The sequence below is a fragment of the Kutzneria chonburiensis genome, assembly GCF_028622115.1.
In the GTDB taxonomy this organism is placed as follows: domain Bacteria; phylum Actinomycetota; class Actinomycetes; order Mycobacteriales; family Pseudonocardiaceae; genus Kutzneria; species Kutzneria chonburiensis.
On the sequence record NZ_CP097263.1, the window covers coordinates 7,065,208 to 7,122,436 of the forward strand.

At 70.0% G+C, this 57,229-nt stretch carries 52 protein-coding genes and 2 pseudogenes (2 of these 54 running past the window's edge); 23 read left to right on the forward strand and 31 right to left on the reverse strand.

The window, feature by feature from the left end:
• Positions 1-2,534, forward strand: the 3' portion of a protein-coding gene (locus M3Q35_RS32405; RefSeq protein WP_273936336.1) for a glycosyl hydrolase family 18 protein. Its footprint begins 28 nt before the window's first position; the window shows 2,534 of its 2,562 coding nt (coding positions 29-2,562); its start codon lies beyond the left edge, outside the window; its stop codon occupies positions 2,532-2,534.
• A gap of 37 nt (positions 2,535-2,571) precedes the next feature.
• On the opposite strand, the gene M3Q35_RS32410 is transcribed toward M3Q35_RS32405, so the two are convergent.
• Positions 2,572-3,414 carry an aminodeoxychorismate lyase gene (locus M3Q35_RS32410; protein ID WP_273936337.1) on the reverse strand — a complete coding sequence of 281 codons (843 nt, stop codon included), beginning with the start codon at positions 3,412-3,414 and terminating at the stop codon, positions 2,572-2,574.
• Positions 3,415-3,455: 41 nt separating this feature from the next.
• Here M3Q35_RS32410 and M3Q35_RS32415 point away from each other — a divergent pair, with 41 nt between their 5' ends.
• The 4 genes from M3Q35_RS32415 (at position 3,456) to M3Q35_RS32430 (ending at position 6,720) form a co-directional block, all read left to right on the forward strand.
• A complete protein-coding gene (locus tag M3Q35_RS32415; RefSeq protein WP_273936338.1) occupies positions 3,456-3,902 on the forward strand; it encodes a Fur family transcriptional regulator in 447 nt (148 codons plus the stop codon).
• Positions 3,899-4,906 carry a CAF17-like 4Fe-4S cluster assembly/insertion protein YgfZ gene (gene ygfZ / locus M3Q35_RS32420; protein WP_273936339.1) on the forward strand — a complete coding sequence of 336 codons (1,008 nt, stop codon included), beginning with the start codon at positions 3,899-3,901 and terminating at the stop codon, positions 4,904-4,906. Before M3Q35_RS32415 ends, ygfZ begins: the two co-directional genes overlap by 4 nt.
• 289 nt (positions 4,907-5,195) lie before the next feature.
• Entirely contained in the window at positions 5,196-6,038 is an 843-nt protein-coding gene (locus M3Q35_RS32425) for a beta-keto acid cleavage family enzyme (RefSeq protein WP_273936340.1), read from the forward strand.
• A 52-nt stretch (positions 6,039-6,090) separates the two neighbouring features.
• A complete protein-coding gene (locus M3Q35_RS32430) occupies positions 6,091-6,720 on the forward strand; it encodes an RsiG family protein (RefSeq protein WP_273936341.1) in 630 nt (209 codons plus the stop codon).
• A 7-nt stretch (positions 6,721-6,727) separates the two neighbouring features.
• Here M3Q35_RS32430 and M3Q35_RS32435 read toward each other — a convergent pair whose 3' ends face one another.
• Complete coding sequence (locus M3Q35_RS32435; RefSeq protein ID WP_273936342.1) at positions 6,728-7,621, reverse strand: DUF8083 family protein; 894 nt, start codon at positions 7,619-7,621, stop codon at positions 6,728-6,730.
• A gap of 185 nt (positions 7,622-7,806) precedes the next feature.
• Between M3Q35_RS32435 and M3Q35_RS32440 the strand changes: the two genes are divergently transcribed.
• Entirely contained in the window at positions 7,807-7,995 is a 189-nt protein-coding gene (locus tag M3Q35_RS32440) for a DUF3073 domain-containing protein (protein ID WP_273936343.1), read from the forward strand.
• A gap of 180 nt (positions 7,996-8,175) precedes the next feature.
• Here the strand turns inward: M3Q35_RS32440 and iolD are convergent, their stop codons facing one another.
• From iolD to M3Q35_RS32485, 9 genes are all read right to left on the reverse strand, one after another.
• Positions 8,176-10,026 (reverse strand): 3D-(3,5/4)-trihydroxycyclohexane-1,2-dione acylhydrolase (decyclizing), encoded by a 1,851-nt coding sequence (iolD, locus tag M3Q35_RS32445; protein ID WP_273936344.1) that lies wholly within the window; start codon positions 10,024-10,026, stop codon positions 8,176-8,178.
• Positions 10,023-10,910 (reverse strand): 5-deoxy-glucuronate isomerase, encoded by an 888-nt coding sequence (iolB, locus tag M3Q35_RS32450; RefSeq protein WP_273936345.1) that lies wholly within the window; start codon positions 10,908-10,910, stop codon positions 10,023-10,025. The genes iolD and iolB overlap by 4 nt, the downstream gene beginning before the upstream one ends.
• Positions 10,907-11,797, reverse strand: a complete 891-nt coding sequence (locus M3Q35_RS32455; RefSeq protein ID WP_273936346.1) for a Cgl0159 family (beta/alpha)8-fold protein — start codon at positions 11,795-11,797, stop codon at positions 10,907-10,909. The genes iolB and M3Q35_RS32455 overlap by 4 nt, the downstream gene beginning before the upstream one ends.
• On the reverse strand, positions 11,787-12,734 hold the full coding sequence (iolC, locus tag M3Q35_RS32460) for a 5-dehydro-2-deoxygluconokinase (protein WP_273936347.1): 948 nt from the start codon (positions 12,732-12,734) through the stop codon (positions 11,787-11,789). Before iolC ends, M3Q35_RS32455 begins: the two co-directional genes overlap by 11 nt.
• Positions 12,731-13,510 (reverse strand): ATP-binding cassette domain-containing protein, encoded by a 780-nt coding sequence (locus M3Q35_RS32465; protein ID WP_273936348.1) that lies wholly within the window; start codon positions 13,508-13,510, stop codon positions 12,731-12,733. Before M3Q35_RS32465 ends, iolC begins: the two co-directional genes overlap by 4 nt.
• On the reverse strand, positions 13,507-14,553 hold the full coding sequence (locus M3Q35_RS32470; protein ID WP_273936349.1) for an ABC transporter permease: 1,047 nt from the start codon (positions 14,551-14,553) through the stop codon (positions 13,507-13,509). The genes M3Q35_RS32465 and M3Q35_RS32470 overlap by 4 nt, the downstream gene beginning before the upstream one ends.
• Complete coding sequence (locus M3Q35_RS32475) at positions 14,550-15,545, reverse strand: sugar ABC transporter substrate-binding protein (RefSeq protein ID WP_273936350.1); 996 nt, start codon at positions 15,543-15,545, stop codon at positions 14,550-14,552. Before M3Q35_RS32475 ends, M3Q35_RS32470 begins: the two co-directional genes overlap by 4 nt.
• Before the next feature lie 30 nt (positions 15,546-15,575).
• Positions 15,576-16,394: a TIM barrel protein gene (locus M3Q35_RS32480; protein ID WP_379794265.1), complete on the reverse strand. Its 819-nt coding sequence runs from the start codon at positions 16,392-16,394 to the stop codon at positions 15,576-15,578.
• Between the two features lie 65 nt (positions 16,395-16,459).
• Positions 16,460-17,464, reverse strand: coding sequence for a Gfo/Idh/MocA family protein (locus tag M3Q35_RS32485; protein WP_273936352.1), 1,005 nt, complete (start codon positions 17,462-17,464; stop codon positions 16,460-16,462).
• A 148-nt stretch (positions 17,465-17,612) separates the two neighbouring features.
• On the opposite strand from M3Q35_RS32485, the gene M3Q35_RS32490 reads away from it, so the two are divergent.
• From M3Q35_RS32490 to M3Q35_RS32505, 4 genes are read left to right on the forward strand one after another with little or no spacing between them, the layout of a single operon-like run.
• Positions 17,613-18,596: a LacI family DNA-binding transcriptional regulator gene (locus M3Q35_RS32490; RefSeq protein ID WP_379794264.1), complete on the forward strand. Its 984-nt coding sequence runs from the start codon at positions 17,613-17,615 to the stop codon at positions 18,594-18,596.
• A gap of 2 nt (positions 18,597-18,598) precedes the next feature.
• Entirely contained in the window at positions 18,599-20,086 is a 1,488-nt protein-coding gene (locus tag M3Q35_RS32495) for a CoA-acylating methylmalonate-semialdehyde dehydrogenase (protein ID WP_379794250.1), read from the forward strand.
• A gap of 45 nt (positions 20,087-20,131) precedes the next feature.
• Positions 20,132-21,196: a hypothetical protein gene (locus M3Q35_RS32500; protein ID WP_273936354.1), complete on the forward strand. Its 1,065-nt coding sequence runs from the start codon at positions 20,132-20,134 to the stop codon at positions 21,194-21,196.
• Between the two features lie 23 nt (positions 21,197-21,219).
• On the forward strand, positions 21,220-22,740 hold the full coding sequence (locus tag M3Q35_RS32505) for a hypothetical protein (protein ID WP_273936355.1): 1,521 nt from the start codon (positions 21,220-21,222) through the stop codon (positions 22,738-22,740).
• A gap of 54 nt (positions 22,741-22,794) precedes the next feature.
• Here the strand turns inward: M3Q35_RS32505 and arfB are convergent.
• The 5 genes and pseudogenes from arfB to M3Q35_RS32530 form a co-directional block, all read right to left on the reverse strand.
• Positions 22,795-23,222, reverse strand: a pseudogene (gene arfB, locus M3Q35_RS32510) (alternative ribosome rescue aminoacyl-tRNA hydrolase ArfB).
• Between the two features lie 42 nt (positions 23,223-23,264).
• Positions 23,265-24,332, reverse strand: a pseudogene (purM, locus tag M3Q35_RS32515) (phosphoribosylformylglycinamidine cyclo-ligase); the annotation flags it as partial.
• 28 nt (positions 24,333-24,360) lie between these two features.
• Complete coding sequence (gene purF, locus M3Q35_RS32520) at positions 24,361-25,887, reverse strand: amidophosphoribosyltransferase (protein WP_273936356.1); 1,527 nt, start codon at positions 25,885-25,887, stop codon at positions 24,361-24,363.
• Between the two features lie 125 nt (positions 25,888-26,012).
• Positions 26,013-26,366, reverse strand: coding sequence for a hypothetical protein (locus tag M3Q35_RS32525; protein ID WP_273936357.1), 354 nt, complete (start codon positions 26,364-26,366; stop codon positions 26,013-26,015).
• A 107-nt stretch (positions 26,367-26,473) separates the two neighbouring features.
• Positions 26,474-26,854: a sterol carrier family protein gene (locus M3Q35_RS32530; RefSeq protein WP_273936358.1), complete on the reverse strand. Its 381-nt coding sequence runs from the start codon at positions 26,852-26,854 to the stop codon at positions 26,474-26,476.
• Positions 26,855-26,963: 109 nt separating this feature from the next.
• On the opposite strand from M3Q35_RS32530, the gene M3Q35_RS32535 reads away from it, so the two are divergent.
• The 5 genes from M3Q35_RS32535 to M3Q35_RS32555 all read left to right on the forward strand — a co-directional run bounded on the left by M3Q35_RS32535 (position 26,964) and on the right by M3Q35_RS32555 (position 34,152).
• Positions 26,964-29,600 carry a glycoside hydrolase family 2 protein gene (locus tag M3Q35_RS32535; RefSeq protein ID WP_273936359.1) on the forward strand — a complete coding sequence of 879 codons (2,637 nt, stop codon included), beginning with the start codon at positions 26,964-26,966 and terminating at the stop codon, positions 29,598-29,600.
• Positions 29,601-29,735: 135 nt separating this feature from the next.
• The gene (locus M3Q35_RS32540) at positions 29,736-30,317 is read left to right on the forward strand and encodes a type VII secretion system-associated protein (protein ID WP_273936360.1); all 582 of its coding nucleotides are present in this window, start codon (positions 29,736-29,738) and stop codon (positions 30,315-30,317) included.
• Positions 30,318-30,327: 10 nt separating this feature from the next.
• Complete coding sequence (locus tag M3Q35_RS32545; protein WP_273936361.1) at positions 30,328-32,166, forward strand: glycoside hydrolase family 15 protein; 1,839 nt, start codon at positions 30,328-30,330, stop codon at positions 32,164-32,166.
• On the forward strand, positions 32,163-33,200 hold the full coding sequence (locus tag M3Q35_RS32550) for a glucose 1-dehydrogenase (RefSeq protein ID WP_273936362.1): 1,038 nt from the start codon (positions 32,163-32,165) through the stop codon (positions 33,198-33,200). The genes M3Q35_RS32545 and M3Q35_RS32550 overlap by 4 nt, the downstream gene beginning before the upstream one ends.
• Positions 33,201-33,255: 55 nt before the next feature.
• Positions 33,256-34,152 (forward strand): acyl-CoA thioester hydrolase/BAAT C-terminal domain-containing protein, encoded by an 897-nt coding sequence (locus tag M3Q35_RS32555; protein WP_273936363.1) that lies wholly within the window; start codon positions 33,256-33,258, stop codon positions 34,150-34,152.
• Here M3Q35_RS32555 and M3Q35_RS32560 read toward each other — a convergent pair.
• From M3Q35_RS32560 to M3Q35_RS32570, 3 genes are all read right to left on the reverse strand, one after another.
• Positions 34,149-36,296, reverse strand: a complete 2,148-nt coding sequence (locus M3Q35_RS32560; protein WP_273936364.1) for a putative bifunctional diguanylate cyclase/phosphodiesterase — start codon at positions 36,294-36,296, stop codon at positions 34,149-34,151. The two genes, M3Q35_RS32555 and M3Q35_RS32560, sit on opposite strands and share 4 nt — an antisense overlap.
• On the reverse strand, positions 36,293-37,081 hold the full coding sequence (locus M3Q35_RS32565) for an SAM-dependent methyltransferase (RefSeq protein WP_273936365.1): 789 nt from the start codon (positions 37,079-37,081) through the stop codon (positions 36,293-36,295). Before M3Q35_RS32565 ends, M3Q35_RS32560 begins: the two co-directional genes overlap by 4 nt.
• A gap of 240 nt (positions 37,082-37,321) precedes the next feature.
• Positions 37,322-38,206 (reverse strand): LysR family transcriptional regulator, encoded by an 885-nt coding sequence (locus tag M3Q35_RS32570; RefSeq protein ID WP_273936366.1) that lies wholly within the window; start codon positions 38,204-38,206, stop codon positions 37,322-37,324.
• Between the two features lie 107 nt (positions 38,207-38,313).
• On the opposite strand from M3Q35_RS32570, the gene M3Q35_RS32575 reads away from it, so the two are divergent.
• Positions 38,314-39,174: an aldo/keto reductase gene (locus M3Q35_RS32575; protein ID WP_273936367.1), complete on the forward strand. Its 861-nt coding sequence runs from the start codon at positions 38,314-38,316 to the stop codon at positions 39,172-39,174.
• A 28-nt stretch (positions 39,175-39,202) separates the two neighbouring features.
• On the opposite strand, the gene M3Q35_RS32580 is transcribed toward M3Q35_RS32575, so the two are convergent.
• Positions 39,203-41,338: a CapA family protein gene (locus tag M3Q35_RS32580; RefSeq protein WP_273936368.1), complete on the reverse strand. Its 2,136-nt coding sequence runs from the start codon at positions 41,336-41,338 to the stop codon at positions 39,203-39,205.
• Positions 41,339-41,557: 219 nt separating this feature from the next.
• On the reverse strand, positions 41,558-42,949 hold the full coding sequence (gad, locus tag M3Q35_RS32585; RefSeq protein WP_273936369.1) for a glutamate decarboxylase: 1,392 nt from the start codon (positions 42,947-42,949) through the stop codon (positions 41,558-41,560).
• 108 nt (positions 42,950-43,057) lie between these two features.
• On the opposite strand from gad, the gene M3Q35_RS32590 reads away from it, so the two are divergent.
• Positions 43,058-43,867: a lysozyme gene (locus M3Q35_RS32590; RefSeq protein WP_273936370.1), complete on the forward strand. Its 810-nt coding sequence runs from the start codon at positions 43,058-43,060 to the stop codon at positions 43,865-43,867.
• Positions 43,868-44,115: 248 nt separating this feature from the next.
• Positions 44,116-44,982 carry a lysozyme gene (locus M3Q35_RS32595; RefSeq protein WP_273936371.1) on the forward strand — a complete coding sequence of 289 codons (867 nt, stop codon included), beginning with the start codon at positions 44,116-44,118 and terminating at the stop codon, positions 44,980-44,982.
• Between the two features lie 58 nt (positions 44,983-45,040).
• Here the strand turns inward: M3Q35_RS32595 and speB are convergent, their stop codons facing one another.
• From speB to M3Q35_RS32620, 5 genes are all read right to left on the reverse strand, one after another.
• Positions 45,041-46,051 (reverse strand): agmatinase, encoded by a 1,011-nt coding sequence (gene speB, locus M3Q35_RS32600; RefSeq protein WP_273936372.1) that lies wholly within the window; start codon positions 46,049-46,051, stop codon positions 45,041-45,043.
• A 15-nt stretch (positions 46,052-46,066) separates the two neighbouring features.
• Positions 46,067-48,358 (reverse strand): phosphoribosylformylglycinamidine synthase subunit PurL, encoded by a 2,292-nt coding sequence (purL, locus tag M3Q35_RS32605; RefSeq protein WP_273936373.1) that lies wholly within the window; start codon positions 48,356-48,358, stop codon positions 46,067-46,069.
• Positions 48,355-49,032, reverse strand: a complete 678-nt coding sequence (gene purQ / locus M3Q35_RS32610; RefSeq protein ID WP_273936374.1) for a phosphoribosylformylglycinamidine synthase subunit PurQ — start codon at positions 49,030-49,032, stop codon at positions 48,355-48,357. Before purQ ends, purL begins: the two co-directional genes overlap by 4 nt.
• Positions 49,029-49,268 (reverse strand): phosphoribosylformylglycinamidine synthase subunit PurS, encoded by a 240-nt coding sequence (gene purS, locus M3Q35_RS32615; RefSeq protein ID WP_116172073.1) that lies wholly within the window; start codon positions 49,266-49,268, stop codon positions 49,029-49,031. The genes purQ and purS overlap by 4 nt, the downstream gene beginning before the upstream one ends.
• Before the next feature lie 171 nt (positions 49,269-49,439).
• Entirely contained in the window at positions 49,440-49,982 is a 543-nt protein-coding gene (locus tag M3Q35_RS32620) for a hypothetical protein (protein WP_273936375.1), read from the reverse strand.
• A gap of 116 nt (positions 49,983-50,098) precedes the next feature.
• On the opposite strand from M3Q35_RS32620, the gene M3Q35_RS32625 reads away from it, so the two are divergent.
• Both M3Q35_RS32625 and M3Q35_RS32630 read left to right on the forward strand, forming a co-directional pair.
• The gene (locus M3Q35_RS32625; RefSeq protein ID WP_273936376.1) at positions 50,099-51,076 is read left to right on the forward strand and encodes an NAD-dependent epimerase/dehydratase family protein; all 978 of its coding nucleotides are present in this window, start codon (positions 50,099-50,101) and stop codon (positions 51,074-51,076) included.
• Between the two features lie 33 nt (positions 51,077-51,109).
• Positions 51,110-51,751, forward strand: a complete 642-nt coding sequence (locus tag M3Q35_RS32630; protein WP_273936377.1) for an MBL fold metallo-hydrolase — start codon at positions 51,110-51,112, stop codon at positions 51,749-51,751.
• Here M3Q35_RS32630 and M3Q35_RS32635 read toward each other — a convergent pair.
• Both M3Q35_RS32635 and M3Q35_RS32640 read right to left on the reverse strand, forming a co-directional pair.
• Entirely contained in the window at positions 51,722-52,435 is a 714-nt protein-coding gene (locus M3Q35_RS32635; protein WP_273936378.1) for a DUF2334 domain-containing protein, read from the reverse strand. The two genes, M3Q35_RS32630 and M3Q35_RS32635, sit on opposite strands and share 30 nt — an antisense overlap.
• Positions 52,436-52,500: 65 nt before the next feature.
• Positions 52,501-53,367: a phosphoribosylaminoimidazolesuccinocarboxamide synthase gene (locus tag M3Q35_RS32640; protein WP_273936379.1), complete on the reverse strand. Its 867-nt coding sequence runs from the start codon at positions 53,365-53,367 to the stop codon at positions 52,501-52,503.
• A 95-nt stretch (positions 53,368-53,462) separates the two neighbouring features.
• On the opposite strand from M3Q35_RS32640, the gene M3Q35_RS32645 reads away from it, so the two are divergent.
• The 3 genes from M3Q35_RS32645 (at position 53,463) to M3Q35_RS32655 (ending at position 54,920) form a co-directional block, all read left to right on the forward strand.
• Complete coding sequence (locus M3Q35_RS32645; protein WP_273936380.1) at positions 53,463-53,969, forward strand: hypothetical protein; 507 nt, start codon at positions 53,463-53,465, stop codon at positions 53,967-53,969.
• Positions 53,966-54,403 (forward strand): hypothetical protein, encoded by a 438-nt coding sequence (locus M3Q35_RS32650; RefSeq protein ID WP_273936381.1) that lies wholly within the window; start codon positions 53,966-53,968, stop codon positions 54,401-54,403. Before M3Q35_RS32645 ends, M3Q35_RS32650 begins: the two co-directional genes overlap by 4 nt.
• Positions 54,404-54,482: 79 nt before the next feature.
• The gene (locus M3Q35_RS32655) at positions 54,483-54,920 is read left to right on the forward strand and encodes a Hint domain-containing protein (protein ID WP_273936382.1); all 438 of its coding nucleotides are present in this window, start codon (positions 54,483-54,485) and stop codon (positions 54,918-54,920) included.
• Here M3Q35_RS32655 and M3Q35_RS32660 read toward each other — a convergent pair.
• The 3 genes in view from M3Q35_RS32660 to M3Q35_RS32670 are tightly spaced (at most 11 nt apart) and all read right to left on the reverse strand, a layout consistent with a single transcriptional unit that may run on beyond the window.
• A complete protein-coding gene (locus tag M3Q35_RS32660; RefSeq protein ID WP_273944542.1) occupies positions 54,895-55,737 on the reverse strand; it encodes an MOSC domain-containing protein in 843 nt (280 codons plus the stop codon). The genes M3Q35_RS32655 and M3Q35_RS32660 overlap by 26 nt on opposite strands.
• An 8-nt stretch (positions 55,738-55,745) precedes the next feature.
• Positions 55,746-57,179: an adenylosuccinate lyase gene (gene purB / locus M3Q35_RS32665; protein WP_273936383.1), complete on the reverse strand. Its 1,434-nt coding sequence runs from the start codon at positions 57,177-57,179 to the stop codon at positions 55,746-55,748.
• 11 nt (positions 57,180-57,190) lie between these two features.
• On the reverse strand, positions 57,191-57,229 hold the 3' end of the coding sequence (locus M3Q35_RS32670; RefSeq protein ID WP_420704781.1) for a TetR/AcrR family transcriptional regulator. 567 nt of this gene lie beyond the right edge of the window; only the last 39 of its 606 coding nucleotides appear in the window; the start codon falls outside the window, past its right edge; the stop codon is at positions 57,191-57,193.

Sequence of the window (57,229 nt, forward strand, 5' to 3'; positions counted from 1 at the left end):
CCCTGCTGACGTTAGGCGCCGCCGTCGCACTGGCCCCTCAGGCCGCCGCGACGACCGGCCTCACCGCCACCTTCACGGCCTCGGCCGGCGGCGGCAAGTACGTCGTGGCCAACTCGACGGCCGCGGCGATCACCGGCTGGTCGATCGCCTTCGACCTGCCGGCCGGCGTCACCGCGAGCAATCCGCAGAACGGGACCCTGACCCAGGCCGGCACGCATGTCACGGCCACTCCCGCGTACTACATCAACACCGTTGCCGCGCATGGCAACACCGAGCCGTACAGCCTGTCCTTCTCCCTCAGCTCGGCCGCCGCGCCGACCAACTGCCTGCTCAACGGCGTCAACTGCGATGGGTCCGGTGGAACGACCCCGCCGCCGTCGGCGTCCTTGACCGCGCAGTACTCGCAGTCCGGGTCCACCGGAAAGTACGTGGTGGCCAACAACTCCGACACCGACCTGAAGTCGTGGTCGCTGGCCTTCGACCTCCCGAGCGGGACAACGGTCAGCAATGGCCAGAACGGCACCGTGACCCAGACCGGCACCCATGTGGTGGCCAGTCCGGCCTACTACAACACGGTGGTGAAGGCCCACAGCAGCACCGAGCCCTACAGCCTGACGTTCACCGTCACCGGTTCGGGCAGCCCACAGAAATGCCGGGTCAACGACGTGAAGTGCGACGGATCCGCCGACGCGCCACCGGGTGCGCCGACCAACCTGCACGCCACGGCCAAGACCACCAAGACCGTGCTGCTGGCCTGGAATGCCGCCACCGCAGGGGATCTGCCCGTCGCCGGCTACGACGTGTTCAACGGTTCCGCGTTGGCCGCTTCGGTGACTGGCACGTCCACGGCGATCGCCGGCCTGACGCCGAAGACTGCGTACACCTTCACAGTCAAGGCCAAGGACACGCATGGCACGTCATCGGCGGCGAGCGCGCCAGTCACCGTGACGACCAACGACCCCTCGGCCGACACGCAACCTCCTTCCGCGCCAACGAATCTGGCCGTGACCGGCAAGGATTCGGTGTCCATCTCACTGAGTTGGTCGGCCTCCACCGACAACACCGGTGTGGTGTCGTACGACGTGTTCAACGGATCCGCTGTCGCCACCACCGTCACTGGCACCTCCGCGACGGTGACCGGTCTCAGTCCGTCCACTCAGTACACATTCAGCGTGAAGGCCCGTGACGGCTACGACAACGTGTCCGCGGCCAGCAATGCCGTCACCGCAAGCACAACCGACGTGATCGGCAGCGGTTACGCCAAGGTCGGCTACTTCGTGCAGTGGGGCATCTACGGCCGCCAGTACTTCGTCAAGAACCTGGTGACCACTGGCGCGGCAGCGAAGCTGACGCATCTGCTGTATGCCTTCGAGAACATCGACCCGGTCAATCTGACGTGTCTGAGTGGCGTCACTCGCGGCACCACAGCCGATCCCGAGGACCCCAGCCAGGGCGACGGGGCCGGCGACGCCGACGCCGACTACGGCCGGCCGTTCGCCGCGGCCCAGGCCGTGAACGGCGTTGCCGACGACGGTTTCGCGCCACTGCGTGGAAACCTCAACCAGCTCAAGGAACTCAAGGCGCTCTACCCCAACCTGAAGATCCTGGTTTCCATCGGCGGCTGGACGTACTCCAAGTACTTCTCCGACGTGGCCAAGACCGACGCGTCGCGCAAGAAGTTCGTGGCCTCGTGCCTGGACACGTGGATCAAGGGCAACCTGCCCGTCACCGAGGGGGCCGGCGGGGCCGGTGTCGCGGCCGGCATCTTCGACGGCGTCGACATCGACTGGGAATGGCCGGGCGACGCCAACGGTCATCCCGGCAACCACTACAACGCCGCGGACAAGGCCAATCTGACCGCACTGCTGGCCGAGTTCCGTACCGAGCTCGACGCTCTCGGCGCTGCCAACGGCAAGCGGTACCAGCTGTCCGCGTTCACTCCCGCCGACCCGACCAAGGTCAGCGAGGGCTGGGACCTGCCGCAGACCGCTCGATCCTTGGACATGTTCAACGTGCAGGGCTACGACTTCCACGGCTCCGGCAGCGACAACTCGTGGGAGCCCAACCAGACCGGCGACCAGGCCAACCTGTACCCGGCCAGCAACGACCCGTACTCGTTCCACTTCAGCGTGGACGGCGCCGTGCAGACCTATCTGGCGGCGGGGGTCAATCCCCGGAAGATGACCGTGGGCATCCCGTTCTACGGTCGAGGTTGGCAGGGCGTCACCGATGGCGGCGCCCATGGTGAATGGCAGGCCGCACATGGGGCCGCGCCAGGACAGTTCGCCGAGGAGGCCGGAACTCGGGGCTACAGCAACCTGATCGGCGCCGTGCCCATGACCGTCTACCACAACACCCAGGCCGTCGCGACGTACGGCTATGACGGCAACCAGTGGTGGTCGTTCGACGACACCTGGTCCATCGGACAGAAGATGGCCTACATCAAGAGCAAGGGCCTGCTCGGCGCGATGATCTGGGAGATGTCCGGCGACACCGGCACCCTGATGTCCGCAGTGGACGGTGGTCTGCACTGATGTGCTGAGGTGGGGCGGCTTTCGCCGCCCCACCTTGTCAGTACTCCGACTCGTAGAGCGCGGTCAGCTCACGCAGCAGGGCGCTGGAGTCCTTGAGCTGCTGGCCGTCCAGGGTGTGGATGCGGGTCACGCAGCGGACGCTGGACACCAGGAACAGGCCTTCGGCCTCGAGCAGGTCGGCGGCCGGGATCGGCTCCACCTTGATCGACCAGCCGGCCCGCTCGGCCGCGCGGAACAGCGCCGCCTGGGTGGTGCCGGGCAGGATGCCGATCGTCGACGGCGGCGTGACCAGCGTGCGGTCGCGGACCAGGACCAGCGTCGAGGTCGGGCCTTCCAGCACCGAACCGTCGGCCGCCGTGAAGATCACGTCGTCCGCGCCCTCACGGGCCGCGTAGCGCACCGCGGCCATGTTCACCGCGTAGGACAGCGACTTCGCCCCGAGCAGCAGCCACGGGGCGCGCTGGGCCAGGCCCGGCTCGAAGCCGCGCTCCAGCGTGACCACCGCGATGCCTTCGGCCCGCTGCTTGAGCACCTTGTCGGCGATCGGCAGGCCCATCGCGAACGCCGTCGGCGTGCCGTCGCCGTACTCGTTGCCGCGGGTCAGCACCAGCTTGAGCGCCATGTCCTTGCCGCCCGACCAGTTGTTGATCACCGCGTCGACCGCCCGCTCCCAGCCGGCCCGGTCCGGCTCGGGCAGTTCCAGCATGGCCGCCGAGCGGTCCAGCCGGTCCAGGTGCGGAGCCAGCTCCCTCGGCTTGCCGTCGACCACCAGGATCGTCTCGAACACACCGTCGCCGCGGAGCAGACCGAGGTCGTCCACCCGCAGCAGCGGGGCCTCGGGGTCCGCGGTCGTTCCGTCCAGGAAGGCCAGCACGCGCATGGGCCGAGCCTACTCAGGGCTTCGCGTCCTATTCTGGGGGTGTGGAGACCGTGAGCCCCGAGGAGGCCGCGCGGCTGCGCCGCACGCTGCACGAGCGCGGGCTGCGGATGACCCCTCAGCGACAGTTGGTGCTGGACGCCGTCCGTGAGCTCGAGCACGCCACGCCCGAGCAGATCTGCCAGCGGGTGCAGCGCGTGACGCCGACCGTGAACATCACCACCGTCTACCGGACCCTTGAGCTGTTGGAGAAGCTGCGCCTGGTCCGGCACACCCATCTCGGCCATGGCGCGCCGTCCTACTCCGTCGAGGAGCACGAGCACGTGCACCTCGTCTGCCACAACTGCGGGCAGGTCGACGAGGTGCCGTGCGACCTGCTGGACGACCTGGCCAGCCGGCTCAGCCGCGGCCGTGGCTTCCAGCTCGACGCCAGCCATCTCGCTTTGTCCGGCCTGTGCCGGCAGTGTTCTTCTTCTGAGGAGTCTGTGTGACCGCCGTTGACGCCCCCGCCGGTTCTGTCGATGCCGGTGTGCCGTGGCACTACGGCGACCCCTTCGCCGAGCAGCGGTTCGCCGCTCGTTCGGCGGTCGTCGTCGACCGCTCCAACCGTGAGGTCATCGCCGTGCCCGGCGAGGACCGGCTGACGTGGTTGCACAACCTGACCAGTCAGCACGTGCTCGACCTTCGTGACGGCGAGACCACCGAGCTGTTGGTGCTCGACGTTCAGGGCCGGGTCGAGCACCATGCCGTGCTCACCGACTTCGACGGCACCGCTTGGCTTGACGTCGAGCCCGGCACCGGCAAGGCGCTGCTGGCGTACCTGTCGTCGATGAAGTTCTGGTCGAAGGTCGAGCCCCGGGACGCCACCTCCGAGATCGCCGTGCTGTCCGTCGTCGGTCCCGCGACTCCGTCGTTGGTCACCTTCGGCGGCCTCGTCCGTCCCATGCCGTGGGGCGCCGACCTGCTCGTCCCCCGGGCGTCGAAGGACGCCGAGTTCACCCGATTGGTTGACGCCGGGGCCCGGCCCGCCGGCTCGTTGGCCTTCGAGGCCCTCCGCGTCGAGCTGCTCCGCCCCCGTCTGGGCGTCGACACCGACGACCGGACCATTCCGCACGAGGCCCGGTGGATCGGCACCGCCGTGCACCTCAACAAGGGCTGCTACCGAGGTCAGGAGACCGTCTCCAAGGTCGAGAACGTCGGCCGCCCGCCCCGTCGGCTCCTGCTCCTCCACCTCGACGGTTCTCTGGACGCCCTTCCCGAGACCGGCGACCCCGTCACCCTCGACGGCAAGGTCGTCGGCCGCATCGGCTCCGCCGTCCGCCACCACGAGCTCGGCCCCATCGCCTTGGCCTTGATCAAGCGCTCGGTTCCGTTGGACGCCGCCCTGCTCGCCGGCCCTGCCGAGGAACCGGTCGCCGCCTCCATCGACCCCGACTCCGTTCCCCCGGACAACGCCGCCCTCGGCCGCGAAGCCGTCCGCAACCTGGGGCGATAGGCCGGTAGGGGGTTGTGAGGTCGGGGTCGGGCGGGCCGTGACCGCCAGGCCGAGCACACGTCCGTCTATCCACAGCCCCCGACTTATCCACATCTCGATCTTCGCCACCCCTTCGCGCCCCTCACCCCCGATAGACTGGGCCTGGGGACGCCCCCCAGGGTTGGGCTGGGGGCTGTGGCTGGGCCGGAGGCTGTGATGCCGCCACGGTCCTCACTGTTGATTTTGCGTTAAAGTTGGGGTTCGGCGGGAAATCTTCCGTCGGTAGGGGCTCGCGTGCGAGGATCGGTGCATGTCAGCGCTGACTTCGCCCGGCACCCTGATCACCGTCGCCCCGACCGGGGCCGAGCATGCCAAGGCCGATGTGCCGAATCTGCCGGTGACCCTGGACGAGCTGGTGAGCACGGCCAAGGACTGCGAGCGGGTGGGCGCGTCGATGATCCACGTGCACATCCGGGGCACGGACACGAAGCCGACGCTGGACCTGGGGCTGCTCAAGGCGACGGTGTCGGCGCTGCGGGCGGAGACGGACCTGGTGGTGCAGCTGTCCACCGGGGGCGCGGTGACGGACCCGGAGGAGAACCGGCTGCGGGTGCTCGAAGCGGGCCCGGACTCGGCCTCCTGCACGATGGGCACCGTCAACTTCGGCGACGACGTGTTCATGAACCGCTGGGAGTTCATCGTCGAACTGCACAAGCGGATGCGGGACCGGGGCATCGTGCCGGAGTACGAGATCTTCGACCTCGGCCAGTTGACGAGTCTGAAAAGGCTGCTGGACCAGCATGGGCTGCCGGCCGGTGGGCACGTGCACGTGGACCTGGTGATGGGGGTTCCGGGAGGCATGCCGGGCGACACCGAGACGCTGGCGGCGGCGCTGCGGGCGATCCCGGACGGGGCGACGTTCTCGGCGACGGGGATCGGCCGCTCCTCCATACCGGTGATGTTCGCGGCGCTCTCGGCGGGCGGGCATCTGCGTGTGGGGATGGAGGACACGGTGTCCTACGCCCGGGGCGAACGGGTCCGCGACAACGCTCAGCTGGTGGCCAGGGCCAGTGGCCTCGCCCGGATAGCCCAGCGCCCGCCGATGGCCGCGGACGAGGTCCGCAAGCTGCTCGGAGTGCAACGGTCCGGTTGAAACCGACTCCTAGGTGTTGGCGGGTGACGCCCACGTGCTTCAGGATGGCGGTGTGATCGAGGTCCGTCCTGGCGGGCGGCGGCGCATCGACCGGGTGCTCGCGCCGGACTACACGGCCGGTGTCGAGCAGCGTCCGCTCGATGAGGTCCGCGCGCTGCGCGATGAGACGGCGCAGGAGGAGACCGACCTGTCCTACCTGCGTCGGCTGCTGCACGCCCGAATCGACATCGTGAAGGCGGAGCAGCAGCGCAGAGTCGAGGGCAGCGGCGCGTCCGTGGTGGACCGGCTGGTGTCGATCCTGTCCGAGAACGCGGTCGGCCCGGCCACGGGTCTCGGCCGCTACCAGACGATGGAGCCGTCTCGCGCCGAGGCGCACCGCCGGCACGTCGAGGCCCTGGTGTCGGACGTGGACCTGTCGGACGTGGCGTCCCTGTCGGACGAGAAGCTGGACCAGGCCCGCCAGGCCTTCGTGGCCGAGGAGGCCTCGGTGTCGGCCCGCCGCCGCGAGGTGCAGACGGTGATGGACCGGCTCAACGCCGAGATCGCCGGCCGCTACCAGCGCGGCAGCGCCTCGGTCGACGAGCTCCTGGCCAACGAGCGAACCCCCGCGACGCGGAGTAAACGCGGCATGAAAGCGCCGTTCCTAAACTCCGAGTTTCGGAACGGTCCGTTCCAAACTTGACTTGGGGTCAGCCGAGGCGTTCCTTGCCGGCTAGTTCGCCCCAGAAGTCGCGGAGCTGCTCGTAGCGGGAGGCGACCTCGTCGGAGTCGCCGGACTCCATGGCGTCGACGATGGCGTGCACGTCCTGAGCCGAGGTGTCCTCGAGCAGCGTCTCGTCGTCCAGCAGCTGCACCAGCCCGCCGTAGTCGAGCTCGACGGCGGAGTGCGGGTGGAAGTGCTCCAGCCACCGTCCGGTGTCCTTGAGCACCCGGGCCGGGCCGTTGTCGCCGAGCGACTCGCGGACCACGGAGTGCGCACGGGCCACCCGTCGACGGGCGTCGGCCATGGCGATCCGCCACGCGACCTGCCGTTCGCCGTCCTCGCGCGGGGCGAGGATGACGTGCCGGCTGTCCGGGTCGACGAGGGAGAACCACGGCAGCGGCACGGTCCACGTGGTGGAGACCACATGCACGGCCCCGCCGTGCAGCTCGGCCATGACCGCGCCGGCCCGGGTACGGGCGATGTCGGCCGGGATGGTCAGGGCAGCCGCCTTCAACACGCCCGAAGAGGTGCTCAGGAAGCCCACCAGGGCCGCGGCGGAGCGGGGGCGCAGGTCCAGCGGGCAGACCAGCGGTCCGGGGCCCACGGTGGCGCTGTCACTGGTCGGCACCTCGGCCGGGTCGAGCACCAGCACGTCGAGCGGGGCGTTGGGGGCCGGACGCCCGTCGGACAGCTCGCCCGGCAGCAGCCGCGGCGGCGTGGCCAGCTGTGATCGGAGCCACAGCTCACGCTCCCGGTCGCCGACCTCCGCCCTGCTCAGCGGCCCGTCGGCGACGGCCTGGCGCAACCGGTCGGCCAACTCAGCGTCGAAGGCCGACAACGGTTCGTACACTCGGAGGTAAGCGGAGAACGGGCGGGGCACACCGGAATCGTGCCACGATCGACGCCCCGACCGGGCGTCGGTGAGGTGTCGCGCGGTCCACAGGCAAGCCGCGTCGCATCGAACCCCATCGACACGGTACGGTAGTTACCAGGAACCAGTTGTCGTGACGAGTGGGGCCGCCGATTCCCCCGGCCGCCCCCGTCCCTGTGCGAGGGGGTCGAGCCATGGGGCGCGGCCGAGCGAAGGCCAAGCAAACGAAGGTGGCCCGAGAGCTCAAGTACAGCTCCCACAACACGGACTTCGACGCGCTGCAGCGTGAGCTGTCGGGCGGCGAGCAGTCCGCGGTGGGTCCGCCGGACGATGAGCAGACGGACGACCCGTACGACGACGATTACGACGACTACCGTCGTTGACGCGTCTGCGACATGGCGAGGGTTGGGCTGCCGGGTGACCGGCCGCCCAGCCCTCCGTTTTGCCTACCCCCAGACCCGCCGGTCCACCGCGACCCGGGTCCCCCGGGCATAGGCACCACCAGGTCGACATGTGAGAAGCCTCCCCGTGGCGTGCCACGGGGAGGCTTCTCGCTGTCGATCCTAGGGTTGGCGCAGGTAGCGGACCTGGTGGGACTTGGCCTCGTCGAGCTCGGCCCGGGCCGCCAGCACCTCGGGGCGGTGGGCCGCCTCGGGCACGCCGACCTCCCACCACGCGCCGGCCTCGGTCCAGGAGGAGGGATGGGTCCGCACGGTCACGACGGCGACCTTGCCCTGAGCGGCGGCCTCCCGCGCCGCGGCGTACCGGGCGGGGAAGGAGCCGGCGTCGGCGGGGAAGACGGCGCAGCCGAGGGCCTGGGCGTGGGCGGCGAAGTCGACGCGAGGGGGCTCGGCCAGTGAGGTCCGGCAGTCGGCGTACATGTTGTTGTAGCCGGCGGCCCCCTGGCCGGTCTGGAGCCGGTGGATGACGGCGTAGCCGTCGTTGTCGCAGACGACGGCGACGAAGCCGTGGCCGGCGAAGGCGGCGCTGAAGAGCTCGGAGTTGAGCATCAGGTAAGACCCATCACCGAGCAAGGTTGTTACAACGCCGGAAGGCCGGGCCATGGCCGCGCCCCACGCGCCGGCGATCTCGTAGCCCATGCACGAGAAGCCGTACTCGACGTCCATGGTGGCCGGCCCGGAAGCGCGCCAGCCGCCGATGAGCTCGCCGGGCAGGCCGCCGGAGGCGGTCATCACGTAGTCGGCAGGCCCGGACTGATCGTTGACCATGCCGACGACCTGGGCATACGTGAGCGTGTCCGAGGGGGCCCGCAGCTTGTCGATGTGGGCGTCCCACGAAGCCCGGGCGGTCTGGGCCCGCGCGGTCCACTCGGCCGGCGCCTGCCAGTCGTCGAGCCAGGTCTGGAACTCGACCAGCCCGGTGCGGGCGTCGGCGACGACGGCCTGGCCGCCGTGCTTGACGGCGTCGAAGCGGGCCGCGTTCACGCTGACGAGCCGGACGTCCGGGGAGAACACCGTCCACGACGCCGTGGTGAAGTCCTGCAGCCGGGTGCCGACGGCGATGACCAGGTCGGCTTCGGCGGCGAGCTCGTTGCCGGAGCTGGAGCCGGTGACGCCGAGCGGGCCGGCGTGCAGGGGGTGGTCGTGGGCGATCAGGGTGCGGCCGGCTGTGGTCTCGGTGACCGGGATCCCGTACTTCTCGGCGAAGCCGATAGCGTGGTCGACGGCCCCGGAGTAGCGGACGCCGCCACCGAGCACCAGCAGCGGACGGGATGACTCCTTGATCAACGTGGCGGCGTCCCGGGCCGCCCGGAGGTCGGGCCGCGGCCGCAGCACGCGATGCACGACCGGCTCGAACAGCGCCTCAGGGAAGTCGTAGACCTCGGCCTGCACGTCCTGCGGCAGCGCCAGCGTCACCGGACCGCAGTCAGCCGGGTCGGTAAGGACCCGCGCGACCTGCGGCAACGCCGCCAGCAGCTGCTCGGGACGGGTGATGCGATCGAAGTACCGGCTGACTGCCCGGAAGGCGTCGTTGACGCTGGCGGTGCCGTCATGGAAGGGCTCGATCTGCTGCAACACGGGGTCGGGCGCGCGGCTGGTGAAGGTGTCGCCGGGCAGCAGGAGCAGCGGCAGGCGGTTGGCGTGCGCGACACCGGCCGCGGTGACCAGGTTGAGCGCGCCGGGACCGATGGACGTGGTGGCCACGCCGACCTGGCGGCGGTCGGTGGCCTTGGCGTAGCCGACGGCGGCCAGGGCCATGCCCTGCTCGTTGTGCCCACGCCATACCGGCAGCTCGTCGCGGTGCTCCTCGAGCGCGGTGCCGAGGCCGAGCACGTTGCCGTGCCCGAAGATCGCGAACACGCCGGGGAACAGCGGGGCCTCGGTGAGGTCGTGCAGCTCGGTCCGCTGGGCGATCATCCAGCGGACCAGGGCCTGGGCGGTGGTCAGCCTCATCGGACACGTCCCTTCGCGGAGGTCACCGGGCAGCGGGGGTCCAGCGGCGTCGACGCCCAGGTGTCGCGGATCCAGCCGTGGGCGGGGTCGTCGCAGAAGGCCATGGACCGGTCATCCGCCGGGCCGGCCAGCACATTCAGGTAGTACATGGGATAGCCCGGGGCAGCCACGCACGGGCCGTGATAGCCGCGCGGGATCAGGAACACGTCGCCGTCGCGGATGGCGACGTCTTCGTCCACGGAGCCGTCGGCGGTGTAGGTGCGGTGCAAGCCGAAGCCCTCACGCGAGGTGTTGAACCCGTCCCGCCCGGCGATGCGGAAGTAGTAGATCTCCTCGTTGACGACCTCGCACTCGCTTGCCTCGTCGTGCTTGTGCGGCGGGTACGAGGACCAGTTGCCGTCGGGCGTGATGAGCTCGCACGCGTTGAGCTTGTCGGCGTGGTCCCACACGCCGGGCACGCCGAAGTTGGTGACCTGCCGGGTCGCGTTGCCGGCGCCGCGGGTCTCCACCGGCACGTCCTCGGCCGGCCCGTACCGGGGCTCAAGGCGTCGGGTGCAGCGGGCCATCGGCAGGGCCACCTCTACACCGTCCCGCGTGGACAGTGTGACGGTGGCATCCCTTGGCACGTAGGCGAAGTCGGTGACGCGGGTGAAGACGGAGTCCCGGCCTTCCAGCTCGAAGCGCCGGCCGTCGACCTCGACGACGCAGCCGCCGGACAGCGGCAGCACGAAGGCCTCGAACTCGCCGGTTTCGATGACACGGGAGGTGCCGGGGTGCAACAGCAGCACCCGCAGGCCGGTGTATGTCCAACCGGCGGCCTCGGGCGTCAGCCGAACCGGGTCCTCACCGTCGGAAAGTGTGCCGAGTGGACGGTGCAGACTCACGACAGCGCCTCCAAAACCTTCGCGGCGTTTTGCACGGCAGCGGCGACGTCGCCGTCGGGCGGGTACAGCAGCGCACGGCCGACCACGAGACCGCGAACCACGGGGTGCGCCAAGGCATTTCCCCAGGCGGCGAGGTCATCGGCCGGGTTGCCGGACGGCACTCCGCCGAGCACGACGACCGGCAACGTGGTGGTGTCCAACACCTTCAGGTCCGACGGGGCCGGCAGCTTCAGCCAGGTGTAGGCCGAGGTGACGCCCAACGCCGAGGCCACGGTGATGGCCCGGGCCAGCGACTGGGCATCCTTCTGCAGCACCAACTTGCCTGCGGAGTCACGGGTGTACGGCAGCGGCTCGACCATGGCCATCAGGCCCTGACCGGCCAGATCGGTCACGGCGTCGGCGCAGCCCTGCAAGGTGGGAATGGTGCCGGCATCGGAGTCCACGATACGCAGCAGCATCTTGCCGCCGTCCAGCCGACAGTCCGAAATGGACTGGCCGTCGTAGCCGGTGAACCGGTCCTCGATCTCCCAGTCGGCGCCGGCGAGGCCACCGCGGTTCATCGAGCCGATGACGATCTTGTCGTGCAGCGCGTCGAGCAGCAGCAGCTCCTCGACGATGTCCGGGGTGGCCAGCAGGCCGTCCACCGCCGGGTTGGCCAGCGCGGTGAGCAGCCGGTCAAGCAGCTCACGGCGGTCGGACATGGCCAGCGGATCGCCGCCGACACCCAACGCCCCCCGGGCTGGGTGATCGGCGGCGACCAGGAACAGCGTGCCCTTGCCGGACAGCAGTGACGGCCGGCGCCGCCGCGTGGCGTAGGCGATCGCCACCGCCTGCGGGTCGGTCGCCCTGGTGTGCAGCAGGCCGGCCCACTGCTGGTCAGTCAACAAGGGAAAGCAACTCCTCGATCTCGCCCGCGTCGGGCATGGCGTCGGCGCAGGCCAGTCGGGAGGCCACGATGGCGCCGGCGGCGTTGGCGTGCCGGGCGATCGTCACCGGGTCCCAGCCGGCCAGCAGGCCGTTGATCACCGAACCGCCGAACGCGTCGCCGGCCCCCAGCCCGCACACCACCTCGACCCGTTGCGGCGTCACGGTTTCCCGGTGCTCGGGGGTGGCGACGAGCACGCCGTCGGCCCCCTTCTTCACTAGGGCAAGGGAAATCCCCCTGGCCAGCAGCCGGTCGGCGGCCTCGTCCGGGTCGGACGTGCCCACCGCCACCTCGACCTCGGCCCGGTTGCCGACGGCCACCGTGACGTGATCGAGCATCCAGCCGATCTCGGCCCGCGCGGTGTCCACATCGGACCAGAACATCGGCCGGTAATCCAGGTCCAGCACCGTGTGTCCGCGACGGGCCCGCCGCTCCAGGATCTTGCGCTGGGTGGAGCGAGCCGGTTCGGTGCACACGCCGGTGCCGGTGACCCACAGCAGCGGCACGTCCTCGATGACGTCCCACGGCACGTCGGCCTCGGTCAGCGTGAGATCCGGCGCGATCGGCAGCCGGTAGAACAGCAGCGGCGGATCGGCCGGCGGGTTCAGTTCGCAGAACACCACCGGTGTCAACAGATCCGGCGCGGTGCCGACGAACTCCGGCGAGACACCGAAGCCCGTCAGCGCCTTGCGCACGTAGTCGCCGAAGCCGTCCGGACCGACCTTGGTCAGCACGGCCGTGCGCCGGCCGAGCCGGGCGGCGGCCACCGCGACATTGGTGGCCGTGCCGCCCAGGGACTTGGCGAAGGTGCTCACGTCGGCGAGCGGCACACCGCTCTGCTCCGGGTACAGGTCGACCCCGACCCGGCCGATCGTGAGCGCCTCCACGTTGCTGCTCACTGCGCCGCACCACGGAGTTCGTGCTGCAACGCCTCCAGTTCCGCGCCACCGGCCATCTGCCTGGTCAGTTCCTCCAGGCTGATGTCCTTCTTGTCGAAGGAACCGAGGCTGCGGCCCCGCTTCAACAACAGGAACCGGTTGCCCACCGGGTAGGCGTGGTGCGGGTTGTGCGTGATCAGCACGACGCCGAGGCCACGATCACGGGCCTGGGCAACGTACTTGAGCACCACACCGGCCTGCTTCACGCCCAGCGCCGCGGTCGGCTCGTCCAGGATGAGCACCTTGGCGCCGAAGTACACGGCCCGGGCGATGGCCACGCATTGCCTTTCACCGCCGGACAAAGTGCCCACCGGCTGCTCCGCGTCCCGCAGGTCGATGCCCATGTCGGCCAACGCCCAGCGGGTCTCGTCCTTGGCCTTCTTGCGGTCAAGCATCTTGAACGGACCGAACCCCTTCGTCGGCTCGGAGCCGAGGAAGAAGTTGCGCCACACCGACATCAGCGGCACGACAGCCAGATCCTGGTACACCGTCGCGATACCGCGGTCCAGTGCCTCGCGGGGCGAGGACAGCCGCACCGGCTGGCCGTCGACGAGCAGCTCGCCGGCGTCGTGCTGGTGCAGCCCGGCCAGGATCTTGATCAGCGTGGACTTGCCGGCGCCGTTGTCGCCCAGCACGCAGGTGACCTCGCCCGCGTTGACCACGGTGGACACGTCCCGCAGCGCGATCACGCTGCCGTACGTCTTGCCGACATCGCGGACCTCAAGCAGTGCGCTCATCGCCGCGCCCTTTCCGCCCTGGCCCGGAAGCCGTTGTTCACCAGCACCGCGGCCAGCAGCATGATGCCGAGGAACAGCTTGAACCAGTCGCTGTTCCAGTGCGCGTAGACGATGCCCTGGTTGGCCATGCCGAAGATCAGCGCGCCGATCGCGGCGCCGACCGCCGAGCCGAAGCCGCCGGTCAGCAGGCAGCCGCCGATGACCGCCGCGATGATGTACTGGAACTCCAGGCCGATGCCCTGGTTGGCCTGCACGGTGGTGAACCGCAGGATGTTGATCGTGCCGACCAGCCAGGCCGCGCCCGCGGTCGTCATGAACAGCACGATCTTGCTGCGGCCCACCGGCACGCCGACCGCGCGGGAGCTGGGCGCGGAGCCGCCGACGGCGAAGATCCAGTTGCCGAAGCGGGTCCTGGCCAGCACCCAGGCGGCGATCGCCGTCACCAGCACCCACCACACGATGGAGATGGGGAACGTGGTGGTGCCCAGGGAGAACGTCGACGCGAACAGGTAGCCGGCCGAGGCGTAGCCCGGCGCGGTGGCGATGCCCGACACCTGGACGGTGCCGGTCACCAACGTCGTCACGCCGAGGTTGAGGCCCTGCAAGGCGAAGAAGGAGCCCAGCGTCACGATGAAGCTGGGCAGCTTCGTCCGCATCACCAGCCAGCCGTTGAACGCGCCGACGGCCAGCGCGAACACCAGCGAGACGCCGATGGCCAGCCAGACGTTCACGCCCAGCTTGGTCGCCAGCATCGCGGTCACCAGCGAGGTCGACGCGGTCATCACGCCGGCCGACAGGTCGAACTCGCCGCCGATCATCAGCAGGGCGACGGCCACCGCCACGATCCCGAGCGTGGCCGAGGTGTCCAGCCACGTCGAGATCCCGGCCGGTGTCACGAACTGACTGGTGATCACCGTGAAGAAGACGAACACCACCAGCGCGCCGAGCAGCGCGCCGATCTCCGGCCGGATGGCCAGTCGGGTGAGCAGGCTGGGGCTGGCGATGCGCTCGTCAGCCGTCAGCGTGCCCGAGAAATCACTCATCGGGTTCCCCGTGCCGCATACTGCGCCACCTTGTCCACATTGGACTTGTCGACGAAGCCGGGGCCGGTGAGCACGGGCTGGCCGCCGCCGACGGTGTTCGCGTTGTCGTGGTACAGCTTGAGCATCACGATCGGCAGGTAGCCCTGCTCGTACTGCTGCTGGTCGACCGCGAAGGCGACCTGGCCGGCCTTGATCGCGCTGACCACGTCCGAGTTGAGGTCGAAGGTGGCCACGGTGGCCTTGGAGTTGGTCTCCTTGGCCGCGTTCACCGCGGACAGCGCGATCTGCGGGTTGAGCGTGAGCACCGCGTCGATCGACGGGTCGGTCTGCAGCGCGCCCTTGATCTTGGCTTCGACGTCGGTCGGGTTGTTGATGTCGACCTGGAGGTTGGTCGTCTTGCCGAAACCCTGCTTGGCGCCGTCGCAGCGCTGGGCAAGGCCGACGTTGCCGGCCTCGTGGATCACGCACAGCAGGTTGGTCTTGCCGGCCGTCTTGAGCTTGGCCCCGGCCTGCTGGCCGGCGATGGCCTCGTCCTGGCCGACGTGCGCGAGCGCGCCGAAGGCGGCGCTCTGCGACTGGCCGGAGTTGATGGTGATGACCGGGATGCCGGCCTTGACCGCGGCCTGGATGGACGTCTTGAGCGCGTCCGGGTTGGCCATGGACACGACCAGGCCGTCGACGTGCTGAGCGACCGCGTTGTCGATCAACTTCGACTGCGCCCCAGGATCGCCGTCGGAGTTGTAGGTGACGTTGACGCCCAGCTGCTTGCCGGCGTCGGTGGCGCCGTTCTTCACCACGTTCCAGAACGAGTCGCCGGCCGAGCCGTGGGTGACCACCGCGACGTTGATCGGACCGCCGCCGGTCGCCGTGCCGTTCGCCGGCGCCGACCCGCTGTTGGAGGAAGAGGCGGGTCCGCTGCACGCGGCCAGCGCGATCGCGCCGGCCGCCGCCGCCATGCCAAGCAGGATCCTCTTGGACTTCTTGGACAACATTGTCGCTCCTGGGGAAGTGCGGCCGCCGGTCTACAGGTCCCGGACGACCGTGTCGAGGTAAGCGATGCTCCGAGCGGTGTCACGCAGGGGCTTGGAATCCCCCTCGGTGCCATCCTCGGCCAGGGCGGTGTCCTGCTCGAGGACGTACCACCCCTCGTAACCCGCCTCGTGGAGCGAGCGCACGATCGCGCCCACCGCCACATCGCCGTCGCCCAGCGGCACGTACATGCCCTGCGCGACCGCGTCGGCGTAGCCGAGCCGACCCGACCGAACCTCGTCGGCGATCTCGGCCCGGACATCCTTGAGGTGCACGTGGCTGATCCTGGCGGCATGGCGCTTGGCCAGCTCGACCGGGTCGGTGCCACCGATCAGCAGGTGCCCGGTGTCCAGGCACAGCGGCAGATCCGAGTCGAGCAGGAAGCGCTCGACCTCGGGGCCGCGTTCGACGTGCGTGCCCACGTGCGGGTGCAACACCGTCGACAACCCGTGCCGCGCCGCGACTTCCCTGATCGCGGCACAGGTGGAGATGAGGGTGGTCCATTCGCCATCGGTCAACTGTGGACGCTCGTCGTAGCCGTCGAGACCCGTTGCCGCGGCGAGCACCAGGACCTCGGCGCCGCCGGCGGCGAGCACCTTCGCGGAGTGCTCGGCTTCCCTCAGAGTTTCCTCAGTACGGCCGGCGTCGTGCAGCACGACAGCCAGGAATCCGCCGACCAGAGTCAGTTCGTGTCCGCTGAGCGTCTCACGCAGAACGGCGGGGTCCTCGGGCAGATAGGCCGGCGGACCGAGCTCGGTCGCGGTCAGTCCCAGCTCGCTCATCTGCGACAACACCAGGTCGACGGGCAACATCCGGCCCCAGCCCGGCACCTCGCACACGCCCCACGAGATCGGGGCGCCGGCCACCTTGATCGCGGTCACGCGCCCACCTCCGAGAGCAGCCGGACCGGGTTGCCCGAGCGACGCGACTGCTCGCAGGCCTCGGCCAGACGCAGGCTGACCAGGCTGTCCCGAACCGGGGAGGGATTGTCGGCACGACCGGCCACCACGTCGACGAACACCGCCATCTCGTTGAGGTACGCGTTGCGGAATCGTTCCGGGAATCCGGGGTAGGCGTCAATGGACACCTTGGGCCCGTCCGACTCCAGCGAGGTCAGCGGCGTGCGAGGGTCTAGACCAACCGTGAGCGAGTCCTTGCTGCCCATGACCTCGATGCGGTGGTCGTAGCCGAGCGGGTCGTGCCGCCCGCCGGCGATCAGCGCGTGCGCGCCACCGGCGAACTTGAGGGTGATGACCGCGTTGTCCACGTCGTCGGCGTCGGCGAAGGCCTGGTCGACCAGGACCGAGCCGGAGGCGTAGACCTCGACCACCGGCTCGCCGACCAGCCACGGCACGGCGTCGAGATCGTGCACGAAAAGATCGCGGAAGATGCCCCCGGAGGCCGGCAGGTAGCCGAAGTCCGGCGGCTGGGCGTCGTTGCCCAGGGCCCGCACCAGGTACACCTTGCCCACCTCACCGGCCCGCAGCCGGCGGTGCAACTCGACGATGGCCGGGTCGAACCGGCGCTGGAAGCCGACCAGGACGTTGGCCCCGGCCTGCTCGACCTCGTCGACCAGGGCCTGCATGGTGGCCAGGTCGCCGGCGATCGGCTTCTCGCAGAGCACCGGGATACCGGCGCCGATGCTGCGGCGCAGCATCTCCGGATGGGTGTTGGTCGGGGTGGCCAGCAGGACGCCGTCCGCGGCCAGCAGCGCGTCGAGGTCGTCGACGTGGCTGGTGCCGTTGCCCAGTTCGGCGGCGGCGCTGGCGGCGCGGCCGGGCACCGGATCGAACAGCACGACCTCGTCCACCTGGTCAAGGGAGGCGAGGTTGGCGGCGTGCATGGCGCCGATTCGCCCGACGCCGGCAACTCCGATGCGCATGTGCGGGATCTCCATCCGGTCGTTAGAGCGCTCTATTGGTTGGAGCGCTCCAACCCTGTATGGTGCGTCACACGGATGTCAAGAGCCGGTTTCATGCTTGTGACCTTGAATCGGTCAAGCCTGGAGGTGCGGATTGGGCCGTCCGACCATGGAGGACGTGGCGGCGCGAGCCGGGGTGTCGCGCGCGCTGGTCTCGCTGGTCATGCGGGGCTCGCCCAAGGTCAGCGAGCAGCGGCGCAGTGCCGTGCTGGCCGCGGCCGAGGAGCTCGGCTACTCCCCGCACCTGATGGCCCGGTCGCTGGCCAGCGCCACCTCGACCGTGCTGGCCGCGATGGTGTCCGACCTGAACAACGCCTTCTTCGCCGAGGTGGTGGACGGTTTCGACGCCGCCGTCACCGAGCAGGGCTTCGACCTCATCATCAACACCGGCGGCCGCAGCCCGACCCGGGAGCGCCGCGCGGTCGACAACCTGCTGTCCTTCCGGCCGGCCGGCGTCGCGCTGCTCGGCCCGGTGGTGCCGGCGTCGACGATCGCCAAGGCGGCCGAGCAGTCCCCGCTGGTACTGGTCTCCCGCGCGTCGCGTTTGTCCACTGTGGACACCATCAACGACGACGGCGAGGTCGGCTCCGGGTTGGCCGTCGACCATCTGGTCGAGCTCGGCCACACCCACATCGCCCATCTTGACGGCGGCGGCGGATCGCAGGCATCGTTGCGGCGCAAGGGATACGTCGCCGCGATGCTGCGGCACGGGCTGGATCCCCTCGTGGTGTCCAGCGAGTACACCGACACCGCCGGCGCTCGGGCCGTACGCGGGCTGATCGAGGCCGGCGGCCCGCTGCCCACGGCGATCGTGGCGGCCAACGACTACAACGCCGTCGGCGCGATCTCCGCGTTGGAGGACGCCGGACTCCGTGTGCCGCAGGACATCTCGGTGATCGGCTACGACAACACGTCACTGGCCGCGCTGCGGCACATCTCACTGACCACCGTGGACCAGCCCCGCCACGAGATGGGCCGGCTGGCCGCACAGGCCCTGATCGACCGGGTGCGCGGGCGGACCGACGCCGTCCACCAGCTGCTGCACCCGTCCCTGGTGGTCCGCGCGACCACCGCGCACCGAGGAGGAATCTGACCGTGAACGTGACACCGCACTGGATCGACGGGGCCCGTACCACCGGCTCCTCGACCCGCACCGGTGACGTCTTCCGGCCGAGCACCGGCGAGGTGGCGCGGCAGGTCGCGCTGGCCGACCAGTCCGATGTGGACCTGGCCGTGGCCAGCGCGGCCAAGGCGGCCGAGTCGTGGTCGGACTCCTCGCTGTCCACCCGCAGCCGCATCCTGTTCGCCTTCCGGCAGCTGGTGCACGAGCACACCAACGAACTGGCCGAGATCATCAGCGCCGAGCACGGCAAGGTCGTCTCCGACGCCGCCGGCGAGGTGCAGCGCGGGCTCGAGGTCGTCGAATTCGCCTGCGGCATCCCGCATCTGCTCAAGGGCGAGCACTCCGAGCAGGTGTCCCGCGGTGTGGACGCGTACTCGGTGCGCGAGCCGCTGGGCGTGGTCGCCGGCATCACCCCGTTCAACTTTCCCGTGATGGTCCCGATGTGGATGTTCCCGGTGGCCATCGCCGCCGGAAACGCCTTCGTGCTCAAGCCGTCCGAACGCGACCCGTCGGCGTCGGTGCGGCTGGCCGAGCTGTTCCAGGAAGCCGGTCTGCCCGACGGCGTGCTGAACGTCGTGCAGGGTGACGCCACTGCCGTCAACGCACTGCTCGATCACCCTGATGTGGCCGGGGTTTCCTTCGTCGGCTCCACGCCGATCGCCAAGCATGTCTACGCCCGCGGCACCGCCAACGGCAAGCGGGTGCAGGCGTTGGGCGGGGCCAAGAACCACATGGTCGTGCTGCCCGACGCCGACATCGACGTCGCCGCCGACGCGGCCGTGTCCGCCGGTTACGGCAGCGCCGGCGAGCGCTGCATGGCCATCTCGGTGATCGTCGCCGTCGACGATGCGGCCGACCGCCTGGTCGAGGCCATCGCCGTGCGTACCCGGCAGCTGGTCACCGGCCCCGGCGACAACACCTCGTCACAGATGGGGCCGCTCGTCACGGGCGTGCACCGTGACAAGGTTTCGTCCTTTGTGGACGCCGGCGTGGCCGAAGGCGCAACCCTGGTCGTCGACGGCCGCGGCTACGCCCCCGCCGGCTTCGAGAACGGCTTCTGGGTCGCGCCAACGCTGTTCGACCACGTCACCCCGGAGATGTCGATCTACCGCGAGGAGATCTTCGGCCCGGTGCTGTCGGTCGTGCGGGTCGAGACCTTCGAGGACGCCGTGCGGCTGGTCAACGCCAACCCGTACGGCAACGGCACCGCCGTCTACACCGGCGACGGCCTGGCCGCCCGCGAGTACCAGCGGCGGGTGCACGTCGGCATGGTCGGCATCAACGTGCCCATCCCGGTGCCGATGGCCTACTACTCGTTCGGCGGCTGGAAGGACTCCCTGTTCGGCGACACCCACGTGCACGGGGCCGAGGGCGTCCGCTTCTACACCAGGGCCAAGGCCGTCACCGCCCGCTGGCCCCGCCAGTCCGGCATCGACCTCGGATTTCCCACTAACGGCTGACGCCGTCTTCGGTACGGCGGCCGGGCTTCGTGCCACGCTCGAGGTATGAGCCCGGCCAGCCGCAAACGCAAGCCCAGGAAGAACAGCACCGGCAAGGCGCGTCCGCCGCGGGTGTCGCCGCTGGCCGAGACGATCGAACAGGCGCTGGAGATCAAGAATCTGATGCAGGCCCGGACCTGGGCTTCCGATCTGATCGGCCACTACCGTGCCATCGCCTGGGACACCGGCACCGACCCGGACATCGGCATCGGCCGGCTGCGGTCCGAGATCGCCGACGTCGGCGGGGCAGCCGGGACATCGGCGGCGCTGGCCCTCAGCCTGGTCGGCCAACGCACGCCGCGGGCCGAATTCCTGGCGCTGGGCGAGGAACTCGCGTTGGCCACCGGATCGATGCCGGCCTGGTACGCCGGTGACCTGAAGCTGCGGCTGCGCGCCGCCCGCTCGATCACCGACACCAACCGCAACTACGAGGCGCTGCTGCTGTCCTACGACGACCACTCGCTGGGCGTGATCGTCGAGCACGTCGGCCTGCTGCGCCTGGTCAAGGTGGTCGTGCGCGGCCCGGACGCCGGCCTCGAGTTCCTCCGCGAGCTCGCGGAGACGTTCGCGCCCGGCGGGGAGCCCGTCGAACTCGACCCGGTCGAGGTGTCGTACCGCCTGTTCGGCCCGGTGACCATGTTCGTCGCAGAGGGGCCGGACCTCGACAGCGAGCGGAACCTGCCGGCCGAGCAGTTCCGGAGGCTGATGGGGCGCACGGCGCTGATGGAGGCGGTGCTGTCCGACCTGCCGCCGGCCCCGACCGACGAGGGCGTGATCGAGCGCTTCATGGCCGACTACGCCACCGATGAGAAGTGGTCGCGCTGGTGGGCGCGTTTCGTGGTGAACAGCGCCGAGGACACTGGCCGCGCCGCCACCGACTTCGGCGAGGAGTTCGCCCACGCGCAGATCTTCAAGCTGGCGCGGGAGGTGGCCATGCCGGCCGAGGCCGTGCCGGCGGTGACCGAGGCCATCCGCGCGTGGGCCCGCTTCACCGACGCCGACTGGACCGACGATCTGCCGGCGTTGCTGGCCGGGTACGCCGCACGCAACGCCCGTGAGAACGCATCCTGACGCAACGTGCGACGATTCGCCGTATGAGCCCGGTCAGCCGTAACCGCAAGCCCAAGCGCAAGGGCGGGCAGCGCCCGCGCCCGCAGTCTCCGGTGGACGCGGCGGTGGTCGCCGCCAACGATCTGCTGGGCATGAAGTCGCTGTACGAGGCGCAGCTGTGGGCGGCGGGGCTGATCGGCGGGTTCTGGCGGTCGGCCTGGCAGCGTGACGGCGACCCGGACGAGACCATGGACCGCTCGGTGGAGCAGCTGGTCGACGCGCTGGTGGAGAAGGCCACCCCGGCCACTCTGGCGGCACTGCTGGCCCTGGGCTCCGTCGGCTACGACGAGGAGCAGGGCTTCTTCCTGGACGCCGCGACCGAGCTGACCTCGGCCGGCGTGTCGGCGCCGGACTGGTACCGGCAGGAGCAGCCGGAGCTGGTCGACGCCTGGTCGGTGGCCGACCAGTTCGGCGACGTCGAGCTGATCACCCTCGGCTACTCCGACATCGTCCTTGGCGTGCTGGTCGACCACGCACAGGCGCTGCACATCGCGCAGATTGCCGTGGTCGAGCGGGCCGAGGCCGACGCCCAGTCGCTGGCCCGGGAACTGGGCGTGAACATCGACCCGACGCCCAAGCCGGTGCGCATCACCGCGGCCGAGGCGCTGGAGCGCATCGACGGGCCGCTCGGGCTGTTCCTGGTGGACGGCCCCGAGGCCCACGGCGAGCTGCTGGACCTGGCCGACGACACCAACCCGGCGATGGAGTTCGCGCTGCTCCAGGCCCGGGTCGCGACCTTGTCCGACGATCTGCCGGAGCTCGAGGAATTCGAGCCGGTGGTCGAGGAGTTCCTGGCCTCGCGCCCGTTCCCCGACCCCGAGCTGGCCCGGTCGTGGGCCGTGCTGGTGACGAGCTCCGCGTCGTCCAACGGCCGCCGGGTCCGCCAGATCGGGCCGGCTTCGCTGGACTACCTGCTCAGCGTGGGCGTGCCGGCCAACATCGAGATCTCCGACGAGGACCTGGCGCTGCTGCCCGAGGCCATCACCGCCTGGGTGCACTTCACCTGCACGCCCGAGCAGCTCGTGGTGTGGGAAGAGCGGCTGCCCGAGATCCTGGCCCGCTTCGCCGAGGCCTACCACGACCCCGAGCTGGTCGAGTTCCGTGCCGACAGCGACGAGCTGGTGGCGCTGCGGGACATCGAGGAAGCCCTGGAGGCCGACTTCGACGACCTGCTGCCCGTGCCCGAGGACGTCGAGCAGACCGCCCACGTGCTGAAGGTCGCCTTCCCGGGCGCGGAGCGGCAGATCGAGGTGGAGTCCACCACCTCGTTGGACGAGCTCAGCGTGATCATCCAGCGGGCCTTCGACCTTGAGCCCGACCCCGCCTGGGACTTCGTCACCGCCGCCGGCGGCCTGATCGGCCCGGAGTCGGACGTCATCGTGGCCGAGATCGGCATCGAGGGCCTGCACTTCGGCTACGTCGTCGGCACGCTGGACACCGCCGAGGCGCGGATCGAGGTGTTGGCCGTCGGTCAGCGGGCGGGCAAGTACCCGCGGGTCAGCTGATGTGCCGGAAACCGTAATTCTGTGTGTCTGAGAGCGTGACTCGCGGGGGTTGGACTAGTCGTCGGACTTGGTGCGGCGGTTGCGTTTGACCTCGCTGCGCTGGTGCTTGGCCTCCAGGCGCCGCTCCTTGGCCCCACGGGAGGGCTTGGTCGGGCGGCGCTTGGGGGCGGTGGGGCGGAGGCCGCACGTAGCACCGTGACCAGGCGTTCCCGGGCGGCGTTGCGGTTGGCCAGCTGCGAGCGGAACTCGCTGGCGGCGATGGTCAGCACGCCGTCGACCAGGCGGCTGGACAGCCGCGCCAGGATGCGCGGGCGCAGGTGATCGGGGATGGACGGGGACGCGGCCACGTCGAAGGACAGCTCAACGCGGCTGTCGGTCGTGTTCACGCCCTGTCCTCCCGGTCCGGAGGACCGGGAGAACCGTTCGCGCAGTTCCGTGCCGGCGATCACCAGCGACGGCGTCACCAGGAGTTCGTCGGCCATGGCCCCAAGATTACGGGGCCCGTCCACCGAAAAACCCGGGTCAGAAGCGGGGTGGTCGCCCCGCAGCACGACGCGCTCGTCACCGGCCGGGCCGATCTCGCCGAGCACCCACGCCGGCACATGACGGGCGGTGAGCACGGCCAGCGCGCGGTCGGCGTCCTCGGCCGAGACGACGGCGACCATGCCGACGCCCATGTTGAACGCCTTCTCCATCTCGTCCCGCTCGACCCGCCCACGCTGGGCGATGAGGGCGAACACGGGGGCGGGCGTCCAGGTGCCGCGGTCCAGGGTGGCGGTGAGGCCGTCCGGGATCACGCGAGCCAGGTTGGACACCAGACCGCCGCCGGTGATGTGCGCGAACGTGCGGGCGTCGGCCTCGGCGGCCAGCGCCAGGCAGTCCTTGGCGTAGATCTTGGTCGGCTCCAGCAGCTCCTCGCCGAGGGTCCGGCCGAACTCCTCGACGTGCCCCTCCAGCGGCATCCGGGCGATGTCCAGCAGCACGTGCCGGGCCAGCGAGTAGCCGTTGGAGTGCAGACCGGTGGAGCCCATGGCGATCACCACGTCGCCGTCCTGGACCTTCTCCGGCCCGAGGATCTTGTCCGCCTCGACCACGCCGATACCGGTGGCCGACACGTCGTACGCGCCGTCGGACATCAGCCCGGGGTGCTCGGCGGTCTCGCCGCCGAGCAGCGCGCAGCCGGCCTGCACGCAGCCCTCGGCGATGCCCTTGACGATGGCCGCGACCTTCTCCGGCACGACCTTGCCGATGGCGATGTAGTCCTGGAGCAGCACCGGCTCGGCGCCGCAGACGACCAGGTCGTCCACGACCATGGCGACCAGGTCGACGCCGATGGTGTCGTGCACGTCCATCGCCTGCGCCACCGCGATCTTGGTGCCGACGCCGTCGGTGGAAGCAGCCAGCACCGGCTCCTTCCACCGGTCCAGCCGCAGCTTGAACAGGCCGGCGAAGCCGCCGATGCCGCCGAGCACCTCGGGGCGGCTGGCCTTCTTGGCCCACGGCTTGAACTGCTCGACCGCCTCCTCGCCCGCGGCGATGCTGACGCCGGCCGCCGCGTAGGTGGCCTTCGGGCTGTTGGTTTCCGTGCTCACGGTCGAGAAGCTCCGTTGTCGTAGGGGATCAGGGGCGACGCAGGGCGTCTTCGGCACCGTACCCGTTGGCGAGCACCGGTGCGGCGGAGCCCGAGACAGCCTTCTCCTCGATGCCTTCCAGCAGATGCTTGCCGATCATCGCTTCTTCCGGCAGCGGGATCGGGTAGTCGCCGTCGAAGCAGGCGCAGCACAGCCGGGTCTTGGGCTGCTCGCTGGCGGCGACCAGGGCCTCCAGCGACACGTAGCCCAGCGAGTCGGCGCCGATGGACCGGCGGATGCCCTCGAAGTCGAGGCCGTTGGCCACCAGCTCGGCCCGCGAGGCGAAGTCGATGCCGTAGAAGCAGGGCCAGCGCACGGGCGGCGAGGCGATCCGGACGTGCACCTCGATCGCGCCGGCCTCGCGCAGCATGCGGACCAGCGCTCGCTGCGTGTTGCCGCGCACGATGGAGTCGTCCACGACGACAAGGCGCTTGCCGCGGATGACGTCGCGCAGCGGGTTCAGCTTGAGCCGGATGCCCAGCTGGCGGATGGTCTGCGAGGGCTGGATGAAGGTCCGGCCGACGTAGGCGTTCTTGACCAGGCCGGAGCCGTACGGGATGCCGGAGGCCTGGGCGTAGCCGATGGCCGCCGGCGTGCCGGACTCGGGCACCGGGATGACCAGGTCGGCCTCGACCGGGAACTCGGCGGCCAGCCTGCGGCCGATGTCGACCCGGGTGGCGTGCACCGACCGGCCGCTGATCGTGGTGTCCGGCCGGGCCAGGTAGACGTATTCGAAGATGCAGCCCTTGGGCTCCGGGGTGGCGAAGCGAGCCGACCTCAGGCCGTCGGCGTCGATGGCCAGCAGCTCGCCCGGCTCGACCTCACGCACGAAGGACGCGCCGACGATGTCCAGCGCCGCGGTCTCGCTGGCCACGACCCAGCCGCGCTCGAGGCGACCGAGCACCAGCGGCCGCACGCCCTGCGGGTCGCGGGCCGCGTACAGCGTGTCCTCGTCCGACCACACCAGACAGAAGGCGCCACGCAGCGTGGGCAGTAACTCCATGGCCGCCTGCTCAAGGCCCTTGTCGGCGGCGGTCGCCGCCAGCAGGCCGGACATCAGGTCGGAGTCGGTGGTGGCGCCGCCGCGCATGTCGACGCCGAGCTCGTTGGCCCGGACGAGAAGTTCGGCGGTGTTGACCAGGTTTCCGTTGTGGCCCAGCGCCATGCCGCTGCCGGTGGCGGTGGTGCGGAACACCGGCTGGGCGTTCTCCCACGTGGTGGAGCCGGTGGTGGAGTAGCGGCAGTGGCCGACGGCCAGGTAGCCGTGCAGCGAGGACAGCGTCTGCTCGTCGAAGACCTGGCTGACCAGGCCGAGATCCTTGAACACCACGATCTGCTTGCCGTCGGCGACCGAGATGCCGGCCGCCTCCTGCCCGCGGTGCTGGAGGGCGTAGAGCCCGTAGTAGGTGAGCTTGGCCACGTCTTCACCCGGGGCCCAGACCCCGAAGACGCCGCATTCCTCGCGCGGCTCGCGCTCGATTTCGTCGGACGATGAGTCGGAGACAGAGTCGGGCACAGACACAGACCGGTCGGTGGGCACCGAGAACTCCCTAGTGACGGCGTCGGACCGACTCCAGTGTAAGTGTCGAACAGGTCAACACAGGGTGTCCGTGACCCGCCTGTGTGCGGCAAAGCACACCCCTACGAGTGACAGCCGTCCACCTTGGTCACCGTGTCGGCGCTGTCGATCACGGCGTCCTGCTGGTGCACATGGCACAGCACAAGATCACCCACGTGGATGCCGGCCGGCAGGTTCCAGGCGTCGATACTGATCCTGTCGACGGTGGCCAGCGGCGCCTGCCCCGGGCCGGCGGGCTCCTGTTTGAGCATGGCGCAGGTCGGCTCGCCGTGATCGGACTGGCAGAACTGGGCCACGGTGAAGTCGAGATTGCCGTCCCACTCGCGCGGGGTGACGCCCCAGACGAAGGCGGTGGCGACGGCCACGAGTCCGAGGCACGCGAGAACGCCGGTGCCGATGAGCGCGAGCCTGCGCATCCCCGTCACCGGTCCTCGACCCGGACAATTCGTCCGAGATCGTTCGTACGTGCGAAAACGGACACGCGAGAATGTTACTTGGCCCCTAGCCGATGGTAAAGGGGCGGTCACGACATCGCACGTACCAGGGGAAGTTGGCCGGACAGGTCAGCGCGGCTCCCGGAAGCGCTGACCCGATCACCGGCGACGGCGTCGGCCCAGGTCAGACGGCCGGTGGCCAGCTCGAGCCAGGTGCGGGCGTCCATCTCGATCACGTTGGGCGGCGTGCCGCGGGTGTGACGAATGCCCGAGATGCACTGCACCGCAGCGAAAGGTGGTACCCGAACCTCGACGCTTCTGCCGGGTGCGTCCTGGGCCAGCGTGCGCAGGCTCAGCTTCACGGCGGCGGCCAGTTTCGGCCGCTCAGGGGCGTCGGCCGCGCCGTCCAGCCAGGGCAGCACCGCCTGCACGGCGGCCATCAGGTCACGCGGGTCCACGAGCGACGGCACACACCCACCGTAGCGTTACGACCGTTTGGAGCATTGCGAGTAAACGTTCCATAAGGAAACCTTCTTTACTATTCCGCCGCCGCCAGACACTCGTGTGAGGAGGCGGTCCATGCTCCGCAGGAGCCAGGTTCCCTGGCTGGTCACCGCGCTCGGCCTGGCCTTGGTCGTGCCGGCCGTCGGTGCCGACGCAAGCGTGCAGCCCAGAGTCGCCGCGCCGGCCGCGCCGGGACAGGTCGTCACGGTGCCCGGCTGGAAGCTCCAGACCAGCAAGACGGCGACCCAGACCGGTGCGACCCTGTCCTCGCCGACCTATGACGACAGCTCATGGACGTCGGTGCCGGCCCGCTCGACCGTCATGGGCGGCCTGATCTCCGCCGGCAAGTACGGCGACCTCAACTACTCGACGAACCTGAAGAACGTCAACAAGTCCGACTTCACGGTGCCGTGGTGGTACCGGGAGACGTTCAGCGCCAACCCGGCCGCCGGCGCGCACACGTTCCTGCGGCTGACCAACGGCATCATCGGCGGCTCGGAGATCTGGCTAAACGGCACCAAGATCGGCACCACCGACACCGGCTCGTACCCCTCCCACGAGTTCGACGTGACCGGCACGCTCAAGTCGGGCACCAACGCGCTGGCCATCAAGGCCTCGCCGGCCGACCCGAAGAAGCAGCTGTCGATCTCCTGGGTGGACTGGACGCAGCTGCCGCCGGACAACAACATGGGCATCTGGCGGGACGTGCAGCTGGCCGAGTCCGGCGCGGTGACCGTGCGCAACACCCGCGTCGTGACGTCGGTGGCCGGCGACCTCAAGAGCGCCGACCTGACGATCAAGGCCGAGGTCACCAACAACACCAACGCTTCCGTCACCACCGCGGTCGCCGGCACGGTCGACTCGACGCCGTTCAGCCAGAACGTGACGCTGAGCGCCAACCAGACCAAGACGGTCAGCATCGCCCAGCACCTGACCGATCCCCGGGTCTGGTGGCCGTACGAGATGGGCGACCAGCCGCTGTACCACTTGGCGCTCAACGCATCCGTTGACGGCAAGGTCTCCGACAGCGCGGCCACCGACTTCGGCGTGCGTGACGTGAAGTCGGCGCTGAAGGACGGCGCCATGTCGTTCACCGTCAACGGCAAGCCGTTCCTGGTGCGCGGCGGCGGCTGGTCGTCGGACCTGTTCCTGCGCTACGACCCGCGGAAGCTGGCCGACCAGCTGGACTACGTGAAGGACCTCGGGCTGAACACGATTCGCCTTGAGGGCAAGGAAGAGAACGACGAGATGTACGCGCTGGCCGACAAGCTGGGCATCATGATGATGCCGGGCTGGGAGTGCTGCTCGTACTGGCAGAGCTACGGCAGCTGGAAGGCGGCCGACCACACCGTGGCAGGAGCCTCGGCCGTCACCGAGGGCCTGCGGCTGCGCAACCACCCCAGCATCCTCGGCTTCTACATCGGCAGCGACACCGCGCCACCGGCCGCGGTGGAGAAGGACTACCTTGACGGGCTGAAGGTCTCCGACTGGCAGGCCCCGATCATCTCCTCGGCGGCCAAGGCCAGCAGCCCGGTGACCGGCGCGTCCGGCAACAAGATGGACGGCCCGTACTGGTGGATCCCGCCGAACTACTGGTACGGCGACAAGCTCGGCGGCGCGTTCGGCTTCGCCTCCGAGGTCGGCCCCGGCCCGGACATCCCCGACGCCGACGCGCTCAAGCAGTACCTGTCCCCGTCGGAGCTGTCCGACCTGTGGCAGAACGGTTCCAAGGCGCAGTACCACCTCTCGCCCAGCGGCGACTTCTCCAAGCTGGGGTCGTTCCTGACCGCGCTCGGCAAGCGCTACGGCACGCCGAAGAGCCTCGACGACTTCGTGTCCAAGGCCCAGCTGACCAACTACGAGGTCAACCGGGCCCAGTTCGAGTCGTTCGGGCGCAACCAGTCCAAGTCGAGCAAGCCGGCGACCGGCGTCATCTACTGGATGCTCAACAACCCGTGGCCGACGCTGTTCTGGCACCTGTACGACTACTCGATGCAGCCGGCGGGCTCGTACTTCGGGGCCAAGGCAGGTCTGCGGCCGCTGCACGTCCAGTACTCCTACGACGACCGCTCGGTGGCACTGGTCAACACCGGGCTGGCGGCGAAGTCGGGCCTTTCCGTGCAGACGACGATCTTCAACGCCGACGGCACGGTCAAGTCCGACACCACGCAGTCCAACGTGACGGCCAAGGCTGACGGGTCGACCACGCTGAACAAGGTCGCCACCCCGAGCGGCCTGTCGGCCACGTACTTCGTGCGGCTGCTGCTCAAGGACGGCAGCGGCAACGTGGTGGACCGCAACGTGTACTGGCTGTCCACCAAGGCCGACACGATGAACTACGACAACTCCACCTGGTTCGACACCCCGCAGACCGGCTACGCCGACCTGTCGGGCCTGCAGAACCTGGGTGCGGGCAAGGTCGACGTGAACGCGTCCACCACGACCAGCGGCGACCGTTCGACGACCTCGGTGAAGTTGACCAACAGCGGCAGCAAGGTGGCGTTCTTCCTGCGGGCCACCATCCGCAAGGGGGCGTCGGGCGGCGAGCTCGCACCGATCACCTGGAGTGACGACTATGTCACGATCTGGCCCGGCGAGTCGGTGACCCTCTCGGCCGACTACCGGACCGCCGATCTGGGCGGCGCGCAGCCCAACGTGCAGGTCGCGGGCGTGAACGTGGCCTCGAAGACGGTTTCGGCCAGCCCGCGGTAGTGCTAAGGGTGGCCTTTTCTCGGGTGAGTGACACGAGAAAAGGTCACCCATGTTGGTTACAAAGAGTGGTTCGTTGCCCCCTCGGTGTTATGAGAGGGTGAAGCCGCCCGCAGGACACTTTCGAGGGGCGAACCCATGGCTGCACCGAACACCCATCTGCTGACCATCACGCAGGACATGCGCGACAACGCGAAGGCCAACCCGAACACCTGGCTGCACATCCTGGATCCGGCGTTCCGCCCGGGCGACGACGTGCCGCCGTGGGGTGTCATCGGCTCGTTCCGGGTCGACGGGGACGGCCGGATCGACGAGCGCTTCGAGCCCAATCCGGACTGGCGGCCGTCGCCGGTCTCGGCCGGCATGCCGGCGCCCGAGACCCAGCTGGAGCGGGCCATGCAGCAGGCCCGTACCGGTTACCAGCCCGAGGAGACCGTGCTGGAGGGCGTGCTCAACGCGACCCTGCTGGTGTACGCACGGACCGCGGACGACCGCGAGCTGGCCGGCTTCCAGGACCAGAACAGCGGGCAGATCCTGGTCGCCGCCTGCACGTCGAGCCGGTTCGTGCCGGAGGCCTGGCCGCACGCGCGGGCCATCGCCGGCCGTGAGCTGGTGACCAAGCTGGCCGGCTGCCCGCTGCTGCTCAACCCGGGCAGCAAGCCCGGCGCGCTCATCCCGGCCGAGGCGTTGCTGGCGGCGGCGGGCGTTCCCCAGCACTAGTCTCGGACCGGTGGCTGAACAACACTCCGGCCCCGGCCGCATCGAGGACTACGCACTGCTGTCCGATCTCCGCACGGCCGCGCTGGTCGGGCTGGACGGCTCGGTGGACTGGCTGTGCCTGCCCCGCTTCGACTCCCCGTCGTGCTTCGCCCGGCTGCTGGGCGACGACGGCGCCGGGCGGTGGCTGCTCGCGCCGACCGGCACGGTGACCTCGGTCAAACGGCGTTACCGGGACACCACACTGGTGCTGGAGACGGAGTTCGAGACCGTCGACGGCGTGGTGCGGGTGATCGACGCGATGCCGCCACACACCGACGGCGCGGCCGACGAGCCGCGACTGGTGCGGGTCGTGGAGGGCGTGTCCGGCAACGTCGAGATGCGGCTGCGCTGGGTGGTGCGCTTCGCGTACGGGGACTCCACGCCCTGGGTGCGTCGGGTCAACAAAGAGCACATTCTGGCTGTGGCCGGGCCGCATGCCGTTGTGCTGCGCGGGGATCGGCTGCCGTACCGGGTGCACGGCGAGCGGGCGCACGAGGCCGTGTTCACCGTCGATGAGGGCCAGCAGCTGGCATGGAGCATGGAGTTCACCAGGAACCCGGATGCACCGGCCGCCGCAGTGGATGCTTCTGACGAGATCGCCCGTACCGAACGCTTCTGGCATGACTGGCAGGCCCGCATCACGTATGACGGGCCACATCAGGATGCGGTGCGTCGGTCACTGGCCACACTGAAGGCACTGACCTACGCCCCGACCGGCGGCATCGTCGCCGCGCCGACCACGTCGCTGCCGGAATCCCTTGGCGGGGAACGAAACTGGGACTACCGCTACTGCTGGCTGCGCGACGCCACCCTGACCCTGCTGGCCTTCGACGGTTTCGGCTGCACCACAGAGGCTCTGGCGTGGCGGTCGTGGCTGCTGCGTGCGGTCGCCGGCGATCCGGCCGATCTCCAGATCATGTACGCCATCGACGGCGAGCGGCACCTACTGGAGTGGGAAGTCGATTGGCTGCCCGGCTATCACGGCGCGCTGCCCGTGCGCGTGGGTAATGCTGCCTTCCAGCAGCTCCAGTTGGACGTCTACGGCGAGGTGATGGACGCCCTGCACCTGGCCCGCGAACGTGGCGTCGAGGAGAGCGCGGAATCCTGGGCGCTGCAACGGGGTCTGCTGCGGCATCTGGAGGAGATCTGGCAGCAGCCGGACAAGGGCCTGTGGGAGGTGCGCGGGCCGGACCGGTTCTTCACGCATTCCCGGGTGATGATCTGGGTGGCGTTCGACCGGGCCGTGCGGGCGGTCGAGGAGGACGGCCTGCCGGGGCCGGTGCAGCGCTGGCGTGAGCTGCGGGACGCCGTGCACGCCGAGGTGTTGGCCAAGGGCTGGAATGCCGATGTCGGCGCCTTCACCCAGTACTACGGCGGCCGCGAGCTGGACGCCGCCACGCTGCTCATCCCGGCCGTCGGCTTCCTGCCCGGCGACGATCCCCGGGTGGTGTCGACCATCGCCGCCGTGGAGAAGTCCTTGAAGCACGGGGATCTGGTCGACCGCTACACGACAGTCGTCGGAGAGTCCCATGTGGACGGTTTGAGCGGACAGGAGGGATCGTTCCTGGCTTGCTCCTTCTGGTTCGCCGACGCGCTCGCACTGTCCGGCCGTCGGTCGGAGGCGGTGGCCATGTTCGAGCGGTTGGCCGCGCTGGCCAACGATGTCGGGCTGCTGGCCGAGGAGTACGACGGCGACGCCGGGCGGTTCACCGGCAACTTCCCCCAGGCGTTCAGCCATCTGGCGTTGGTCAACAGCGCCGCGATTCTGTTCGGCGACACGGCCGGTCGGCACGAGCGGAGCCGGCGGTGAGGGCCGCCACCGTCACTCCCGGCCGCCCGGACGACCTTCGTGTGTCGGAGTGGCCGGAACCCGTTGCCCTTGACGGGGAGTTGCTCGTCGAGGGGCTGCTCGTCGGGCTCTGCCACACCGACCTTGAGATCATCAACGGCCGTATCGACTCGTTGCCGCCGGGCCAGGACCGCATGGTGTTGTTCCACGAGTCGCTCGGCCGAGTGCTCGAAGCCCCCGCCGGCAGCGGTTTCACGCCCGGCGACCTTGTCGCCGGCGTCGTCCGTCGGCCCGATCCCCTGCCCTGCGCCCCTTGCGCCGCCGGCCGTTCGGATTTCTGCCTCAACGGCAACTACACCGAGCGCGGCGTCACCGGCCTCGACGGCTTCGGCTCCGAGCGTTGGGCGGTGCCTGCCCAGTACGCGGTGCGGCTCGCCGCCGAGGTCGGTGACTGCGGCGTGTTGGCCGAACCCACCTCCATCGTGGCCAAGGCGTGGGACCAGATCGACCTCGTCGGCGCCCGTACTTTCTCTACGCCGCAACGGGTTCTCATCACCGGAGCGGGCCCCATCGGCCTGTTGGCCGCCCTGCTCGGCGTACAGCGCGGCCTCGAAGTCCACGTCCTCGACCGCATCGAGCACGGCATCAAGCCGGAGCTGGTGCGGGCGCTTCAGGCGACGTATCACCTCAGCCTGCACACCGTGCCCACGGTGGATGCGGTGATCGAGTGCACCGGCGTCGGCTCCTTGATGTTCGACTCGGTCCTCAAACTCGGCCGCAACGCCGTCGCCGTGCTGCTCGGTCTGTCCACTTCGGACGCTACGATCCCGTTGCCTCCTGGGCGTTTGAACGACACCCTCGTCTTCGGCAACGCCTCCGTCGTCGGCAGCGTCAACTCCGCCCCAGCCCACTTCCGCACCGCCGCCGAGGCTCTGGCCAAGGCCGACCAGGACTGGCTGCGCCGCCTCATCACCCGCCGCGTGCCCCTGTCGCGTTGGCCGCAGGCGTTGGAACCGCACGACGACATCAAGGTGGCCATCGACCTGACACTGTGATCTGGCCCACTCCCGCTTGGACAACCGGGGTCCCGCGTGTCCAGAGTTACGAGTCATGACCACACAGATGGATGGCCTGACACGCAAGGAAATTCACAAGGATGGCCTGGTCGGCGTGCTGTGCACGCCGCCGGGCGGACCAGCGCCGGGTGTGGTGCTGCTGGGCGGCTCCGAGGGCGGCCTGCACGCCGACGACGCGGCGCTGCTGGCCAGTCACGGCTTCGCCGTGCTGGCGCTGGCCTACTTCGGCGCCTCAGGTGTGCCCCGTGACCTGGTCCGGGTGCCGCTGGAGTACTTCGGCACCGCGCTGCGGTTCATGGCCGAACAGGATTCGGTGCGGGGCAACCGATGCGCGGTGATGGGCGGCTCGTTCGGCGGCATGACGGCACTGCTCGTCGGGGCCACGTTTCCGGGGCAGGTGTCTGCGGTGGTGAGCATCGCCGGCGGCGGTGTGGTGCTGCAGGGCATCGACACGGACGGCGATTTCTGGCACATGATCGACACGGAGGTGCCGCCCTACACCTGGCGCGGCGAGCCGCTGCCGTTCATCGCCAACCCCAGCACGGCCGAGATGCGCCGGCAGGCCGCCGCCGGTGAGCCGGTGGCGCTGCGGCCGGCCTTCGAGCGGGGCATGGAAGACACCGCCCGGCTCCAGGCGGCAACCATTGCGGTGGAACGGATCCAAAGCCCGGTACTGCTGATCAGCGGCGGCGACGATCAACAGATCCCGGCCGAGGCGCTCAACGACATCGCCATGAACCGCCTCGCCGACGGGCGGCATCTGCGGTTTCCCGAAGCAGGACACGGCATCTGCGTGCCGCCGGCGCACCCGATGACCGAGACCGACGAGCAAGGTCCGGGAGTACGGCTGGCCCTGGGCGGCACACCGGAAGCCACCGTCACCGCGCAGCACGAAGTCTGGCGGGCGGCGGTGGCGTTCCTGTCCGACTAGAAGAGCACCTCGATCTGGTGCGGCGGGCCGGGGCGGGCGAACAGCCAGCCCTGGCCGGCGTCGCAGCCGATCTTGCGGAGGCGCTCGGCCTGGGACGGGGTCTCCACGCCCTCGGCGGTGACGGTGAGCCCCAGGGCATGGGCCAGCGAGACCAGGGTGCTGACGATCTTGGAGTCGACCGGGTCGACGCCGTCGGCGGCCCGCATGCCCTCCATGAACGAGCCGGCGATCTTGAGCTCGTGCACCGGAAGGTGCTTGAGGTAGGCCAGGTTCGAATAGCCGGTGCCGAAGTCGTCGATGGCGATCCGCACGCCCATGCCGGACAGCTGCCGCAGCGCCTCGAGCGGCTCGTCGGCGGTGCCCATGATGGCGCTCTCGGTGAGCTCCAGCTGCAACAGGTGCGGCGGCAGCGCGAACTCCTCGAGGATCGACTTGACGTCCGAGACGAGCGCCGGATCACGGGACTGACGCACGGCGAGGTTGACGCTGACGAACGGCGTGGCATCGCCGAACTCGTCAAGCCAGCGCCGGGCCTGCTGGCAGGCGCTGCGCAGCACCCACCGGCCCAGCGGCACGATCAGCCCGGTCTCCTCGGCCAGCTCGATGAACCGGTCCGGCGCCAGCCGCCCGAACTCCGGGTGCTGCCAGCGAACCAGCGCCTCGACGCCGAGAACCTTGCTGTCCTCCAACCGAACCAGCGGCTGGTAGTCGACGTAGAACTCGTCCCGCTCCAACGCGGCCGGCATGGTCGCGGACAGCGTGAACCGCGCGACCTCACGGGCGTTGCGCTCGGGATCGTAGAGCGCCCACCGGCTCTTGCCGTCGGCCTTGGCCCAGTACAGCGTGATGTCGGCATCACGCATCAAGTCGGCCGAGGTGGTGCCGTTGATCTCCCGCTCGACCAGGCCGATCGAGGCCGACACCGACAGCTCGTGCCCGTCGATGCGGATCGGCCCGGTCAGCGAGTACAGCACCCGGTCGGCGATGTCCACAATGGACTGAGTGCCGGTCGAGCCCTCGATCAGGATGACGAACTCGTCGCCGCCCATCCGGGCCACCAGCCGGCCGTCGCCGGCCACCGACTCGTCCAGCCGGTTGGCCACCGCGACCAGCAGCTGGTCGCCGATGTCGTGGCCGAGGCTGTCGTTGATCACCTTGAAGCCGTCGAGGTCCAGGTAGCACAGGCCGATCCGGGTGCCGGCCACGCCGTCGAAGGCCTTGCTCAGCCGCTCCATGAACAGCGCCCGGTTGGGCAGCGTGGTCAGGGGATCGTGCAACGCCTGGTAGCGCAGGCGGTTCTGCAGCAGGTGACGGTCGGTCACGTCCTCGACCATGGCCACCTGGTAGGCCGGCTGCCCGTCGTCGTCACGCACCAGCGAGATGGTCAGGTGCGTCCACACCGCCTCGCCGTCACGGCGGTTGAAGCGCTTCTCCACGCGGAAGTGGTCACGCTCGCCGTGCAGCAGCTGCTCGTAGTAGACCCACACGCTCTCCGCGTCGGCCGGGTGCATCAGCGAGCGCAGGTTGCGCTGCCGCAGCTCCGAGGCCGGATAACCGAGCATGTCCTGCAAAGACTGGTTGACCTCGAGGATGTTGCCGTCCGTGTCGGAGATCCCCATGCCGATGGCCGCCTCCGCGAACACCGCGCGGAACCGGGCCTCGCTGGCCCGCAGCGCCGCCTCGGCGTGGTCGCGGGCGTCCAGCACGGCCTCGCGGATCGCCTCCTGCTCGTCCAAGGTCCGCTCCCGCAGGCTCTGCGCGTAGCCGGCGGACAGCGCGCCCTGCAGCGCGGCGATACGGGAGCGCAGGTGCGGCTCGCCGTCCCGGCCCAGCTCGGTCAGCAGCTCGTCGCCCATCAGCTGCACGGTGCGGTCCAGCGTCTCCGTCCCGGTGAAATGCGCCTCCACCAGCCGGATGCCGACCTCGTGCGCCGCCGACGTGCGGAACGTGTCCGCGAGCAGCGCCTCCACCAGCAGCTCGGTGAGCCCGCGCAGGTGCTCGACGACCTCGGCCTTGGTCATCGGCACGTAGCTGGTGCCGATGATCGCCGAGGCCCACGACTGCGCGAAGGCCTCCATGCCCGCGGCCACCGGCTCAGTCACGGCCGACCGGGCCCGCGGAATGTCCTGCCTCGTCCAGGTCATGGCTTGCGTCCCACCGCCACGTAGGCCCCGCTGCGCTCCGGATGCTCATCAAGGTCGTCCACCGCCTCCGGACGCCACAACGAAATGTCCACCACTCCAGGTTCCGCCAGGTCGAAGCCGTCTAACAACTCGGTCACCTCCGCCGCGCTCCTGGGGTGGAAATCGATCGTCGTGTTGTCCCGGTAGAGCTGCTCGGTGCGCTGGTAGTCCTCGAGGCCGCCCTCCACGGAGAAGTTGGTGAGCACGATGTGGCTGCCGGCCACCACGGTGTCCCGGTATCGGGCGATCACCGCGGGCAGGTCGGCGTTGCCGACGAAATCCAGCACACCGACCAGAAGCAGGCCGACCGGCTGCGTGAAGTCGAGCAGCCGACGCGTTTCGGCGTCGGCGAGGATCACGTCCGGCTCGCAGATGTCGCCCAGCACCACGGCGGCGTTGCTCGAGTCGAGCATGTGGCTGCCGTGCGCGATCACCGCGGGGTCGTTGTCCACCAGCACCACGCGGCTGGACGGGTCGAGGCGGCGGGCCAGCTCGGCCGAGCCGCCCGCGGTCGGCAGGCCGGAGCCGAGGTCGAGGAACTGCGTGACGCCCTGTCCGACCAGGTAGCGCAGGGCACGGGCGAGGAACCGGCGGTGCAGCTGCATCATCCGCGGCAGCTCGGGCATCAGCTTCGCGGCGGCGTCCGCGAGCTCGCGGTCGACGGCGAAGTTGTGCGCGCCACCCAGGTAGTAGTCAAAGATCCTGGCCACGCTCGCGCTGCGCAGGTCGATCTCCGGGCGCTCCACGCGGCCACCTCTCGTCCTCGGCGTCTCCCCACCCGAGTAGGACCGATGGGGAGCATACGACCGGGCAGGCCGGGCGTCTAACGTCACGTTTTCTCCCTGCTACCGGCCGACACCCGGTGACAGGCAGGCCGTCCGCCTTCACTGTGAAAACCAGGTGCCACGGGTTTCTCCCCCGACAACGTCACGGCAGCGGTCCAGTGGACCACTCGTTTGGCGGACATGGTGACAGCATGAGGCCAATCACACAGGCTGCAACCGGCTACGTGGGGCAACCATGTCCAAGAGCACGCTGGCTGCTGCACTGTGCGACGCCGGGGTGACGATCGCGGTCTCCCAGACCGGTGCGTCGCCGGTCAGCGGCACGAACCGGGCCCGCGACCCCTTGTGCACGAAGTTGCCGGGCAGGATGGCCACGCCGAGGCCGTTGCCGACCAGGTCGAGCAGCGAATGCACGTCGTTGACCTCCAGCGCCACGTGCCGGTCGACGCAGTTGGCCGCGAGCAGCCGGTCCACGGTCTCCCGCGTGCCCCAGTCCGGGTGGTAGTCGACGAACGGCAGGCCGTCGAGTTCCCGCAGGTCGACGCGGTCGCGGGCGGCGAACGGGTGGTCCGGGCCGCAGGCCAGCAGCAACGGCATGGTGTCCAGCGGGGTGATCATGACTTCGTCCGGGATGCGGGCCGGCCTCGTCACGAAGGCGACGTCGAGGCGGCCGGCGCGGACCTGCTCGATCAGGGCCCCGGAGCTGTCGTGGCGGAGCTGGATGTCCACGCCGGGATGAGCCTGGCTGAATCGAGAAAGAATCCCCGGCAGGTCCACAGTGCACAGACATTGCAGGGTGCCGACGGCCAGTCGTCCGCGCAGCAGGCCCTGCACCGCGGCGACGGCGTCGCGCGCCGCGGCCACGTTGGTCAGCGCCCGCCGGGCCTCGACCAGCAGCGCCCGCCCGGCCTCGGTCAGCTCGACCTGGCGGGTGCTGCGCAGGAACAGCGTCGCGCCGAGCTCCCGTTCCAGCGAGCGGATGGACGCCGACAGGCCGGACTGGGCCACGTGCAGCCGCTGGGCGGCGCGGGTGAAATGGCACTCCTCGGCGACCGCGACGAAGTACTCGAGCTGGCGCAATTCCACGATTGAGCATCCCGGGTGATCGAGCGAATCACTTTCTTCTGTTGGACAGCTTAATACGGTGGCAGCAGGGTAGGAGTCAGGTCAACAACCCACGAAAGAGGACCACGATGCAGACTCGCCGTATCGGCGACGCCCAGGTCAGCGCGATCGGCCTCGGCGGCATGCCGATGTCCATCGAGGGGCGGCCGGACGAGGCGCGCAGCATCGCCACCGTGCACGCTGCCCTTGACGCGGGCGTCACCTTCTTCGACACGGCCGATGCCTACTCGCTGGGCGGCGCCGAGGTCGGACACAACGAGACGCTGATCGCCGAGGCCGTCGCGAGCTGGGGTGGCGACACCTCCGACGTGCTGATCGCCACCAAGGGCGGCCACCTGCGGCCCGGCGACGGCAGCTGGACCCTCGACGGCCGCCCCGAGTACCTCAAGCAGGCCGCCGAGGCCTCGCTCAAGCGGCTCGGCGTCGACGTGATCGGCCTGTACCAGTTCCACCGGCCCGATCCCCAGGTCGACTACGCCGATTCGGTCGGTGCGATCCGGGACCTGCTGGACGCCGGCAAGATCCGCTATGCCGGTATCTCCAACGCGAATCCCGAGCAGATCAGGCTGGCCGACGAGATCCTCGGCGGCCGGCTGGTCTCCGTGCAGAACCAGTTCTCGCCGGCCTTCCGGTCCAGCGAGCCCGAGCTGGAGCTGTGCGACGAGCTGGGCATCGCCTTCCTGCCGTGGAGCCCGTTCGGCGGCATCCGGCGGGCCGGCGAGCTGGGCAGCCGGTTCGCCGCGTTCGCCGACATCGCCGCGGACAAGGGCGTCAGCCCGCACGTGCTGACGCTGGCCTGGATGCTGGCCAAGTCCCCGGTCGTCGTGCCCATCCCCGGCGCCAGCCGCCCGGAGAGCATCCGGGACTCGGTGACCGCCGTCGACGTCACGCTGACCCCCGAGGAGCTGTCCCGCCTCGACGCCGCCTGATGCAGGGAAGGACGCCTTACCTGCATCGCTAGTAGGCGAAGCCGTCCATGGCGACGGTGGCGGGGGTCGGGCCGTTGTTGCGGACGAAGTCGTGCGGCCCGGCCTCGCCGTCGGCCGGCCGCCACTCCACAAAGGACACATCGTCGAAGTCGACGGCCTGGCCGGCCACCGAGCCCGCGCGGGAGGCGGCCAGGCCGAGCCGCAGCAGCACCATGTTGCCGCCGAGCTGCTCGGGCGTCAGATCGATGGATACGTCGTGCCACTGGCCGTCGGACGGCACGTCGAGCCGCCGGTCCACGTCCTTGAGGGCGGTGGACTCCGGATCCTCGGTCGGATCGGAGTCGTCGAAGTGGTACGGCGTGAGCCGGAGCAGGGCCGTCGCGCCGTTGGTCACGCGGACCTTGGCCCGGACCGTGTAGGTCGGGTCCTCGTCCAGCGGCGTGCCGTCGGCGTTCTCCTTGCGGTGCCGCGGCAGCGGGATCCGGGCCACCGGCCGGTTCAGCTGCTCGGCACCGCCCGCGCCCTCCACGTGGAGGTAGCCGGCCTGGCCGAGGGCCCCGTTGCCGACGACGCCGTTGGACCAGTGCGTGTCGCCGTCGGGCCGGCCGTCCACGGTGTTGTCGGCGAAGCTGCCCCAGCCGAAGAGGTCCTGGCCGAGCTCGACGTTCTTCACGGGTTGAGCCACGGTGAGACCGTTGTAATTGATCTTCGTGACGGAGTGCGGGCCGACCTGCACCGACACCGGCGTCGGCTTCGGCGGGTCGGCGGTGATCACGGCCGTGCCGTGGTCGGCGTGGAACTGGGCCGGTTTGGTGTCCGGGTCGAGCGTGATCGGCACGGCCACCACCCCGCCGTTCTCGCCCCGCTGCGTCTGCACCGGCCGCCGGCTGTCGGCCCACACGCCCAGCACGGTCCGCCTCGCGGCGTCGCCGGTGGCCGGCATCGGGCGGTAGCCGTCGATCTCCACCGGCACCAGCCGGGCCTCGACCAGCGTGTCGCCGTCCCAGACCGTGCGCAGGAAGGCCGACGAGAAGGTGGACATGAAGTCCTGGTCGAACACGAAGTTGCCCATGCTGTAGGCGATCAGGTGGCCCTTGTACCACTCGAAACCCTGCAACACGTGCGGATGGTGGCAGATCACGATGTCCGCCCCGGCGTCGATGGCGGCCCGGGCCATCGCCCGGGTGTCCTTGGCCGACGCCGACTGGAACTGGAAGCCGGTGTGCATCTCCACGATGGTCAGCTGGGACTGCCCGGCCACGTCCCGGATCTGCGCCGGAGACGCCGTGTTGTCCCAGTGGGCGGCGCCGGCGTGGCCGCGGCGGCCCACCCAGTCCTGGATCTCCGGGTAGACGTGGGTCAGCGACGGCCAGGCCGCGGCCTGGTCCGCCTTGGACAGCTTCTCGTAGACCGCCCACGCCTGGCCGATGGTCCGGTCCTGGCTCGGGATCTTGCCGAAACCCCAGGTCCGGGGCTGGTACTGCCAGGCGTCGTCGGCGCTGGTCGGCGTGCCGGTCTTGGGGTAGGAGTCGTTGACGTACGAGCCGTCCACGCTGGTGTAGGCCAGCACGGCGACGCCGGTGCCGTGCACCGTGGTCTGGAACGGCTTCTGCGGCTGGTCGCCGACGGTCGTGCCGACCACCGGGAAACCGGCCGTGGATAGCGCTTTCTCCGTGTCGGCCACGCCGTCGTCGAGGAAGTCTCGGGTGTGGTTGTTGGCCAGCAGCGGCACCGTGACGCCGAGCGCCTTGAGGCCGTCCACACTCGCCGGCGGCGACTCCAGGATGAAGCGCTTCTTCGGGTAGGCGTCGGCGGCCGCCTTGTCGCTGACCACGGTCTCCAGGTTCACGGTGCTCAGGTCGGCCAGCCGGAAGGCCGGCGCCACGGCGTCCACCACGGAGCGTACGCCCGCGGCGGCGGCGCCGGCCGGGATCAGCTCGGACTGGTAGCGGCGGCCGAACATCACGTCACCGGCCGAGTTCACCACGAACCGCTTGCCACCGTTGTCGGACAGCAGCCGCACGTCGATCGTCTTGCCGGCGTCCTCAAGGCCGAGCAGCACCGGTTCGGCGATGTGGCCCGGGGCCTGAGCGACCGTCATGACCGGGCCGTTGGTGAGCTGCACTCGCTGCGGCTCACCCAGCGGCCGGCCGTTCTCGTCCACGACACGCACGGTGACCGCCGCCGTTGCCGCGGTCGGCACCACCTCGCCGCCGTCCGGACAGCGCCATAAACAGCCGCCGACCAGGTTGGGCACGATCGCCAGCCCGCCGGCGACCAGCACGAGAATCAGGACCAGGTGCAACCGCTTGCCGACCGACGCCACGGGCACTCTCCATTAATTAGGAAACTTTCCTAATAGTGAGAGAGGTTCACGTACGTGTCAATGGTGTTGGCCGTGCTCGAAGCCGGCCGCCTCCGAGCCGCGGATCGGCTTGTCCTGTCGCTCCAGCGTCGGCAGAGCCCGCCTCAGGTCGTCCAGCAGCAGCTCGGCCAGATCGCGCCCGAAGCCGTTGCGCACCACGATGCGCAGCGCCGCCAGGTCGGTCCGGTCGTCCGGGAAGGTGTACGCCGGCACCAGCCAGCCGGCCTGCCGCAGCGCCGCCGACACGTCGAACACCGAGTAGCGGGTGACCTCGTCGGACAGCGTGAACGCGAACACCGGCAGCTGGCTGCCGTCGGTCAGCAGCTGGAACGGCCCCAGCTTGCCGATCTCGCCGGCCAGCCAGGTCGCCACCTCCCGGCAGGACAGCTGAACCCGGCGGTAGCCGTCGAAGCCCAGCCGCAGGAAGTTGTAGTACTGGGCGATCACCTGCGAGCCCGGGCGGGAGAAGTTCAGCGCGAAGGTCGGCATGTCGCCGCCGAGGTAGTTGACCCGGAAGACCAGATCCTCGGGCAGCGCGTCGGAGTCCCGCCAGAGCGCCCAGCCGACGCCCGGGTAGACCAGGCCGTACTTGTGGCCGGAGGTGTTGATCGAGGCCACCCGGGGCAGCCGGAAATCCCATTCCAGGTCGGGGTCGCAGAACGGGGCGATCATCGCGCCGGAGGCGCCGTCCACGTGCACCGGGATGTCGTGGCCGGTGCGCTGCTGGAACTCGTCCAGCGCGGCGCAGATCTCGGCCACCGGCTCGTACGAGCCGTCGAAAGTGGACCCGAGGATGGCGACGACGCCGATCGTGTTCTCGTCGCAGCGGGCCACCGCCTCGGCCGCGTTGAGGGTGAACCGGTCGCCCGCCATCGGCACCAGCCGGGCTTCGACGTCCCAGTAGTTGGCGAACTTCTCCCAGCAGATCTGGACGTTGATGCCCATCACGATGTTCGGCCGGTCGGTCGGCTTCCCGTCGGCCCGCCGCTTGTGCTGCCAGCGGCGCTTGAGGGCCAGGCCGGCCAGCATGCAGGCCTCGCTGGAGCCGGTGGTCGAGCAGCCGATCGCCCGGGCCGGATCCTCGGCGTGCCAGAGCGCGGCCAGCATGCGCACGCAGCGGGACTCCAGATCGGCGGTGCGCGGGTACTCGTCCTTGTCGATCATGTTCTTGTCGAAGGTCTCGGACATCAGCCGCGTCGCCTGCGGCTCCATCCAGGTCGACACGAAGGTGGCCAGGTTGAGCCGGGCGTTGCCGTCGAGCATCAGCTCGTCGTGCACCACCTGGTAGGCCAGGTCCGGGTCGATGCCCTCGGCCGGCAGCACGTCGCGCGCGATGCTCATCGGCTCGCGGGTGAAGACGGGATTGACCGATACGTCGGTGTGCCGGTCGCCCGGATGCCTGAGACCCATACCCGCCAACGCTAGTCCCGGACACGCGGGCCCGCCCAGCGCGAGAAACTACGCCGATCGGTCTACTGTGATAGTCCGTTCGGTCCCCAGCGGGGAAGGAATTCGCCCATGGAGTCGAAGACGCGAACAGCAGTGCGGGCGGCGCTGGCCGGTGTGCTCCTCACGGCGGCGCTGGCTGCCCCGACGCCCGCGTCCGCGCAGCCGCTGGCCCACCCGCAGGACGACTACGCCGGGTCGCAGATCGCCGCGCACGAGGGCCATGGCGGCGGACCGCTGCTCACGGTGAAGGCCAACGACGACGCGCTGGGTCTGGACGTGTCCAGCCACCAGGGCAATGTGGACTGGGCCGCGGTCGCCAGCAACGGCGGCAAGTTCTCGTACTCCAAGGCAACCGAGGGCATCTCCTACACCAACCCGTTCTTCGCCCAGCAGTACAACGGGTCCTTCGCCGCCGGGCTGACCCATGGGGCGTACCACTTCGCGCTGCCGGACGTGTCCGACGGGCCGACCCAGGCGAACTACTTCGTCGACCACGGCGGCGGCTGGTCCCGTGACGGCCGCACGCTGCCGCCGGCCCTCGACATCGAGTACAACCCTTACGGCGACACGTGTTACAAGCTCACCGCCGACCAGATGGTGGCGTGGATGCGGGGCTTCACCGACCAGGTGCAGAAGCGCACCGGCCGGGTGCCGGCGATCTACACCAGCTACACCTGGTGGGTGAAGTGCACCGGCAACAACGCCGGTTTCTGGGGCAATCCGCTGTGGATCCCGCGCTACGGCACCGATGTCGGCACGCTGCCGGCCGGCTGGAGGACCCAGGCGATCTGGCAGTTCGCCGACAAGGGCGTGTTCCCCGGCGACCAGAACCGGCTCAACGGCAACACGGATGGTCTGCGCGCCCTCGCGCTGGGTTGAACTTTTCGTTACCGATTCACCAGACGTGTGGTCACAGGGTTGACAGGTAGCGCAGACTAGCGATTGGCGGCGAACCCGAGAACGCTGTCAGGCCAAGAGAGTTCACCCCTACGACGTAATACCGCTAGTCCGTATAAGTGAGAAAATCACCGTCAATCTGGCTCAAGTGTGAATCGTCGTTCACACTTCACGCAACGTGGAAGTTCCACGTGATCCGCTTCCCTGCGAGCAGATCGAGAGGTTCCACCATGAACACTCGGTTACTCCCGGCGGGCCGCGGCCGCCGGTTGTCCGCGGTCATCGCCGCCGTCCTCCTGTCCGTCTCGTTCGGCGCCACCACCCCTGCCGGCGCCGCCACAACGTCCACCTGCGGCGGGAATCCACCCGATTCCGTGCAGGACGCACAGCACAACCACACCATGGGCTCCCAGGTCGCGCGCCACCTCGGACACCGCTGCGCGCCCAAGCCCACCTCGTTCGGTCCGCTCGCCGCCGTGTACGGCATGGACGTGAGCTCCTATCAGGGCAACGTCGACTGGGGCGGCGCGTGGAACAACGGCGGCCGCTTCGCGTACATCAAGGCGACCGAGGGCACCTACTACCAGAACGGCTACTTCGCCCAGCAGTACAACGGTTCCTACAACGTCGGCATGATCCGCGGCGCCTACCACTTCGCCACGCCCAACACCACCAGCGGCGGCACGCAGGCCAACTACTTCGTCGACCACGGCGGCGGCTGGTCCCGTGACGGCAAGACCCTGCCCGGCGCGCTCGACATCGAGTGGAACCCCAGCGGCGCCGAGTGTTACGGCCTGTCCCAGACCGGCATGGTGCAGTGGGTCCTCGACTTCAGCGACACCTACCACGCCCGCACCGGTGTCTGGCCCGTCATCTACACCGCGCAGCAGTGGTGGCAGGACTGCACCGGCAACCGCGGCGACTTCACCTCGACCAACCCGCTCTGGGTCGCCCGCTACGCCGCCGGCCCCGGCGTGCTGCCCTACGCCTGGACCGTCTACACCTTCTGGCAGTACGCCGACTCCGGCACCTTCCCCGGTGACCAGGACGAGTTCAACGGCAGCTACGACCGCCTACAGGCCATAGCCAACGGCTAAAACGCCGTTCCCCGAACCCCGGTGGCGTCAGAACCCCTCTGGCGCCACCGGGGGACTTTCAACGCCCGTCCAACAGTGGCTGGGCCGGGTTCCAGGTGGTGCCGGTGGCGGCGTCCTTGCGGCGGCGGGCGATGCCGGAAAGTGCTTCCAGGACAACGCGATTGCCCAGGGCGGCGGTGATCTCGGCGTGGTCGTACGGGGGCGAGACCTCGACAACCTCAACGCCGACAACGGGAAGCTCGTAGCAGATGCGGCGGACGGCGTCGAGGAGCTGGCGGGCGGAGAGGCCGCCGGGCTCGGGGGTGCCGGTGCCGGGGGCATGGCCGGGATCGCAGACGTCGACGTCGACGGAGAGGTAGACGCCGTCGCAGTCGTCCACCGCGATGGTGAAGGCCTCGGAGAGGCAGGGGTCGAAGCCACGGGTGACGATCTCGGTCATCTCGTACGACCGCATGTGCTGGGCGGCCATCCAGTCCAGGGTTTCCGGCTCGGGCCAATAGCCGCGCAGCCCGAGCTGGAGGAAGCGGTCGCCGCGTATGGCGCCGCACTCGAGCAGACGGCGCATGGGCTGGCCATGGCCGTAGAGGTGGCCGAACTCGATGTTGCCGGTGTCGGCATGGGCGTCGAAATGGATCATGGAGATGCGGCCGAAGCCGAAATGCCGGGCCACGCCACGGGCATCCGGCAGGGCGATGCTGTGGTCGCCGCCCAGGACGATGGGGATGGCGCCGGACGCGGTGATGGTGTGCACGGCTGCCTCGATGGCGGCGTGACTGCCCATCTCGTCGCCGGCGTACATCTCGACATCACCGGCATCGAGCACCCGCAGGTCCTTCAAGGCATCCACGCGCAGCGCCAGGCTGGGCCGGGAACCGTTGTGCCCCAGGTAATCCGTGGTGCGAATGGCCTGCGGCCCGAAACGGGTGCCGGGCCGGTGCGACGTGCCGCCGTCGTAGGGCGCCCCCACGACGACGACATCGGCCTCCGCGAAGGAGGCCGGCTCGGCGAGATCACAGGGATCAACGCCGAGGAACGTCACATCCGGCCCGTACATCGCCCCGTATCGCATGGGGCTGAACGTAAATCAGTCGAACAGCGCCGGCAAGGTGCCTTCCCAGGCCTCACGCAGCTCGGACAGCGGGAAGCTGGCCAAGCCCTGGATTTCCAGCTCGGTGGACTCCTTGTCCACCACGCCGATCCGCACCCACGGCAGCTCACGAGCGGTGCACATCTCGGTGAAGCGCAGCTCCTCGCTACGCGGCACCGCGACGACCACCCGCCCGGCCGACTCGGAGAACAGCTGCACGAACGGGTCCGCGCCCTCGGGCAGGATGATCCGCGCGCCGGTCTCGCCGATCAGGCAGGACTCGACGATCGCCTGCGCCAGGCCGCCGTCGGACAGGTCGTGCGCGGCCGACAGCATGCCGTCACGGGAACCGGCGACCAGCACCTCGGCCAGCAGCCGCTCCCGCTCCAGGTCGACCTGCGGCGGACGGCCACCGAGGTGGCCGTGCTCGACGTGGGCCCACTCGGAACCGCCGAACTCGTCCCGGGTGTCGCCGAGCAGCAGCAGCGTCTCGCCCGGCTCGGTGCCGAAACCGGTCGGGATGCGCCGGGCCACGTCGTCGATCACGCCGAGCACGCCGACCACCGGCGTCGGCAGGATCGCCGTGCTGCCGGTCTGGTTGTAGAAGCTGACGTTGCCGCCGGTGACCGGGATGCCCAGCTGGGCGCAGCCGTCGGCCAGGCCCTTGATGGCCTGCTCGAACTGCCACATCACGGCCGGGTCCTCGGGCGAGCCGAAGTTCAGGCAGTCGGTGACGGCCAGCGGCGTGGCACCGGTCGAGGCGATGTTGCGGTACGCCTCGGCCAGGGCCAGCTGCGCGCCCTGGTACGGGTCCAGCTTGCAGAACCGGCCGTTGCAGTCGGTGGCCAGGGCCACGCCGCGCCCGGTCTCCTCGTCGACCCGGACCATGCCGGAGTCGGCCGGCTGGGCCAGCACGGTGTTTCCCCGCACGTAGCGGTCGTACTGCTCGGTCACCCAGCGCTTGGACGCCAGGTTGGGCGAGGAGATCATCCGCACCAGCAGCGCCCGCAGGTCCTCGGCCGAAGACGGCCGAGGCAGCGACTCGGGACCGTTGGCCTGCAAGGCATCCTGGTCGGCCGGCCGCTCGATCGGGCGGTGGTAGACCGGGCCCTCGTGGGCCACGGTGCGCGGCGGCACGTCCACCACGACCTGGTCGTGCCAGGTGATGACCAGACGGTCCCCGTCGGTCACCTCGCCGACCTCGGTGGCGATGACGTCCCACTTGCGGCAGACGGCCATGAAAGCGTCCACATCGGACGGCTTGACCACGGCCATCATGCGTTCCTGGGACTCCGACGACAGCACCTCGGCCGGCGTCATCCCGGTGGCCCGCAACGGAACCCGGTCCAGCCAGACGTGCATGCCGCCGTCGCCGGCGCTGGCCAGCTCGCTGGTCGCGCAGGAGAGGCCGGCGCCGCCGAGGTCCTGGATGCCGACCACGATGCCCTCGCGGTACAGCTCGAGGCAGCACTCGATGAGCACCTTCTCGGTGAACGGGTCGCCCACCTGCACGCTCGGCAGCTTCTTGCGGCCGGCGCCGCCCTCGTCACCGGAGAAGGTGTCGCTGGCCAGCACCGACACGCCGCCGATGCCGTCGAGGCCGGTGCGGGCGCCGAACAGGATGACCTTGTTGCCGGTGCCCGAGGCGTGCGCCAGGTGCAGGTCCTCGACCCGCAGCGCGCCGATGCAGCCGGCGTTGAGCAGCGGGTTGCCGGCGTACGAGGCGTCGAAGACCAGCTCGCCGCCGATGTTGGGCAGGCCGAGGCAGTTGCCGTAGCCGCCGACGCCGGCCACCACGCCGTGCAGCACGCGGCGAGTGTCGGGGGCGTCGGCCGGGCCGAAGCGCAGCGGGTCGACCACGGCGATCGGGCGGGCGCCCATGGCCATGATGTCGCGGACGATGCCGCCGACGCCGGTGGCCGCGCCCTGGTAGGGCTCGACGTAGGACGGGTGGTTGTGGCTCTCCACCTTGAAGGTGACGGCCCAGCCGTCGCCGATGTCGACCACGCCGGCGTTCTCGCCGATACCGGCCAGCATCTTGGCCCGCATCTCGTCGGTCGTGGTCTTGCCGAAGTAGGCCAGGTGGATCTTGGACGACTTGTACGAGCAGTGCTCGCTCCACATCACCGAGTACATGGCCAGCTCGGCGTCCGTCGGCCGGCGGCCGAGGATGTCGCGGATGCGCTGGTACTCGTCGTCCTTCAGGCCCAGCTCGCGGTACGGCTGCGCGTGCTCCGGCGTCGCCGACGCGTGCTCGACGGTGTCGATCAGGTGCTCAGTCGTCGTCACGCCGCCACCAAAGTGTCGAGTGCGGACAGGAACAGGCCGAGGCCGTCGTCGGACGGGCCGGTCAGCGCGTCGATCGCGTGCTCGGGGTGCGGCATCAGGCCGACCACGCGCCCGTTGGCGCTGGTGATGCCGGCGATGTCGTTCAGGGCGCCGTTGGGGTTGCCGCCGACGTAGCGGAACGCCACCCGGCCCTCGCCCTCCAGCTCGTCAAGGACGTGCTGGTCGGCCACGTAGCAGCCCTCGCCCGACTTGAGCGGGATGAGGATCTCCGCGCCCTGGTCGAACCGCGAGGTCCAGGCCGAGCTGGTGTTCTCCACCTTCAGCCACTGGTCGCGGCAGACGAAGTGCAGGCCCTTGTTGCGGATCAGCACGCCGGGCAGCAGGCCGGCCTCGCACAGGATCTGGAAGCCGTTGCAGATGCCCAGCACCGGCAGGCCCTTCTTGGCCGCCTCGACGACCTCGGTCATCACCGGCGCGAACCGGGCGATGGCCCCGGCGCGCAGGTAGTCGCCGTAGGAGAAGCCGCCCGGCACGACCACCGCGTCGACGCCCTTGAGGTCGGCGTCGGCGTGCCACAGGGGCACCGACTGCGCGCCTGAGCGGTCGACCGCCCGGGCCGCGTCCTGGTCGTCCAGGGTGCCGGGGAAGGTGATGACCCCGATGCGCGCCGTCACGACTCCACCCGCCGCACGACCCAGTCCTCGACGACCGGGTTGGCGAGGAAGGTCTCGGCGATCTTGGCGAGGGTGGCGTCGTCGACCGAGTCGTCGACGTCCAGTTCGAAGTGCTTGCCTTGGCGGACGCTGCCGATGCCATCGAATCCGAGACGGGGCAGCGCATTGGCCACCGCCTGACCCTGCGGGTCGAGGATTTCGGGCTTGGGCATGACGTCGACGACGACTCGGGCCACTGAGGATGCTCCCGGTGTGGAAGGGTCGCGGTACCGGCAGAGCCTACCTGACCTGGGTGAAGTCGATGGACACCCGCCGAACGCCCGGTTAACGTGATCATTCGCCGAGGCCCCGTAGGCCGAGGAAGTGAGCCCAGCCAACGTCCGGACGGTCGACGGCTGGGCTTTGCGCTATGTGGAGCCGGTGACCTCGACGGTCCTGCCGACCAGCGGAGCGGCTCGGCGAAACCAGTCACCCCCGGCCCCAAAACACCAGGCCACAGCGTCGGCCACCCACAGGAGCTGCTCCCGACCCCCGCTCAGGTGCTCATACGTGAGGTTCGACTCACTTGGCCGCTTGCCGAGGGTGTCGCGGATCGTGCGCACGTCATGAATGTCCCGGTCGGCCCGGCTGTCCAGCACAAGCCGGCCCGCGCGCAGATCGAGCAGGTCATCGGTGAGCCGCGACAGGCACGCCTGGCGTGCCTTCTCGTCGGCGCGGCCGCACGGGCTCAGGTACACATGCGCTTGCGCGCCAGCCTCGACCAGCGCGGAGATGATCAGCCTGCGGCGTTGCGGGGTCTCCTTCTTGAAATGCAGTTCCCGCTGACCGGCGAACAGCAATCCGGACAGCAGCTTGCGGAGCCTTTTGAGATCTCGGGGATCGACCAGGGCCGCGACCACCAGATAGATGTCGCCGCGGCGGGACTGGTCGACGAAGGCGTGCACACTCACCGATCAGTGATCGACTCGTGCCGACTTGAGCTGAATCGATCGACCGGTTAGACCTCGGCGTTCGCCCAGCGCGAGACGGGTGGCGGGGGCGGTGGCGCGGGTCGAGGGTGTGAGCCATGCGACTACTGGTACTGGGCGGGACGGTGTTCGTCGGCCACGCGGTGGCGGCGGAAGCGCTGCGGCGTGGGCACGAAGTGGTGTGCGCGGCGCGGGGGACGAGCGGCGGCGTGCCACCGGGGGCGACGCTCGTGCCGGTGGAGCGGGACGCGCCGGACGGCCTGGCCGCGCTGGCCGGGGAGCCGTTCGACGCGGTGGTGGACGTGGCGAAAATCTCCTATCCGTGGGTACGCGACGCCGTGCGGACGCTCGGGCCGACCGCGCCGCACTGGACATTCGTGTCCACCATCAGCGTGTACGCCGACCTGACCGAAGTGACCGACCGGCTGCTGGAGCCGTTGCCGGAGGACGGCCGGGACGACCTGTCGAAGTACGGCGGGATCAAGGTGGCCAGCGAGCAGGAGGTCAGTGAGCACCTCGGTGACCGGGCGTTCATCGTGCGGCCCGGTTTGATCACCGGCCCCGGCGACGGCAGCGACCGCTTCGGCTACTGGCCGGGCCGGTTCGCCCGCGGCGGCCAGGTGCTGGTGCCGGCCGACGAAGGCGAGCTGAGCCAACACATCGACGTCCGCGACCTGGCCGACTGGATCGTCACGGCGAGTGAGAACCGGCTGGTCGGCACGCACGACGCCATCGGACCGTCGCGGCCGCTGGCCGATGTGCTGGACTGGATCAGGGAACTGGTCGCGCCGGCCGGCACCGAGGTCGTGCTGGCGAGCTCGAAACAGTTGGCGGACAACGACATCCAGCCCTGGTCCGGCCCGCGGTCGCTGCCGCTGTGGCTGCCGGCCGAGGACGTCGCCTACACGTCCCGTGACACCGCGGGGCCGGTCGCCGCCGGGCTCACGTTCCGGCCGTTCGAGGACCAGGTGCGTGGGGCGCTGGCCACGGAAGAGAAGCTGGGCCTCGACCGGGAGCGCAAAGCCGGCCTCACGCTCGCGCAGGAACGCGAGGTCCTGGACAAGCTCCAGGCATAGGGTGGTTGTCGACGCAGAGCGAAGGAGCCATCCATGCAAATCGTCCACTTCGGACACGCGTGCGTGCTGCTGGACACCGGCTCGGCCCGGCTCTTGATCGACCCGGGCCTGTTCTCCGCCGGCTTCGAGCAGACCGAGGGCCTGGACGCGGTGCTGATCACCCACCAGCACTTCGACCACCTCGACGAGAAGCGGCTGCCGGCGCTGCTGGCGGCCAACCCGGGCGCGAAACTGGTCGTGGATCCGGACTCCGTCGAGACCGTCAAGAAACTGGGCCTTGCGCACACCGTCGCCAACCCCGGCGACAAGCTGACCATCGCGGGCGCGACGGTGGACGTGGTCGGCGGCCGGCACGCCGACATCTACGGCGACAAGCCCGGCATCACCAACGTCGGCTACCTGGTCGACGGCGGCGCGTTCCTGCACCCCGGCGACTCGGTGGCCGACGTGGTCTCCGGCGTCGACGTGCTCGGCCTGCCGGTCTCGGGCCCGTGGCTGAAGCTGTCCGAGGCGATCGACTTCGCCAAGGCGGTCGCGCCGCGGGTCGCGGTGCCCATCCACGAGGCGGTGCACAGCGAGATCGGCCTTGGCATCACGATGAACTGGCTCAACATGACCAAGCCGGACACCATCGAGATCGTGAAGCTAGCTCACGGCGAGGCGACGAAGGTGTAGTCCCGCATAGGTCATGGGCTCGGCGCGGTGGTGCAGGGCGATGTCGATCGCGTCCAGCACCGCCTGCCGGGGCCCGGGCCGGTGCAGATCACCGGCGTCCACCGCGATGCGCACCAGGCCGCCGCGGCGGGCGGTCCGCGCGACGCCGAGCACCAGCGCCCAGCACAGCCACTGCTCGCCCCGCTCGGTACGGGCGAGACCGTGCACCCGGCCCGGGATGACCACGCCGTTGTGCAGGTCGCGCACTGCCGTCACGTCGGCGCAGAGCCGGAAACCGTGACGGCGCAACGCGATCAGCGTGCCGTTGGAGGCCAGCCAGCGCGGCGGCGCGAAGTAGTCGGTACGCAGGTCGAGGCGTTCCAACAGGGCTCGGGCCGCGACCAGGCGCAGGTTCGCCTCGTGCGCGGGCAGCGCGGCGAACTCGGCCTGGCGGCGGATCACCAGCGTCCGCCGGCAGGGGTCGAGGTCGTGGTCGAGGCCGTGCAGCACGACGGCGTCGCCGCCGGCGGCTCGGCCGCGGACCCACCGCAGCGCGGGCGAGTCCGCCGACTGCCGGTCCACCCGCGGGGCGACCAGCAGCGACAGCGGCACCCCACGGGAATCCATCTCGGCGGCCAATCCGGTGGCCTGCGCGAGCGTCTTCGCGTTGATGCCGGACAGCGAGACAACCAGCCGGGAGCTCACCCGTTAAGTGCGCAGCACCGGCATGGCCCCGGCCTGACGGTGAGGTGTCGCGTCGGCGAACCCTGTCAGAACCGTTTGCCGGTGACCCTTTCGTAGGCCTCCACGTACTTCGCCCTGGTCTGCTCGACGACCTCGGCCGGCAGCGGCGGGGGCGGGGTGTCGGACTTGCGGTCCCAGCCCGAGGCCGGCGAGGTCAGCCAGTCGCGCACGTACTGCTTGTCGTAGGAGGGCTGCACGTGGCCGGCCTGGTAGCTCTCCGCCGGCCAGTAGCGGGACGAGTCCGGGGTCAGCACCTCGTCGCCCAGCACGATGCGGCCGTTCGCGTCGCGCCCGAACTCCAGCTTGGTGTCGGCCAGGATGACGCCCGCCTTCTCGGCGATCTCGGCCCCGCGCCGGTACACCGCCAGCGTGAGTTCCCGCAGCTCAGCGGCCTCTTCGGCGCCGTCGGCGGCCATCTGCTCGAAGGTGATGTTCTCGTCGTGCTCGCCCAGCGGCGCCTTGGTGGCCGGCGTGAAGATCGGCTCGTCCAGCTTGGACGCCTCCACCAGCCCCGACGGCAGCCGCACGCCGCACACCGCGCCGGTGTTCTTGTAGTCGACCAGGCCGGAGCCGGTCAGGTAGCCGCGGGCGACGCACTCGTACTGGATCATGTCCAGGCTGCGCACCAGCAGCGCGCGTCCGCGCACCTCGGCCGGGATGCGGGCGTCGTCGTCGGAGACCAGGTGGTTGGGCACGATGTCGCCCAGCGCCTCGAACCAGAACACGCTCATCGCGGTCAGCACCGCGCCCTTGTCCGGGATCGCCGTGGGCAGCACCCAGTCGTAGGCCGAGATCCGGTCGGACGCGACCAGCAGCAGCAGCTCGTCGTCCACCCGGTAGAGCTCGCGGACCTTGCCGGCGGCGATCTGCGCATAGTCAGTGAGAGCGGGCACGAGCGGCAGCCTAACCTGCCGCCACTTTAGCTCGTTCGGGTGAACCCGACCCGATCGGCCTAACAGCGCTGGTGCGAATGCCGATTTTCCCGTACATGACCGTTTTCCCTGCCCCGGTCCCCTCCGCGCTCGCTCGCTGGTGGTGGCGGACGCCGGTGTGGTCGCGGCTGCTCGTGTCGTTGGGCGGCGGCGTCACGGCTTTCATGATCATCACCGGGCTGGTCGCCCCGACCGCGCCGGCCCGGCAACCCGGCACCCCGCAGCCCGTCGTCGCGGTCACCAGCACCGCCGCCACGACGACCACGGCGACCAGCAGCGAGACGCCGACCACCGTCACGACCAGCGAGTCCGTCACCACGGAACTGCCGATCACCATGACGACGAAGCAGGCACCCCCGCCGACCACGCACCAGCCGCCGCCGGTCACCCACGTGACGACCACGACGACCGTGACGCCGGCCCCGCCGCCGAGCGAGCCCGCTTACGTGACGGCCGGCGCACCCTGCTCGCCGGAAGGCGCGACCGGCGTCACCGCCTCCGGACAACCCATGGTGTGCAGCCGGGGGCTGCTCGACTCGAGGCTTCTCTGGAGGGCCGCATGACCATGCAACTGCCCCGCGTCGAGACGCCGCACGGCCTGCGCCCCAACGGAATCGTGCGCACCACCGGCTGGCTTCAGATCGGCCGGACGCCGATCAGCTCCGGCCTGTGGGCCGTGCTGGCCGGCTTCTTCCTCACCGTCCCGTTCGGGTCGTCCTGGCTGCCCTTCCTCGCCGCCGCACTGGCCTTCGCCGGCTGGAAGGTCTGGGTCCGCCGACTGCGGCCGGCGTCGCGGGTGGTGAACCTGGACGCCAAGCCGGCGACCGAGCTGTGGCCCGGCGAGTGGGTCCGGCTCTACGGCACGGCCGGGCCGGTCGGCGAGGTCGAGGAGCTGGAAGTGGACAACGCCGGCCGGCTGCGGGTCTGGCTGCACGGCGACCACCAGCTGCCGCTGCCGCCGGGCCTGTGGGTGCGGCCGGTGGAGCTGCGCGACTAGGTGCACGGTCACCCGGCTGTTCGAGTGAACCCGGTCAGCGCCACGAAACGGCGGCGAGACAGCGGCGTATTCACCCCGCATGACCGCGCGACTGCCCGACGGCCGGACGCCGCGCGGGTTGCGTCCCAACGGCATGGTGCGGACAACGGGATGGCTGCAGTTCGGGCGGGTGCCGGTGAGCTCGGGCGTGTGGCCGGCGCTGGCGATGGGCCTGCTGGCCCTGCCGTTCGGCGTGCCGTGGCTGCCGATCCCGGGCGCGGTAACCGGTTTCGGCCTGTGGGTGGTGTGGATCCGTTACGTGCAGCCAAGTTCACGCGTCGTCAACCTGGATTCCGCACCGGCGTCGGAGCTGCGGCCGGACGACTGGTTCCGACCGTACGGCGGCATCGGGCCGGCCGCGCAGGTGGCCGACACCCGGCCGGAACCCGACGACCTGGTGCGGATCACCTTGCGCGGCGGCCGCGAGCTGACGCTGTCGCCGGACTACCGGGTCAGGCGGGTTCGGCTGCGTAGCTAGCCACGTCCGACCACCGGCCGACCAGCACGTCGTCGCCGACCGTGACGGTGCCGGGCCGCAGCACGACAGCCTTCATGCCGAACGTGACCCCGCCGTCGGGGTCGCGCCGGTACTGGGCCAGCGAGCGGATCGGCTCCGGTCCGGCCTTGCGGCCGGTGTCCTGGTCGACCATGGGCACGGCGCAGCGCACGCAGACCATGGCATAGCCGAACTCGGCATCGCCGATGCTCATCCGGCGCACCTGGTCCTCGGTGTGCGGCTCGGGCCAGCCGCTGATCACGATGTTCGGCCGGAACCGGTCCATCGGCACCGGCTCGGCGCCGCGGGCCAGGATCCGCTCGTTGAGGCCGTCCAGCGAGGCCAGCGAGGTCACCAGCAGCGCGTGCGCGTCGGCGAAGCCGACCAGCCCCTCGGTCTCGCCGCGGGACGGCCGAGTGTGCTCCGGCGGCAGCCCGACCAGCCGGGACTGCTCACCGAGCACCTCGCTGAACCAGTCAGCGGCCACGTCGCCCTGGTCGACGCCCACGCCGTCCCACTTGTGCACGCGGACCGGCCGGCGCTGCCCATCGGGCACGACGTCGAGGACCAGGTCCTCGATGTCCGGCGCGGAGACCCGCAGCTGCCCGTCGACCACAGACGGGTGCACGACGGCCAGTTTCGGCTCGTTGCGCTGGCTGCGGAACACGCCGTCGGCATCGACGACCATCCACGACCGGTCGTGCCGCAGGCCGGTCGGCGTGACGACAGCGGTGCGCGCCGTGGTTCCGGCGCAGCCCTTGATCGGATAGCTGACCAGGGCCGAGACCTGAACATTCATTGCGACGCTCACAGGATCGGCTCCGGCACGTAGCCGGCCGAGTCCGGGAACCGCTCCAGCGACTTGGCGATGTCCGCGGCCACGGCGTCGACCTGCGCCCCGGCCACACCGGTGAACGACAGCCGGTCGGCCAGCAGCTCGTCGAGCTGGGCCCGGTCCAGCGGGATGCGCTGGTCGGCGGCCAGCCGGTCCAGCAGGTCGTTGCGCTCGAGGCCCTGCTCCCGCATGGCCAGCGCGACCGCGACGGCGTTCTCCTTGATCGCCTCGTGCGCGGTCTCCCGGCCGACACCGGCCCGTACGGAGGCCATCAGCACCTTGGTCGTGGCCAGGAACGGCAGGTAGCGGTCCAGCTCGCGGGCGACGACCGCCGGGTACGCACCGAACTCGTCCAGCACGGTCAGCATGGTCTCCAGCAGGCCGTCCAGTGCGAAGAACGCGTCCGGCAGCGCGACCCGGCGCACCACCGAGCAGGACACGTCACCCTCGTTCCACTGGTCACCGGCCAGCTCGCCGGTCATGGCCAGGTAGCCGCGCAGGATCACGGTCAGGCCGTTGACCCGCTCGCAGGACCGGGTGTTCATCTTGTGCGGCATCGCGCTCGAGCCGACCTGGCCCGGCTTGAAACCCTCGGTGACCAGCTCGTGCCCGGCCATCAGCCGGATCGTCTTGGCCAGGCTGGACGGCGCCGCGGCCAGCTGCACCAGCGCGGACAACACGTCGAAGTCCAGCGACCGCGGATACACCTGGCCGACGCTGGTGAGCACCCGGCGGAAGCCGAGGAACTCGGCCACCTTGTGCTCCAGCGAGGCCAGCTTGGCCGCGTCCCCGCCGAGCAGGTCCAGCATGTCCTGGGCGGTGCCGACCGGGCCCTTCACGCCGCGCAGCGGGTAGCGCTCCAGCAGGTCGTCCAGCCGCCCGAAGGCCACGTGCAGCTCGTCGGCCGCGGTGGCGAACCGCTTGCCCAGGGTGGTGGCCTGCGCGGCCACGTTGTGCGAGCGGCCGGCCATCACCAGGTCGGTGTGCTCGACCGCGAGCCGGGCCAGCCGGGCCAGCAGCGCCGCCACCTTGCCCTGGATGAACTCGAGCGACTGGCGGACCTGGAGCTGCTCGACGTTCTCGGTCAGGTCGCGGGAGGTCATGCCCTTGTGCACCTGCTCGTGGCCGGCCAGGGCGTTGAACTCCTCGATCCGGGCCTTCACGTCGTGCCGGGTCACCCGCTCGCGCTCGGCGATGGAGGCCAGGTCGACCTGGTCGAGCACCCGCTCGTAGTCGGCAACGGCGGTCGCCGGCACGTCGATGCCCAGCTCGGCCTGGGCCTTGAGCACGGCGAGCCACAGCCGGCGCTCCAGCACGACCTTGTGTTCCGGCGACCAGAGGCCGACCAGCTGGGCCGACGCGTAGCGGCCGGCGAGCACGTTGGGAATGAGCGGCTTGGTCGTCACGTACCGAGAGCTTAATGCGCCGCCAGGTCCGGCATGACCGAAAGCAGCAT

Excerpts from the sequence above, each read along its gene's own strand:
- M3Q35_RS32410 (WP_273936337.1), bottom strand. The coding sequence starts at position 3,414 with ATGCGCGTGCTGGCCTTCCTGGACGGAACGACCGCGGACCCCGAGGCC.
- M3Q35_RS32425 (WP_273936340.1), top strand. The coding sequence starts at position 5,196 with ATGTCAGCGCTGACTTCGCCCGGCACCCTGATCACCGTCGCCCCGACC.
- M3Q35_RS32440 (WP_273936343.1), top strand. The coding sequence starts at position 7,807 with ATGGGGCGCGGCCGAGCGAAGGCCAAGCAAACGAAGGTGGCCCGAGAG.
- iolD (WP_273936344.1), bottom strand. The coding sequence starts at position 10,026 with ATGAGGCTGACCACCGCCCAGGCCCTGGTCCGCTGGATGATCGCCCAG.
- M3Q35_RS32465 (WP_273936348.1), bottom strand. The coding sequence starts at position 13,510 with ATGAGCGCACTGCTTGAGGTCCGCGATGTCGGCAAGACGTACGGCAGC.
- M3Q35_RS32470 (WP_273936349.1), bottom strand. The coding sequence starts at position 14,553 with ATGAGTGATTTCTCGGGCACGCTGACGGCTGACGAGCGCATCGCCAGC.
- M3Q35_RS32475 (WP_273936350.1), bottom strand. The coding sequence starts at position 15,545 with ATGTTGTCCAAGAAGTCCAAGAGGATCCTGCTTGGCATGGCGGCGGCG.
- M3Q35_RS32480 (WP_379794265.1), bottom strand. The coding sequence starts at position 16,394 with ATGTTGCCCGTCGACCTGGTGTTGTCGCAGATGAGCGAGCTGGGACTG.
- M3Q35_RS32485 (WP_273936352.1), bottom strand. The coding sequence starts at position 17,464 with ATGCGCATCGGAGTTGCCGGCGTCGGGCGAATCGGCGCCATGCACGCC.
- M3Q35_RS32490 (WP_379794264.1), top strand. The coding sequence starts at position 17,613 with ATGGAGGACGTGGCGGCGCGAGCCGGGGTGTCGCGCGCGCTGGTCTCG.
- M3Q35_RS32500 (WP_273936354.1), top strand. The coding sequence starts at position 20,132 with ATGAGCCCGGCCAGCCGCAAACGCAAGCCCAGGAAGAACAGCACCGGC.
- M3Q35_RS32505 (WP_273936355.1), top strand. The coding sequence starts at position 21,220 with ATGAGCCCGGTCAGCCGTAACCGCAAGCCCAAGCGCAAGGGCGGGCAG.
- M3Q35_RS32525 (WP_273936357.1), bottom strand. The coding sequence starts at position 26,366 with ATGCGCAGGCTCGCGCTCATCGGCACCGGCGTTCTCGCGTGCCTCGGA.
- M3Q35_RS32535 (WP_273936359.1), top strand. The coding sequence starts at position 26,964 with ATGCTCCGCAGGAGCCAGGTTCCCTGGCTGGTCACCGCGCTCGGCCTG.
- M3Q35_RS32540 (WP_273936360.1), top strand. The coding sequence starts at position 29,736 with ATGGCTGCACCGAACACCCATCTGCTGACCATCACGCAGGACATGCGC.
- M3Q35_RS32555 (WP_273936363.1), top strand. The coding sequence starts at position 33,256 with ATGACCACACAGATGGATGGCCTGACACGCAAGGAAATTCACAAGGAT.
- M3Q35_RS32560 (WP_273936364.1), bottom strand. The coding sequence starts at position 36,296 with ATGACCTGGACGAGGCAGGACATTCCGCGGGCCCGGTCGGCCGTGACT.
- M3Q35_RS32575 (WP_273936367.1), top strand. The coding sequence starts at position 38,314 with ATGCAGACTCGCCGTATCGGCGACGCCCAGGTCAGCGCGATCGGCCTC.
- gad (WP_273936369.1), bottom strand. The coding sequence starts at position 42,949 with ATGGGTCTCAGGCATCCGGGCGACCGGCACACCGACGTATCGGTCAAT.
- M3Q35_RS32590 (WP_273936370.1), top strand. The coding sequence starts at position 43,058 with ATGGAGTCGAAGACGCGAACAGCAGTGCGGGCGGCGCTGGCCGGTGTG.
- M3Q35_RS32595 (WP_273936371.1), top strand. The coding sequence starts at position 44,116 with ATGAACACTCGGTTACTCCCGGCGGGCCGCGGCCGCCGGTTGTCCGCG.
- speB (WP_273936372.1), bottom strand. The coding sequence starts at position 46,051 with ATGCGATACGGGGCGATGTACGGGCCGGATGTGACGTTCCTCGGCGTT.
- M3Q35_RS32625 (WP_273936376.1), top strand. The coding sequence starts at position 50,099 with ATGCGACTACTGGTACTGGGCGGGACGGTGTTCGTCGGCCACGCGGTG.
- M3Q35_RS32630 (WP_273936377.1), top strand. The coding sequence starts at position 51,110 with ATGCAAATCGTCCACTTCGGACACGCGTGCGTGCTGCTGGACACCGGC.
- M3Q35_RS32645 (WP_273936380.1), top strand. The coding sequence starts at position 53,463 with ATGACCGTTTTCCCTGCCCCGGTCCCCTCCGCGCTCGCTCGCTGGTGG.
- M3Q35_RS32650 (WP_273936381.1), top strand. The coding sequence starts at position 53,966 with ATGACCATGCAACTGCCCCGCGTCGAGACGCCGCACGGCCTGCGCCCC.
- M3Q35_RS32655 (WP_273936382.1), top strand. The coding sequence starts at position 54,483 with ATGACCGCGCGACTGCCCGACGGCCGGACGCCGCGCGGGTTGCGTCCC.
- M3Q35_RS32660 (WP_273944542.1), bottom strand. The coding sequence starts at position 55,737 with ATGAATGTTCAGGTCTCGGCCCTGGTCAGCTATCCGATCAAGGGCTGC.